The following is a 43255-nucleotide window of genomic DNA, read 5'->3' as shown; positions in this document are numbered from 1 at the left end:
TTGGGCAGGTTGTAATGGATCACCCAGCGCACATTGGATTTATCGATGCCCATCCCAAACGCAACGGTTGCACAAATGACCTGCACGTTGTCGTTGATGAAATTGTCCTGAATTTTGGAACGCTTATCGGGGGATAGTCCCGCGTGGTAAGCTTCGGCTTTCAGTCCTTGTTGCAGCAATTTGGCGGCAACGTCTTCAGCTGTTTTGCGGCTCAGGCAATAAATGATCCCCGCTTGCTTGGGGTGCTTTTTGATAAACTCCTGAATTTGACCCAGGCGTTGTTGCCCCGGACGCACTTCCAGACTCAAATTGGGGCGATCAAAAGATGCGATGAAAATGGCGGGTTCTTTGAGGCGCAATTGATCGACGATGTCCTTGCGGGTGAGTTTATCCGCCGTTGCCGTCAATGCAATAATGGGTATATTAGGAAAATGCTGCTTGAGCATGCCCATTTGGGTGTATTCAGGCCGAAAATCGTGGCCCCAGGCGGAAATGCAATGCGCCTCATCGATGGCAAAAAGGTTGATCTTGCCCCGTTTCAGGATGGAAATGAAATTGCCCGAAACGAGTTTTTCTGGCGAAACGTACAAGAGATTAAGTGCCCCAGAATAAAAAGCTTCTTCCACCTGGAGTTGGGTGCGGGAATCGATCGCGCTGTTGAGGAAGGCTGCCTGAATACCGTTGGCGCGCAAACCTTCCACCTGGTCTTTCATCAACGAAATCAAGGGCGATACAACTATGCAAGTACCGGGTAAGGTTACGGCCGGAATCTGGAAGCAAACTGACTTGCCTCCCCCTGTTGGCATCAATACCAAGGCATCCTGTCCAGCAAAAACAGCCTGGATAATGTCGGACTGCAATGGCCTAAATTGATCATAACCAAAATAACGCTTGAGGGCTTGTTTTGCTTTTTCTAAATTCATGCGACAACGCTTGTAAGAGAATGAACATTCCTCACAAACATATGTACCACAACGGAGGTTTGCAAATTCAATGGGTGTTAATCTACTCAGGGCAGAAGAAAAAAGACTAGAGCCCTCGACGTTTCCGGGCAGGATGTGAGGGCTCTTTGGAGGCTAAAATTCTTTACTAGAGGATATGTCTTACAATAAAATCTGGGGTAAGGTATGCTGTAATTTTCAAATCTGAAACCCCATAAACATGGGGTGTAAGGAGTCATAACCAATTTAGCCCTCATTTCGATTTGATCAGCAGCAGACTAACCAGAATGACCAAAATGATTGTGAAGGTCATAGTTGGAAGATTTTAGTTGTACCATTTTTTACGAAGCTCATAATCCGATAGGTTGAGGTTAATCAATTCAAATTTTTCATTGCGGGATAGTTTAATACGGTATTCATTGGGATTGTTTCCATACGGAATTATCCATCCATCCGGTATTGTCCATCTGCCTTCAGGTAGCCTCAAGTAGATTGTGCCTCGTTTTTTGGTTACCACTTCCACCTTTTTTACTACTCCATGTTTCATCTCCGCTGAAATTAAAAAAGCGCCTTCGGTACGTAGATTTTGAAAGGAAACATCCCTCCAGGTGCTTGGCAGTGAAGGAAAAACCTCTACCATTCCATCATGACTCTGTAACAACAACTCGTGTACCCCTTGAGCGAAAGCAAAATTGCCCTCCAGGGTAAATGGATGATAGGTGAAATTGGAATATTGCCCCCCTTTCTGGTCTCCATTCACGTGAAAACTGTTGATGGAACAAAAATTGCGGGCAAAAATTTGCAGCATCTCCAACGCTTGGTCGGCGCGTTTGGCCTGGGCTTGCAGGCAGGCTGCCCAGGCGAAGGAATAACCACACCACTCGCGGGTTCCGGCTTTTTCGAGCTGATCGAGAGAACTGTTCATCAACACCCGATCGGTTTCTCGGGAAAAGTTGAGCACCTTGAGTGGATAAATCGACATTAAATGGGCGTGGTGGCGATGAGAATGTTCAAAGGAGAAACCTGGCGCAATGCTCAAGCTATTTTGAGTCTGGGCAAAAGCAGGTAAATCTTCCTGGATTTTCTTCCAATACAAAGCCTCGCTGGGTTTGAGCACCTGCGTGGTCATGGCGAGGGCATTTTTGACCAAGGCCAGATCATGGTTGCTGAAATCCAAAAACCAGGCTTTGACGCTGTTGTCAAAAACCTCTGGACTGGAACTCAAGGGAAGTTTGCGCTGGCCATTTTCGGTGTGCGTGATTTGATCCAGGTGATGGGCGACATCCAGGAGGTAAGGCCGAGCTTTTTGTTTCAAAAACACCGAATTCATGCTGTACTTCCATTGCCAGTAAAAGTGCTGTGCCACCCAGGCGCTAGTCGTGGGGCTCATTGAGTATTGAATCCATCCACCCATCGGCTTGCCGCTGATGGTATTTACGCCAGGTACATTGAGTCCGTCGGTGCCAAAGTAAGCCTTTGTCCAGCGTTTGTTTTCTGCCATAGTTTTCCACAGCCAATTGGTATATGAGGCGGTCAAATCCAGGTGGTTTCCGGTATAACCCGGCCAGTAGCTCAGTTGGGTATTGAGGTCGTGGTGGTAATCGCCTTTCCAGGGAGGCAGGTTGCCATTGTCGGCAGTCCAGATGGCTTGCAGAGAAATTGGAGGGGTATTGCTGCGGGCCACACAACCAAACTTGTACATTTCGAGGTAGTACTGTTTTTCAAGCAAAGTGTCGGGCAAATGCACGCTTGACTTGCTCCAATATTGTTTCCACCAGGCCTGATGACTTGGCCAACGGGTTGGTTCAACAGCTTTTTTATTCAATCTGGGCATTTTTGCAACTTGATCTACGCTGATGGTCCACTGACCGATGAGATTGTCTCCAGTTTGTTGCCATTGCACCAGCACTTCATAGAAATGCCCGTTCCAGGTTGGCTGGTGGTAACGGATGGAATTGGGGGTTTTGTCAATCTTACCTTTGGCGTATCCCAGGCGCTCCAGGCTTTGGCCTTCTACACTGTTGCCCGTTTTTCCTGAAGTGCCCGTATTGTAATTGGGAATCAACAGTTCTGGAATAAAACTGGGATCTTTCAGGTTTTCAAAACCAAAAAAACCGATTTGCTCACTGGCGTGTACATAGCTGTTCAGCCGTACCCCATTGCTGAATTCTACTGTAGCGAGGGCCTGGCCAATGTCCAGTCTGGCCGATTTTACGGAACCAAAAGCCTGGCAATCAAATTCCAGCGCTGCCCCCGGAATTTTGGTCGGTGCGGCATATTTTTCATAAGGTTCATCCCCAATGGCTTGTACGGTATCGTATTGGTTTTTGAGGACCTGTTCTTTTACCCAATCAAAACGCAATTTGTCAATTTCGGGCATAGGACGGTCGTCCCAAAGGTCAACCCGATCCATACTCATGCGAATGTGTTTATCTTTTTGCCAAAGCAATACCCCCAGCCAACCGTTGCCTAGGGGAAGACCTTCGTACCATTGGGTAGGCATGGTTTGAAATTGGAGGTGGTGTTCGGGTTGAGGTTGTGCTCCGATACAGGTACAAAATGATGCCAAAAGAACAATTGTAGTTGCAAATTTCAGGGCTAATGTTTTCATAAATAAGGTCTTGCACTTAGGAAACGGATTCTATCAATGACTTGATCAAACCAAGATAGCAATTGGATAGTTTAGTTGTTGTACTTTAATGAACTTTGCACTATGAAATACCGCACTTTAGGCAATACTTCGATCCAACTGTCCGCCATTGGGCTGGGCTGTATGGGAATGAATCACGGTTACGGCGAAGCCAACGATGTGGAATCGATCGCAACCCTCGAAAAAGCCATTGAAATCGGTATCAATTTTTGGGATACTGCCGATATCTATGCCAATGGCCAAAATGAAGCATTGGTTTCCAAAGTGCTGAAACCGAACCGCGACAAAATTTTTATCGCTACTAAGTTTGGGTTCAAACCTTACGAGAACGGCAAGTTTGGTGGTTTCGATGCCTCGCCAGCGCGCATGCGAATTGCCGTTGAAGAAAGCCTGAAACGCCTCCAAACTGAGGTGATTGACTTGTATTATGCCCACCGTATTGACCCCAATGTGCCTGTGGAAGAAATGGTAGGCGCCATGTCGGAATTGGTCAAAGAGGGCAAAGTGCGGTATCTTGGGTTGTCTGAAGCGTCGGCCAACTCCATTGGTCGCGCCCACAAGGTACACCCAATCGCTGCCTTGCAAAGTGAGTATTCCTTGCTAACCAGGGATGTTGAAACAGAGATTTTACCCTTATGTCAAGAACTCAATATTTCACTGGTGCCTTTTAGTCCGCTTGCCCGGGGCTTGATGACGAACACTCTGGATGTAAGTGCTTTAGGTGCGCAAGATTTTCGCAAAAACTTACCCCGCTACCAACAGGAATACGCCGAAAACAACCAAAATCTGGCTGCTGGTTTTGCCCAAATAGCTGCTGAAAAAGGTTGCACTCCTGCACAATTGGCCATAGCTTGGGTGTTGGCACAAGGTGAGAGCATCATTCCGATCCCGGGCACCAAACGCCGAAGCTATTTGTTGGACAATGCAGGTGCGGTGGATGTAGCGCTTTCCGCAGCGGATTTGACTTTGTTGGAAGAATTGCTGAAAAGATACCCGAACGTAGGTCCGCGCTATAATGCGGATAATTTGAAGTATGTGGATAAGAATTAGGGGCTTTGCACACTTGTGAAACCCTTGCAAAATTGTTAACTTTACCCACAAATCATTGTACATGACTGTACCGAGCGTTGAACCCATCACCAGCCTTTCCCAACTCGACCCCAATGGGTTGTATACTTATGCCGATTACCTCAGCTGGCAGTTTCAGGAACGGGTAGAACTGATTCGTGGGCGCTTGTTTCCGATGAGTCCTGCTCCGAATACACTTCATCAGCGCATCTCAGGTGCATTGCATTTTAAACTTTACAGTTTTTTCTTGGATAAAACCTGCCAAGTATTTGACGCTCCATTCGACGTACGCTTGCCGGTCAGTATCAAAAAAGGGCAAACTACCACGGTGGTACAACCTGATCTTTGTGTGGTTTGCGATCCACAAAAAATTGATGAACAAGGTTGCAATGGCGTACCAGATCTAATTCTAGAAATACTTTCTCCAGGCAACAGCAAAAGGGAAATGCGCGAGAAATACCAGGTATACGAAGAAGCGGGCGTGCGAGAATATTGGTTGGTTTACCCACTGGATCAAGAAGTTCGGGTGTATGTTCTCAATGACAATGGCCAATTCATTGGTCTGGCCCCCGTTATCTCTGAAGACATCCTTCGATCTGCTGTTTTTCCAGATTTGGAAATTGATCTAAAATGGGTTTTTGCTCAAAAATAAGTTCTGATAATATTGATAAACAATAGTATACCGTTGTACAAGGCAAGTTCTCAACCCTTCGGGAAACCTGCTTCATCCTTCAATTTCTGAATCTGCTTTTGGTGCCGCTGCATATGCACCTTTAAAAAATCGAACCGCTGCCGGGCGTCCATGGGACCGGAAATAGGGTGCGGATACACCAGAGATTCCAGGTCAAACCCTTCCAGCTCAGTGGCAAAATCTGCCAGCATAAAACCTTGTGCTTTGAGCAGGGCCAACCAGAAATTGAGCGAACCACCCCATTGTGGCGCGGCAATTGGCGGCACAATCTCTTTAGGTTGCCAGGTACGGGCAATTACTTCATCTGCCGACAAACCCTGATGTATGGGGTCTCCTGACCATACTGGATCGTTGCGACGCAGCGCGTCAAATGCTTTCCACAGGCCGCTGATCCCTGATTGTTCCGCGCGAACAATGTGTTCAACGTTTTCTACAACATTCCATGTTTCGACGTCTGGTTTGAAGTTGGCTTGCTCATAAGTTAGGCCGGAAACTTCAGCAATAAAGGCTTGCCTTGCAGTTTGTACTTCAGCCAGGAGTTGGGTTATTTCAGTCATGTGATGCATTTATTGATCCACCCAAAGATAGCTAGAATGCCGCTTTATTGTAAATTTACCAAGCATTTATCATCCACTATAAACGAAATGAAAAACCACCGCATTTTTTCCTGGCTGCTGTGCAGTCTGCTATTGTTGAGTGTGAAGGCCATGTATGGCCAAACTGCTGCTGAATTAACATGGTGGAAGCTCTCTGATGCCACCTTTCCAGTGATTGACGGCCAGGCATGGTCTGGCGAAATGAAAGACTCCCTTCAGCGTTTGCCGCCTCGTGCGCAAAGCCTCGTAAGACCTCCGGTCTGGAACCTTTCCAAACAACCAGCTGGCTTGTTTATTCGCTTTTTCAGCAATGCTCCCCAAATCAAGGTTCGTTATAAAATCGCAGGCAGCCCTTCTATGCCACATATGCCTTCTACAGGGATGAGTGGGGTGGATTTATACGCCATTGACAGCGATGGAAACTGGCACTTTTGTGCAGGCAAATACAGTTTCAAAGATACCGTGGAGTACAATTTTGACAAGCTTAGTCCTTCTGATGGCTACCACAAATTGGGCAGAGAATACCGCTTGTACATGCCGCTTTACAAGGGACTAACTGGACTGGAAATTGGAACAACTACAGGGAGTGCATTTAGGCCACTCCCCAAAATGAACGAAAAACCAATCGTGGTATACGGCACTTCCATCGCTCAGGGCGCTTGTGCATCCCGACCCGGCATGGCTTGGACGAACATTTTGTCCCGCAGGTTGGACCGACCCGTGATCAACCTAGGTTTCTCAGGAAACGGTCGGCTGGAACCCGAACTCATCAGTCTCATCAACGAAATCGAAGCCAAAGTGTACATCCTGGACTGCCTGCCCAACCTTACCACCGAGCGATTCAGCAAAGAGGACAACCAAAAACGGGTTTATGATGCGGTTAAAAGCATTCGTGCAGTGCACCCGATAACCCCTATCTTGCTCTGCGAGCACGCTGGCTATTCGGAAGGTTTTATGGTGCCCGCCCGTCAGACTTATTACCAGGAAGCCAATCAGGCCTTGCAAGCGGCTCTTTCACAACTCAATGCCGAAAAAGTACCCGGACTTTATACCCTTACCTTTGCCGAAATCGGTTTTGATCTGGATGCTACTGTAGATGGTACACACCCCAACGATTATGGGATGATGCGCCAGGCCGAAGCTTATGAAAAGAAACTGCGGGAAATCCTGCAAGAGCCCATCGGAAAAACGACGACCAGAATCCCGGTGCGCCAAAGCCGCGAACCCGGAAGCTACAATTGGGAAGAGCGCCACAATGCCATCAAAGCCCTGAATGTCAGCGAACCTGGCAAAATCCTGTTTATGGGCAATTCCATCACCCACAACTGGGGCGGCAAGCCACTCAACGACCGCATTTGTGGTGCCGATTCCTGGGCGCAATACCTGGAACCCCTGCAAATGCGCAACCTGGGTTTTGGTTGGGATCGGATCGAAAACGTACTTTGGCGCGTGTACCACGATGAACTGGAAGGCTTCAGTCCCGAAAAAATTGTCATCAACATTGGTACCAACAACCTGCACCTCAATACCGATTTGGAAATCATCAGTGGCTTGAAATTCCTGGTAGATGCGATCAAAATCCGACAGCCCCGTGCCAAAATTTATCTACTGGGGCTTTATCCCCGTCGGGATAAGGAAGCGCGCATCGTCCAATTGAACAAAGGCATCCAAATAGTGGCTAAAGCCAATCGCTTAACCTATGCAGACATTGGCACCAAACTCTTGTTGCCCACGGGCAAAATTGACGAAAAGCTTTTTTCTGATGGTTTGCATCCCAATGCCGAAGGCTATCAACTTTTAGGCAAAGCATTGGTGAATACCTTAAACCCTCCCAAAAAATGAAGCACTGCACGATGATGATTCTGGCTTGTTGCTTGGCAAGTTCAATCATACCGACGAATTCATTCGCTCAATTTGTTTCCAATTCGCAGCCAACATCAGAAATCTCCGTATACCAAAATGGCGACGATGGCTACCTCTGCTACCGCATTCCCGCCATTGTCAAGGCACCCGATGGCGACTTGCTCGCTTTTTGCGAAGCCCGTAGGCTCAGTTGCAGCGATCACGGCGATGTTCGCATTGTACTCAAACGCAGCGCCGACAATGGCCAAACCTGGAGCAAACTCGCAATTGTGGCAGAATACGGCAACAACCAGGCCGGCAATCCTGCCCCGGTTTTTGACTTGAGCGACAAACGGTATCCTCAAGGCCGCCTATTTTTGTTTTACAATACCGGAACGGGTTCTGAAGCAGAGGTCAGAAACGGCAAAGCCATGCGGGAAGTGTGGTACAAAACCAGTCTGGATGGAGGCCAAACCTGGTCAACACCTGTCAACATTACCCGCTTCGTATCCAAACCCAATTTCCCCCAAATCAATCCGGCATACAACTTTAAGGATGATTGGCGGCATTACGCCAATACGCCCGGGCATGCACTTCAACTCAGCAAAGGAAACTACCGTGGCCGCATTTTCGTTGCTGCCAACCATTCAGAAGGTGCTGCATTGGCACAGGGGAAGGATTATTTTGCGCATGGGTTCTATTCGGATGACCATGGCAAAACCTGGAAAATCACCCCCAATATTACCTATCCTGGCAGCAACGAAAGCACCGCTGCTGAATCGAGCAATGGAGGCATCCTGCTCAACTGCCGCAACCAATCCGGCGACGCCAAATACCGCATCATGGCCACAAGTACAAGTGCTGGCGCGAAATGGGATTCGATCTACGTGGAACAACAATTGGCAGATCCCGTTTGTGAAGGAAGTATGCTCAATTACACCAGCAAAACGGGACAAAAATGGCTACTGTTTGCAAATTTGGATCATCAAAGCAAACGTGAAAACCTGAGCCTCAAAGTCAGCGCTGATGAAGGCAAAACCTGGCGATTGGGGAACGTGATCTGCCCAACGAGTTCAGCTTACGCGGATTTGGTCATTCAACAAGATCAAAACATTGGCATACTATACGAAAAGGACAATTACAGCAAAATCGTTTATGCGCAGGTCAAACCCGAATCCCTTTTTCAAACCGTCAACAGCACCCATTCCGATCTGTGGAAAGGCTTTGAACGCATCAATTTGCAGGTAGGTCAGCACCGAGCCTACTGTGTCAAACCCAAACAGGCGCTACCCGGAAATCCCTGGATATGGCGGGCTTCTTTCCCTGATTGGCATACTGAAATGGACAGTTTGTTGTTGGTCAAAGGTTTTCATCTCGTCTTTGTGCACGTAGATGACCAATATGGCAGTCCGGCAGCCATGCAAGCCTGGGATCAGGTCTACAATCATTTGGTGGATTCCATGAAGTTTGCACCCAAAGTTGCACTGGAAGGTGTCAGCCGTGGCGGTTTGTATGTGTATGCCTGGGCAAAACGCAATCCAGACAAAGTGAGCTGCATCTACAATGAAGCACCCGTGTGTGACATCAAAAGCTGGCCTGGAGGCAAAGGCAAAGGCCCGGGAGACCCCAAAAGCTGGACGCAGTTTCAGGAAGTATTCAGATTCAATGAAGCAGAAGCACTGGCTTTTAAAGACAATCCGATTGACAACTTGGAAGGGCTGGCCACTTTCAAAGTACCCATTCTGCACGTGATCAGCAACCAGGACAAGATTGTTCCTTCGGATGAAAACACTTATTTGCTGACGCAAAAATACACAGCCTTGGGAGGCCCCGCCACCATTTATCCGGTTACCGATGGGCCGCAAACTTTGGAAGGCCACCATTTTCCGATCAACAAAGCAGCAGAATGGGCGGATTTCATCTATAAACATAGCTTCCCAGTCAAAAAGCCATTGCCCAACCGCGATTTTATACAAATTCACAATGGTTTACAAAACATCCACCGGGTCATTTTGACACAAAGGAAGGCTACGGTAGCTTTTCTGGGGGGATCCATCACCTACAACAAAGGTTGGAGGGACAAAACTTGTGCTTACCTCAAAGAACGCTTCCCGCACACGGAATTTACCTTTATTGCTGCGGGCATTCCTTCTTTGGGCAGCTTGCCGCATTCCTTCCGCTTGCAAAGGGATGTTTTGGACAAAGGGAAAGTTGACCTTTTGTTTGTTGAAGCGGCAGTGAATGACCGTGCCAACGGTACCGACAGCCTCACTCAGGTGCGCGCACTGGAAGGCATTGTTCGGCATGCCCGCTTGAGCAACCCTCTGATGGACATCGTGCTGATGGCCTTTGCCGATCCAGACAAAACGCAAGATTATTCCTTTGAACGAACGCCTGTTGAAGTACACAACCATGAATTGATCGCCAGCCATTATCAATTGCCCTTCATCAATTTGGCAAGAGCAGTGGCGGATAAAATGTGGAACCAAGAGTTCAGTTGGGCCTACGATTTTAAAGATTTACACCCTTCTCCTTTTGGGCAGGAGCTGTATTTTTCGGCCATCAAAACCTTGCTAACGGATTGCTTCAACGATCCAGGCGTTTGGACGGAAACCACCTTTTACCCCAATCCATTGAACCGCGCCAGTTTTGACAAAGGCAAATATCACCCCATCGAAAATGCCAAACGGGATAAGCATTGGACCATTGACCCAGATTGGACTCCAAGTGACGGACTCCCTACCCGCGAGGGTTTTGTGCATGTGCCCATATTGATGGCCAACACCCCGGGGGGTGCTTTTTCGCTGAGTTTTAAAGGGACGGCAGTGGGCATTTCCCTGGTTTCCGGCGCCGATGCTGGCATGGTCACGTATTCAATCGATGGTGGCCTTTCCAAAACGCTGGACTTGTACACCCAATGGAGCGGGCAATTGCATTTGCCCTGGTATTTGTTGTTGGGAACGGATTTGAAACCGGGGGCGCATACTTTAAGCCTGAAAATCAGTGCTGAAAAGAACCCGAAGAGTAGTGGAAATGCCTGTCGGATAGTGCATTTTTTGTTGAACGAATAATTGTCAAGTATGAAAATCCAAATTTCGCTTTGTCTCTGCCTATTTTTATCGGTGCTTGGTTTGGGTCAGAATAGTCCGCAGCAGCCCAATATCATTGTCTTTCTCATCGACGATATGGGCTGGCAAGACTGTTCTCTTCCTTTTCATACTGAAAGAACCAAATGGAATGACCTTTACCATACGCCCAACCTCGAAAAATTGGCAGCCCAAGGTGTGAAATTCACCCATGCGTATGCTGCACCAGTTTGTTCCCCTTCTCGGGTAAGTTTGATGACGGGTATGAATGCCATCAAGCACAAAGTGACCAATTGGACCTTGTGGAAAAACCAAAGTACCGATGGGAAATCAGCAACATTGACGCCACCAAAATGGAATATGAATGGTTTAAGTCCAGTACCTGGGGTAGAAAATGCGGTTTATGCCACTTCTCTCGCCACGGTTTTGAAGCAACACAATTATTATACCATCCATGTCGGCAAGGCCCATTTGGGTGCTGCAGGTACACCTGGCAGTAATCCGTTGAATCTGGGGTTTGATGTGAACGTTGCCGGACATGCCGCAGGAGCTCCACAGAGCTATTATGGCCTCGCCAATTTTGGCAACAAGCGGGGGCGTGACTCGATTTGGGGTGTTCCCGGGTTGGAAAAATATTGGGGTCAGGACGTTTTTTTAAGTGATGTTTTGACGAAAGAAGCCATTGCCGCCATGGACAAAGCCAAAGAAGCAAGACAGCCTTTCTTTTTGCATTTTGCGCATTATGCCGTTCATGCCCCGATCATGGCTGATCCGCGGTTTGTACAAAAATATTACGCAAGGGGGATGGATTCAACCGAAGCCAAATATGCTTCCCTCGTGGAAGGGATGGACAAAAGTCTCGGCGATGTGATGACTTACTTGGAACAAACCCAATTGGCCAAAAACAGCATCATCATCTTTTTATCTGACAATGGAGGCTTGAGTGCAAGTGTGCGTGGTGGAATCCGGCACGAACACAACACCCCGCTACGCAGTGGAAAGGGTTCAGCCTATGAAGGTGGGGTACGCATCCCCTTTGTTCTGAAATGGCCGGGAATGGTGCAACCAGGTTCCACCAATGCTCAGAACATCATCATTGAAGACATCTTTCCAACCGTATTGACAATGGCGGGCATCCAAAAGCCCAAGCTTGTGCAAAAAATAGATGGCCAAGACATTTTTCCCTTGATCCAACAAAAAAGCAACACGAACAAGCGTTTTTTATATTGGCATTATCCACACATTTGGGGCCCAAAAGGACCCGCGCTGGAATTGTACAGTGTCATTCGGCAAGGACATTGGAAGTTGATTTATTTTCACACAGACCAACGTTTTGAATTGTACAATACGGAGGCCGACTTGGGTGAAACGCAAAATCTGTTTAGCGCGCAGCATCCCGTTGCTTTAAAACTGGTTAAGGAACTGGGGCGCGCTTTGAAAAAAGGCCGGGCCGAAATGCCCAAAGAGATCGCAACACAACGCAATGTCCCTTATCCTGATGATTTAATAAAAATGCGCGCCCGATGATCCAAATGGAGCATTGTGTTTTTTGATGAGTGAACCGAACCACTAATAGGTAAACATGCGGTCACTTTCTGTTGCCAAACGAATCAGCACATTTGGCATAGCAAATTCGGCGGATTTCTTGACCAAGTCTGCTTCAGTGACTCCTCTGGCTTTGCTAGACATGCCTGAAAGGTAAAATTTACCTCCACCCTTCACAATGGCATCAAAATGTTCGCGTAAGCTACCCGTTCCGAGCCCAGTTACCTTATTTAAGTTTTCATCGCGGATAAGTTTCACAGCATCACCTGCTAAAAATAGGCACACGGAATGGCCTTCGGCTAAAGCGGTTCTTGCCACTAGAAAACCCAAAGCTACGCGGGTAGAGTCTTCTGGGCCATGGGTAATGTGTACCAAAAACTTCAATTTCGGAGTAATGCCTGTAGATGACTGGGCAACTGCACTGAACAAACTTAAAATAGACATTAAGGTTAATAGGATTTTCATTTTAATAGAATTTAGTCAATGGTTAAAAAATAAAGTAAAATAAGCTAATAGTTTGTGAAACCTGTAGTGTAGATTTTTTATTTGATTTCAATGGCCTCAATAGGACTCCAATTTTCTGGAACCCCATTTAGGAGAAGCGTGTTTAGTTTGCTTTTGTAATAAAGTAAAACGGAATCGGTTGGGTTTTCTTCAATCAATTGTGCAAAATTTAACGACGCTTCTGAAAACTGTTGATTAAAATATAGATCTAAAGCTTGATGATAAGCTTGGAGGCTTGCCTTTTTTTGGGCTTGCAATTCTGGCAGATCACCATCGAAGCATTCGTATAGACCAATGTGTTGTTTTTTTCCCTTCACCTGTACACGGCCAATAAATCTGAATTGCTCAGCGGGTTTGCAATCCAACTGCTCGATTAAAGTTTCGCTTAGCAATACATTGACTCCAAAATGTTTGGTGAGTCCTTCAATGCGTGAAGCAGCATTGACTGTATCCGATACGATACCCGTATCCATTCTTTTTGCGTTGCCCATTATACCAATAATTACTTCCCCTGAATGCATGCCGATTCCTGCTTTAATTTTTATTGGTGCACCATGTAAGTTTTCAACTTGATAATTCTGCAAGAAAATTTGCATTTCTATAGAGGCCTCCAAGGCGTCTTTGGTTACATCAAAGAAGGCCAGGATGCCATCTCCAAGTAGTTGATTTACCATTCCATTGTGGCTGGTGATGATCTCAGTCATCTTTTCCAGGTACGCACTTAAAAATTTGAAATTCTCTTCAGCCGTAAACTGTTCTGCAATGCTGGTATAGGCGCGGATATCACAGAACAAAACCGTCATTTTCTCGCTTCGGTAATCTCCTAATTTTACATCTAAAATCGAAGTATGACCTAAAAACCGCAGATACTCATTTGGGGTAAACCTACTGTAAGCTTCGGTAAGTGTAACTTGATTATTGAGGGATTCTTCCAGGTTTCGATAAAGTAGGGCATTGTCGAGTGCCACCGCGATTTGTGCACTTAGAATGTTCATTACACTTACTCTTTCTGCTGAAAAGGCATAAGTGATTAGATTGTTTTCAAGGTAGATTGCCCCGCGAAAATTGCCTTGATGCAAAATCGGGATACACAAAATGGACTTTAGTTTATTGGCACTGATGTGAGCGTCATTTTTAAATCGTTCATCATGGTAAGCGTGGTCTAAAAGTAAAGTATCGTGGCTCCGGTGAGCATATTGAACAACGGATTGAGCTACTTCATTGCATTCATTCAGTGGCAAATTGTGCATGAATTCTGCTTCAGCGCTAAGCACACTGCGCTTTACCGCAAGCACTAGATCATTTTCGTTTTTTAGGATCAAATAACCTACTTCAGCTCCAGCATTTTCAACAACGATAGAGATCATTGAGGGGAGCAATTTGTTTAATAGAATTTCGCCAGAGATTGCAGCTGCGGATTTCATCAAACTAGTAAGGTCTAGGCCATATTTGCTATCGAAAAAATGAGAAGTTTCACTGTTGTTTTGGCTCATTAAGAAGTTTAATTCGTTGCCCCTGCGCAAAATCAATGAAGGATACTCGTCGATCATCAGTTTTACTTTTGCAGAAGCTCCCCATTGTAGATAATCATACGCACTTTCTTCTAAATAAGCCAAAGCAATTTTGTCTTGCTTTCGTTCCAAATAAATCTTTCCAATCAATTCTTTCGCAATGGCTGAAAGATGTTGCACATTTCGTTTTTCAAGATCAGAAACAATTGATTCTAACAGCTGCGCCGCCCGATGTGGACGACCGTTAATGAGGTAATGAACAGCTTGTACCAAATGACAATAACCTAAATAGTTTACAATACCTTGAAGTGACCTATTCTTTAAGGTTTTCAGGTGATTCAGCACAATTTTCCGGAATTTTTGCTGAATTGCTTTTGACTGTGAAGGGAATGTTTTTAGGATAGCCAAAGCATGGAAAAGTGCCAGGTCTACATAGGAATAACTACCATCCAGATAGCTCAAATATTCATTGCTGGCTAAAAGGTGACTGGTTAAATTTAGTTCATTCAGATTGATTAAATAATTGGTTTGATAAATGTAAATGTACAATTCAGTGAGATTGGTAAATGCCAATTCCTTTTTAAATCGATTCAATTTTGAATCAATGGATGCATCTGGCACCCCGGCCTCCCACGGAAGAATGGGTTTACCAGATAAGGCCAACAAGGATTGATACCGGCACAGTAAAAGGTCATAACCATTTTGATTGTTGAGTTTCTCTAAATGTTTGAGGTGGCTACCAGACTCCTGTAGAATTTCTTCAATCGGGTGACCCAATGCAGACCGATAACAAATAATGTCATAATAATTTAACCCTAAATACAAATAATCGCCATCGGCCAAGGCCATTTTTCCGAGCTTGTAAAAATCTTCCAGATAGGTGTTTGCATCATACCGGTAGTGGTTAATAAAGTTGAGCTGTACAAATTTTAATTTGTGATAAGGGAATACACTGCCTAATGATTCGTTCAGTCGTTCACCCATTGCTGCCATTTCAAAGGCGATCTCAATGTTGCCAAAAGCGCGGTTCATGATCATGCCATAACCAGTGAAACCTAATGGAGATGAGGGCGTATGGCCAAGTCTAAGGGCAAATCGTACTTCAAAAAGCACCAACCAGGCAAATAAGTCTTGATTCGACAAGAAAACAGAAGGCCCTGCTTCGAGCAGTAATTCAGCTAGTTTGATATGATCTAAATCTGTGCATCTGGGGCCATGAATTAAATCATCCATGCTCTTGTTGCGAAGCCTCCATTTGATTTCAGCGATACTTGACATGATCCGCAACTTTGATTCAAAGGGACGGGTTGGAATATTAATATTGAATAGTTGTAGTGCGGCGGCTACAGTTTCCGTTACCTCTTTGTGCATGCCCCTGGAGGAATACATGTCAACTAAAGATCTATAAACAACCAGTTTGTCTAATTTGCTTTGACTATGTAAAAGCAACTGTTCATATTCTGCTTTCGCATTTTGTATGTCGCCAGTTAAATAAAAACACTGTGCTACTTCATGGTGCAATCCCTTCCATAAAGTATAGTTGGTTTCAATTGCTGAGGAATCAAGCAATTCAATGCCAGTAGAGATGTATTCTAATGCTTGAACAAAAGCTGTGGCTTCTCGGGCTTTATTCCCAGCTTGCAGATTAAACGCCGCCAATTCAAGTCTTTCTGTTGAAGTGGTAATGTATTCCTTGCCTTTATTTAAGTGGTTACAAATGGTGAAAATTTGCTCATTAATGCCTTCTGCATCTGAATTTCGACTTAGGTTCTGACCAAGTTTTAGATGTATTTCCTTGCGCTCTTCTTCCGTCATCAAGGAATAGGCTGCTTGCTGTACCCGATCATGCAAGAATCTAAATTTTGCATCATTCAGCGTCTCATGGTGGGAGAAATATTGGTTTAATAAATTATCTTGAAATTGTTGAGCATCGGAAAGCAAGACATAATTTTCGTCCAAAGCAGAAATCAGTCCCATTTCTAAAGGCTGTTTCAACGCGATTAATTCATCGTTGTTGGCAATACAAGAAAGTAGGTGAAGAGAGAAATCATTTCCAATACAAGCGGCAAGCTTCAGACTTTGTTGTCCCTGTGAAGATAATTTTTGAATTTTTGAAACCATGAGTTCCACTACGTTGTCCGTAATGTTCATTTTGTCCAATTCTTCCTGTTTCCATTCCCAATGTCCTTTTGCAGTATCGAATTTAATTTGGCCTTCCACTTTTAGATTAAGCAGAGACTGGGTAAGGAAGAAAGGATTTCCTTGGGTTTTGGTGTACAACAACTTAGCCATCCCAATCGTGTCTTTCACAGGCCTTTTGAAAGCATCTAAAAGCAGCTCAAGAATGTCACTTTCTTCCAAATTGGCCAAGTGAATTTCGTGAATAGGCATGACTGCTTTCACTTTGTTTAGGGTCTGTTTCAGCGGATGAGCATCATTTACTTCATTGCTGCGGTAAGACCCAATTACCCCAAGGCTTTGTAACTCAGTATCCGCAGCCAGCAACTCAATTAATGTAAGAGAAGCTACGTCAGCCCATTGTAAATCATCGATAAAAATGATGAGTGGCCGATTTGGAGTAGCCAATGTTTTTACAAAAGTTTTAAGTGTTTGTAAAAATCGGTTAGAAGCTTCTTCTGGTAGCAACTGAGGAGGAGTTGCATGTGTACCAATGATTAGCTCAAAGGCTGGTATGAGTTGGTTGATGATCTGTATATTCGCACCTAAAGCAGTTATCAATTGTGATTTCAGTACTTGTAAATCTTCTTCTTTTTCTGCCAATAATTGTTTGGCCAGATCGGTAAATGCAATCGTAAATCCAAAGTAAGGAATATTCCGATTCAATTGGTCGAATTTGCCTTTGGTAAAGTTGCCTTTAGCGATAGTAATCTGTTTGCGTGCTTCCTGAATCAGTACTGTTTTCCCGATTCCAGAATAACCAGAAACCAGAATCAACTGTGGTTTTTGGGCTTCAATCACCCGATTCATAATTTGAGACAATTGTTCCAGTTGTTCTTCTCGTCCGTAGAGTTTTGAAGGCAGAATGAATAATCCAAATGAGTCAGCTATGTTCGGTTCAAACGGTACAATATGCTTGTTTTGGTGCCATTGTGCTACACAATTTTTCAAGTCTTTTTGCAGGTTGTAGGCACTCTGGTATCGATCGTCAGCCGACTTAGACAGTAGTTTTAGGATAATTCTGGCAATGGCTTCTGGTAATTCAGGTCGAATTGTACGGGGGTCTGGAGCCGCTTGCGCCAAATGTGCGTGTATCCATTCAAGCGGATGATTGGCAGTGAAAGGCAATTGACCCGTTATCAATTCAAAAAGGGTTACCCCCAAGGAGTAAAGATCTGAACGATAATCGACTGGGCGATTCATGCGGCCAGTTTGTTCTGGTGAGATATACGGCAATGAGCCTTCTAAAACCCCGGTTGCCTCTTGTATTCCGGGCATTAAGCGAGTAGCCAATTCAAAATCAATGATTTGCACTTCTCCGTTCGAAGGAGAAACAATGATGTTTTGTGGCTTTATATCTCGATGTATAATTTGTTGTGAATGAATAAAGGCAAGAATCTGGCAGAGCTGTTCCGCAATGCTTAGCATACCAGCAACGCCATGTAGCTCATTGTCGACATAAGATTTGACGGGTATCCCTTGGTGATCGATTAGAACAATACTGTAGTTATTGTCATTTTTTTCAAAGCCAAATACTTTGGGCACGCCTTGGAATTCTAATCCTTGCAATTGTTGAAATTCATGACGCAATCGGGCAATCTCTAAAGGCGTTGGGTACGGATTAGCCAAAGACTTGATGACAACAGGCAGATTCCCATCACTAAAGGTGGCCCTGTATACATTAGATTTGATTCCTTGGTGAAGGATTTCAGAAATTTCGTACCCTTTAAACATGATTCAAATCGCTGATGAAAATGGATAAATTAAACCGGATCTTTTTCGCCCATTATTTCGTGTTCCTGTTTCAGGATTTCACGAGCTGTCTGTTTCCCTGCGATAACCGCAGCTTCTACACAACCAGCATTGAAACCATTGTCAATCCAATCACCAGTAATGTAGAGATTGTCAAAACCGCAGGGATGCGTTTTCATTCGGTGAATGCTACTGTTGGTTTCAGAAAGAACATAAAGCTCAGAAGGGTCAATGTTTGCCTTAAACCATTGACTATTGAAGCGATCTACTCCGATGCGATTGTTTAAGTCAATCAGTAAGTCCCAATTGAAGTTACCATTTCCATCAGAAGCATTTGGCCATAAGTGAGGACTCAGCTTTTCAAGGTAATCCTTGGTCTTGTTCTTGACTTCCTCGTAGGCTTTCATGGGTACCGTATGGTCGTTAAAATCCCATTTGGAATAGTCAACCTTGGTTTCAATAGGGCCGCATACGTAAGCTATATTGTTTGGAAAGGCATGGTCTGGCCATGATTCACGAATGATCAGGTCACTCATGTCAGCCCAGGTATCAAAAGGTTCTTTGTAACTGCCAGACAATGGGACTTCGTCCATCCAGTAAGGCCAACCCAATCCGGCAACATCTGGATAAAACCAGAGTTGAAAGGCGTTCGTTTCGCAGGCGGTTACGGATTCAACCATTTTTTTCCAATCTTCATTTTCGGCTATCAATTCCTTGGCGATGACCGGCAATGCTCCGATGGCTATTCCTTGAACTACGATGTCAAAATCAACACCAGCTTGCAACGTTTTTGTACCTACGTCTTGCCAAGGCGTCCAGTAAGATTCTAGGTTGAAGTCTTTTAATTGTTCGCCTTGATCCAGTTGGTCATACAATGGATTGGATGGCCAACAAGGCAATCCTTTTACATCGAAGAGAGGGTTGTACTCCTGATTGTTTTTGACTGTTGCCTGAATCCCAATTTCAATGGATTCGATGTTCTTTTTATCTGAACTGAGTTTCAAGTTCTTAACTTTGTTAAAAAACTCAAACTTCACTCCTCTGGCTTTCAATACTTCGTACATCGGAGCAAAAATCGTATCGCCCATACCGGCTTGCATTCGATAGTATACAGATCCACGGTAGGTAAAAGCCATCCGCATTGCGCCACGCAATGCCGTCCCGGCCTCGAACGTGAAATATTTATAGCCACCAAATACCAGACCATAAACGGCTTGTACCAATCCTGAATCGATTGTAATGGCAGAGGCTCCGTGTTTCTTAATCCAATCGCGGAAATCAATATTGTTGATGACATCAAACCCCTCGGTGATTACCCCATCAACAATCATTCCTCGAATCGTGCTCAGCGCAAAATCAGTAGTGACCCAAAGGTGTCTGGTTTCAGGGTCTTCGTCGATCTCGTGTTCAATTTTCAGCCATAACCAGCGCAAAATTCGATCAATGATGTCCAAAAGTATGCTGTGATGAGTCGGGTTTTTACTGATCAGACTTTCAACGATGCGTAAAGCGGTCAGAATGAGTCTAGCACTGATCTCTAAACCAACAGCTTCAATGCTGTGTTCTATTTTTTCCCACCATTGCTCAATTCCTTTAAAAAAAGTATCGTGTTCATTTTCTAATTCAGGATTTTTCTGTCCACTAAATAAATTAGAAATTCTTTTCCATAAGCTTAATTTTTTTGGGGTTGGTGCAGCAGCGCTTGAAGTTTTTTTGTTTTTACCTTGGGATTTGAAGTAGTTTACATGTTGGACATGAAGTGCAGCCAGAATGTGTCTGATGTATTCCCAAACGGTGGGAGGAGGCCCATTTAGACCTGGCATTTCATCATTTCTAGGCAAGAGCATAGGCCAGTGTTCCCATTTGCCCCAAACGTATTCTTCCAGCACTACAATATCAAAAGGTTTGAAAGCTTCTTGCCAGGTAGCCAGGGGCTTAGTTAAAGGCCTGTTGTTGGCAGCATAACAGCGTTGAATCAGGTCAAACGCATTGTCATAAAAACCAAACCAAAGGTGCAGCCCATGCTCCTCAATGCGGTTGGCTATATCAGTGTTGCGGCCGCTTGCGCCTTTGCCACCAAGGCGCCAACCCATTTGATAAAGGGTGATCTCATATTTTTCTTGCCAATTGGGTTCTTCGGTGAGCTGCATTGCAGTAGTCATTGCGGAAACGCCTCCGCCTAGAATGACTATTTTTTGCTTTTTGGGTTTTAACGTGTCAGTAGTTTCCATGATTCATATTTAGCTTAGTCCTAGCAAATGTTTAATTTGCTTAAAAATACTTGGTTTTTGCTCGGCATTCCAAATTTCCTTTCCAACGTCAAAAAGAAAATCCCAATCTAGCCAGAACGCTGATTCAGCCAACTGGCCATCGGTTAATCCAAGGTCTGAGGCGATGGGAAATAAGGCATTGTCAGGTAGTTTGAGTTGAAAAGAACCATTGATCAATCCACCACCATTTACATTGAGCGAATTGGCAGTGAATTCAACTATTGCTTGATAAATGGCTTCATCTGGGTTAGAAATAGATCGAACTTGCCGCAGAGAAGTAAACGGAAGTTCTTTTGTTAAAAATAATTTGGCGACTTCGATGAAGAGGCTGATTCCAGGAATTTCTAGATGTCCTTCTCCAAACATTTGCCTTTTTAAAGCTTCGATGGCCACTGAAATGTCTTTCCATTCTTCCGTAAATGGAACATCAGCTTCGCTGGTTTGAACGATAGAAAGCAGTGGTAATTTTGAAAAAGGGGCGCCTCTTTTGAAATCAACAGTACTTACAGCATGCAGATTAAATATTTTTCCTGGATCTTTTAGACTAATTGGTAGTTCTACCCAACCTAAAGCTTTGGGCATGCCGTATACTTCACGACCGTTCGCCATCACAATTGCATCGGTTACAAAAATATAGGGAACCAAAGCACTAATGTGCTCCTCAACCCAAATTCCACCCAGTTTTTTTATTCGCACTACAAAGAGAGTGACAATGACTTCTTGGTAAGGAATCACACCCCATTGGCTATAGGGTTCACTGGATGGCCTGCTCTCTTTTGTGTTGGCAAAAGTGATCTGCACTATTGGGGCAAGCGGTTGATAGAACAATTCATTGTTGCTGGGTACATTCAACCATTTGTCACATACCTTTTGTAGACTTTGCAGATCTGCTTTGAAGATAAAGCTCATCATCGTTGAACCTTTTTCTTCAAAGGGCTGAGGAAAAGTCATGGATCCATTCAGGTAATGAAATTTAGAAGTAGAGCCTGACATGATCGGTGGTTTTTAGCTGAAATGAAGTGAAATACTCTTTTGAGAACAATTCAGAAGTATCAATGCTAGGTTGCATGGGAAGAAAGCCAAAATTTAGATGTAAAATAACAAAAGAAATTATTGAAGGTTGAATTTTTTATTACAAATATTCGAGGTGAATTAGCTTCAAAGTGCTTTATCGGAATATTTTTACCCCATCAAACATCAGATCTATGAGCAATACCTCCATCAAAGTCCTTGTAGTCGGTTGCGGCAATATGGGTGCTTCCCATGCCCAGGCTTATCAGTCAATAGACGGCTTTTCCATCTGTGGCATCGTTTCTACCGGAAAAAGCAAAGAAGTACTGAATGAAAAACTAGGCGGCGGATTCCCGCTGTATTCGGATTTCACCCAGGCCTTGGTAGAAACCAAACCCGATGCAGTGTGCATCTCTACTTATCCGGATACCCACGAACAATTCTGTGTGCAAGCACTGGAAGCAGGTTGCCATGTCTTTATCGAAAAGCCCATTGCAGACTCAGTTGCTGGTGCAGAGAGGGTAGTGGCTGCTGCTCAAAAAGCCAATAAAAAAGTAGTAGTAGGGTACATCCTGCGGCACCATCCCTCCTGGGCAAAATTTGTAGAAATTGCCCAACAACTGGGCAAGCCCTTGGTGATGCGTATGAACCTCAACCAGCAAAGCCACGGTTACATGTGGGATGTACACCGCAATTTGATGAAAAGCCTCAGTCCGATTGTAGACTGTGGCGTGCATTACATCGATGTGATGTGCCAAATGACCCGTAGTAAGCCAATCAGGGTAAGTGCAATCGGTGCGCGGATGAGCAACGACATTCCAGACTGGAATTACAACTACGGCCAATTGCAAATCCACTTTGAAGATGGTTCGGTGGGCTGGTACGAAGCAGGTTGGGGGCCCATGATGAGCGAAACTGCTTTTTTTGTCAAAGATGTGATTGGCCCCGCAGGTTGTGTATCCATCGTAGCCAAGGATGCTGGTGGCGCAGGCAAATCCGACAGCGTGGATGCGCATACCAAAACGGAGTCACTGCGTTGGCACCATGCCGACATTGATGCCCAAAATGAATTCACGAATCCTGATGAATGGATAGATCTCACGGATGAACCGGATCACCAGGAATTGTGCAACCGAGAGCAACGGTACTTTCTCAACGCAATATTGGAAGACATCGACCTGACCGATCACCTGGCGGATGCGGTGAACAGCCTCAAAGTAGCGTTCGCCTGTGATGAATCGGTGCGAACTGGGGAAATGGTGCGACTAGCATGATTTTTGATTGGCTCAATTTGCTTTTTTTAGACGCAAATTCAGGCACGAACTTCGTTCGTTAAGGAGTTTTTTTGCCACAAATTCCACAAATTTTCACAAATTCAAGCACGAACTTCGTTCGTAAAGGGAACACAAACGAAGTTTGCGTTCCAATTTGTGAAAATTTGTGAAATTTGTGGCAGAAAAAACCCGCCGAAGGCGGAATACGCATTCTCAAAATCAAAACACCTAAAATCATGCCCAAGCTAATTAAAAGAAGCCTACTGCTCGCCCTTGTTTTTTGCACTGTTTTCTCTGCATTAAGCGCGCAAATCACTCCTGAAAAATATACCTCAGATTACCTCAATTCCATTCGCGACAACCGCGCCTTGTTGACCGCTTTTTTCCAGCAAATGCCTAAAGGAGGTGATTTGCACCACCATTTCAGCGGCTCGGTATACGCCGAAACTTACTTTGATTTTGTGGTCAATTCCGACTATTGCATCAATGTCAAAACCCTGGCGATATTTGACAAAATGCCTTCCGCGAATGCCGATATCCGAAAATTCAGCGAAATCAAGGCTGCGGGTGGCTTGAATGAAATTCGCTACCAATTGCTGCGCTACTGGTCGGTTAAAGACTATTTCGCAGGTGATGAAGCCAGCGACAAGCATTTTTTTGATGCTTTTGACAAATTCGACCTGGCCAGCAAAGGGGTACCTAAAGAGGGTTTGCTGGAAATCAAACAACGCGCCAAAGCGGAAAATGTACAATACATCGAATGCATGTACCGCTCTGCCAAACACGGGTTGGATTTATCTGATCTAAAACCTTATGCTGCGATTCTGGATTCCTTGCTAGGCCAAAAAAACAGCAACAGCCTTCCAATCGTTCTGGATAGCTTGTACGCTCAATTCATGCGAAGAGGCATTGAAGGGAAAGTGGCCAAATACACCAAAGACATTGAAGACATCCACAGTGAACTCATGCTGGATGACAATGCTTTTACCCTGCGCTTTCAGGGCTACGTGACCCGGGTACTCGAAGATCAGGTGACCTTGTTTGGCAACCTGGTTGCGTCTTTCCTTTCGGCAGAGCGCAGCAAATTGATCGTAGGAGTCAACATCGTAGCGCCCGAAGACAATCCCAGCTCCATGCGGAACTACTGGTTGCATATGCAGATGTTTAAGTGGTGCAAACAGCATTTCCCCAAAGTCAAATGCTCTATGCATGCTGGCGAATTAACCCTTGGCCTGGTCAAACCGGAAGACCTAAACTGGCACATCAACGCTGCCGTTCGTGAGGCAGGCACCAACCGCATTGGGCATGGCGTAGATCTGGCACACGAAGCTCAGGTCTATGACCTTCTGAAAGTGATGCAAACCCAGCAAATTGCGGTGGAAATCAACCTGGTCAGCAATGAATTCATCCTGAATGTCAAGGATGATCGCCACCCCATCACGCTGTACCGCAATGCCAAAGTGCCGATGGTCATCTCCACAGATGATGCAGGCATCCTGCGTACCAATTTGACCGAACAATTTGTACTCTTGGCCAATCGGTACAAGAATATCACCTATACGGAGATCAAGCAATACATCTACAACAGCATCAAATTCAGTTTCATCGAAGAGGAACAGTTGAAGTTGAAGTTGTTGAACGGATTGCAGCAGCAAATTGCGGCGTTTGAGCAGAAGTTGCAGGTGATGCAATTGAGAAGATGATGGACTGAATCCGGTTGGAAATAATTACCATAGCAGGGCGTTTAGCAATTGAAGATTTTGTTCAACCGAATTCGAATGAGAAAACCCGTATTCGTCCTGCTTTGCTTTTTGATTTTACAAAATTTAAACGCCCAGGAAATAAGAACATTTATGGACTTACAGACCCATACGGCCATCCACATTCCGTATGGGTTATTTAGTGATGGATTGACCTATTTTCCAAAAAATGCCCCTCCGAGACTCAGGTTCAAACACATGTTTACCAATGTGAATTATGCCAATTTTTTTGAAAACAATCCCGGTGCACGGATCATCATCAACGGTGCAATCAACAAGGAATGGGTGCAATCCAGGGAAAAAGCGCGCAGAGTGATTTTGGAACAAATTGAATATGTCAATGCCTTTATTCAACAACATGCCGACAAATTTGCCCTTGCCACCACACCCCAAGAGGCACGAGACCTGGTACTCAATACCAACAAAACTGTGTTTATCCATTCGATTGAAGGTGGAAGGAGAATAATCGACAGTCAGGAGGACGCCAATTTTTGGGCGAGCAAAGGAGTGGCGTTTGTTACCCTGGTGCATTTGCTGGATGACGAGAATGGAGCTTCCGCTATTACTCCAGGTTTTTTCACGCGGATAATGAATTTGAAAGGGGTGTTTCGCAAAGAAAAAAACCGTAGGCTGACAGAACACGGCAAAAATGCCATCCGCTATTTGGCCAATGCGGGCATCATGACCGACCTTACCCACATGTCGGCCCAAACCCGGAGGGATGCACTCGATTTTATGTATGAACAGCAGATTCCTCCGATTTCAACCCACGACGGGTTTCAACCGGTACACAACAGTCCCCGTGGAATTTCCGAAGCCGACATCATTGGCATTTACCATCACAATGGATTTGTCTCTTTGCCTTTGAGTGGCGCGCCGTTGAAACCCCGCAAATCTTCTCCCGCATACCAACAGTTGCTCGATAGTTTGAATCGTGCCAAATGCTATTGTGCGGGTTCAGTTGACAACTACAAATTTAGTTATTTGGCACTGAAGCAGTTTGTTGAAGGCAATGCTGCATTGATTTCCAATGATTCTCTTATGGTATTCAGCAAATTGACCGACTCCCAAAAAGTAAAATACGCCATTGGCTTTGAATCTGATTTCAATGGTTGGCTGAGCCATGAACGGCCCAGGTACGGCAAGAAAGGTTGCTATCCAATGTTAAAAATCAGGGCTTACGAGGAGTTTGAGCAAAAAGGACTGGCTCACCCTGGTTTGATCAAAGGGCATTGGGATGCTTTGTCCGGTGATGGAGTCGATCTGGAACCCATCAAAAGGGCATCAGAAAAGTTTTTGCAATTGTGGCAATACTTCTTAAGGGCGAAAAAAAAATAAGTGTTTCATTTTGCCAAAGGATTAGATGAGTAAACGGTTCATTTTGAGTTTCTTATCTAATACTTTGGCTCCGAGAAAATGAAACACTTATTTTTGCCCCACTACTAAGTTCATCGGGATGAAACAAGAAGAAGGAACTAATTCCTCGTACTTTTGTGTGCACCAAACGCGCACTCCTAATGAACTTTGACCACATCTTCACCGTCACTTTTACCCTCTTTGCCATCATCGACATGTTGGGAAACATTCCGATCCTGATCTCCATCAGCGAGCGCATCGGGCAGATCCAGGCCTGGAAAGCCACCGGTTTTGCCGGGATATTGATGCTGGTATTCTTGTTTATTGGCGAGTCCTTCCTGCACGTATTGGGGGTTGATCTAAAATCCTTTGCCGTAGCGGGTTCGATTTTGATTTTCATCATGGGGCTGGAGATGACCCTGGGCATTGATATTTTCAAAACAGAAGACGGAAGTCAGACGGGGAGCCTCGTGCCAGTCGCTTTTCCCCTGATTGCTGGTTCGGGTACGCTAACGACCATCATTTCCTTAAAAACCAACTTCGCTGTGCTTGAAATTGTAGTTGGTATCTTGCTCAATTTGCTGATCATTTTCCTGGTTTTGCGCTCCTTGCGCTTGCTGGAAAGACTGCTTGGTCGCGGGGGCTTGTTGGTCATCCGCAAATTTATGGGGGTTATTTTGCTGGCTGTTGCGGTAAAAATTTTCAAAACGAACTTGGGGATTGGGTAGTTAAAAAAAAATCCTAAGCTTGCTTTGGAAAGGACAAAAAAATTAGTAAATCTATTTGCTCGATGGCAACTGGCTTATTCTAAATTATATTAGTTTTCCAAGTGATGCTCCGGTAGCTACGCAGAAAATATTTTTCCGGAAAATTTAGTAACGAGAATTCGGGAATTATTAATTGGATAGCAGTTAATATTGAATCCAATTTTTAATCCCCGAATTCAGGTTCATTACTTCTGCGAGAACCAAACCGGTTTGGTATGGTAATCGGGATCATTGCCACCAATGGTGGTCAACGATTCTCGGTTCCACACATATTCCGAGTTGAAGCGTGGGCGGAAGCGCTGCGCCAATTTACCACTGTTGTCGATGAACAAAGTAGCTGGCGGAGTGAATCCGGTGTAAACCGTATTGCTGTAATTGTACCGGCGCATGTCTGCCCAGGTTTCCAAAGCACCAATTACCCAGCAGGCGATGTATTTTTGCAACATGATGTCGCTCAGTTTCAAGGCATCGGCAGTTTGGGGTACAGCGGCACTGGTCATGTAGGCATCGCGGGCAGCAGCAGCTACCTTGGCCAGATCCATGTGCGCAATGATGCCTTTTTTGTAGGCATCGTACGCCAAAGCCTTGTCGCCCTTGATGAAGGCCGCTTCCGCTTTGATGAACTGAATCTCTGAATAAGTCACCAATGGATGATCGGACTTATCCGTAAAGAAATACTTGCCCGTAATGGTGGTCACTGCCGCCGATGGATTGGCGCCCCACATGTTGGGAATCCGCTTGGTATCGGTGTTGCTGGTAGTTGGGTCACCTTTGGTCGGTACAACGCCGCGGAAAACACCGTCAGCAGAAGCCGTGATCATCAAAGGCATCCGAGGATCTTTGACACCGCCAAAAACAGTACCGTCCAGCAAACTCAAAATATAAGCAGATGGGCGGAAATTGCCCAGGTTGTTGCGGGTAGGCCCGAAGAAATTCCCGTCCAGAGAGTTGGTTCCGGCGTGTGGTACGTTAAAATTGTCGGCATTGCTGGCTAGTGATTTGTCGCAATATTCGATCACCTTGGCTGGGTCGTAGCCCGCTTTGTTGGTCAAACGGTGGGCGTTGTGCGCCAAAACAGAATACACAAATTTGATCCACTTGCTGCGGTCACCTTTGTAGGTCAGGTCACCTCTGCCCAGGTTGGCTACGCTTATGTTGCCATCAGTGCGCGCAAGGTCGGTCAGCGCCTCGTTGGCCAAACGAACCACTTCTGTATACACATCTTGTTGACTGTCAAAATCAAATACGTAGCGGTTGGGTTCCCAAGCTTGCTTCAGAATGACTTCCCCGTGTACATCAGTTGTTGTTTGCCAGCTCCAGGCACGGATGGCTTTTGCTACTCCGACGTAATCCCACTGCTGCTTGGCGGTAGCTTGTTCGATGATGATGTCTACGTTTTTGCCAATTGACCAATAGTGGCTGCGCCATTTTTCGCCACCTGCATCGCTGGCTGGTACATACCCATGCAAATCCCAGGCATTGTTGGTAGAAACCAGTGCCCAGTTTTGGGTGTATTGCCCGGCAAAACGGATGTCAAAAGCCTCTCCCCGCGCCATTTGGGCCAACATTGGAGGCAAAATTGCAAACCCTTCGGCAACCTGAGGGTTGCTGGGGTCAAAGTTGATGTCCAGGTAATCGTTGCAACCATTGAAGACGAATAGACTCATCAACCCAATAAATGCAACTATGATTTTATTTTTCATGATTGAATTCGCTTTTGAGTTAAACTTTAAAATGTAATGCTGATGCCAGCTGATACCTGACGGGGCAAGGATGTTTTACCAAAATCCAGGCCATAGCCTCCTGCACCACCAGTGGCTGGGTTGGTCACACTGACGTATGGATCCGCACCAGTATAATTGGTGATCAACAACAAATCAGTACCGTTCACAAAGATGCTAAAATCTCTGATTGCTTTGGTTTTGCTCAGAATCTTGCTGGGGAAGGAATACCGCAAGGTTACATCCCGCAAGCGCAACCAGTTGATGTCTTTTTCCACAAAATCTTCGGGAGACAAAACCGTAGTGTAATAGGTTTCGTTGGCACTTGGCGTGATTTGCCTAGTGTTGACAGTAGGCGTTTCACTTTCTTCTTTGCCATCTCTCAATACACCTGGAATAACCCTTGCTACATCGCGGTCAAGCGTTTTTTTACTCAAACCGTTGCGCACCATATAGAGTTCGTTGCCATTGAAAATGTCCCCACCTTTGCGGATGTCAAGCAAGAAGGACAAGGTCAAACCTTTGTACCGGAAACTGTTGACCAAACCCACGGTGAAATCTGGGTTGCGGTCGCCAATGGGCAAGAAGTTGTTGTTGCGCAGCGGGAAGCCAGTAGTTGGGTCAATCAAGACCTGGCCTTTGCTGTTGCGCAAGTAGCTGAATCCGCCAATGGCTGTAGCCGAACCTGCACCACGACCATTCACTGGCTCGTAAAAACGGTTGGCTGGCTGATTGAAACGAGCAGCCAATAGCTCAACGTTGGTGAATGCACTGGCGCGTACGTTGTCGTAAGCCCAGGTATCTGAGTTGTAGTATTCCGACTGGTTGGCAGGCAGGTATATTACTTTGGTTTCATACTTGGTGAAGTTGATGTTCAGGTTCCACTCAAAGCCTTTGCCGCGAATCGGAGTCAGACCCAATTGCAATTCCGTACCTTTGGTACTCAGCTCGCCACCATTCAATAAACCAAAAATAAATCCGGTACCATAACTCAAACGTTGAGAGATGATCTGATCGATCAAGGTTTTGGAAAAGAAACTCGCCTCTATGGTAACTCTTCCCTTGAAGAAGCTCATTTCAGTTCCAAATTCATAACTTCTTACCGTTTCAGGCTTCAGGTTGGGGTTGTCACCAAAGAAGTCATACAAGAAACCGCCCCCTGTGGAGGTCTGTGGTACCAAACGTGCCCGGATTTTGAAAGGCGGTGCAGGGTTGCCCACTTCCGCAAAAGTTGCACGCAGTTTGAAATTGTCCAGTGCTTTGATCTTCCCTTTCATGAAGGGCATGTCCATGATGTTCCAGGCCAAACCAGCAGATGGATAAAAATAAGAACGGTTTTCAACGGGTAGGGTAGAAGACCAGTCGTTCCGTCCAGTTACGTTCAGCGTCAACCATCCTTCGTAGGTAAATCGAGCTTGTGCAAATGCACCGAGCAGGCGACTACGGGTCAGGATGGATCTGTTGCGCATGGTAATCGGATCAACGTTGTTGATGCTGTTGAAGTCTGGCAAAAACAATTTTTCGCCATACAATGAAGTCGTTTCGAAACGGCGGTCATCGATCGATCCACCCACCTGGATGCTGGTAGTTAGTTTGCCGAAAGATTTATTCACATTGGCAAAAAAGTTACTGTTGAGCAAACGGCCCAAGTCGGTGTAGTTTTCAATCCATCCACCCCGGCTGAAACCAATATTGGAGTAAGGATGGAAAAAGCGGTTGGCATTGGTGGTGTAAATATCGGCACCAAAACGGCCCACAAGACTCAACCAGGGGGTAACATCTGCGGTCAAACTAACATTCGCATTGGTGCGGTCGGTTTGATCTTGACGTGCGCTATTGTTCACGTTGAAGAACGGGTTGTCATTGTCTGTTCCGTTGGTAGCAGCAGGCAAAGTCAGAATTCTGGTTCCGTCAGCATTCTCATATTTACTCGCATCCTTGTCACTTGGGTAACGCACCAGGGCAGTCAGGTAACCTTCCGCGCCTCCAGGAGGCAGGATGTTGCGGTTGCGGGCATAGCTGAAACGACTGGTTGCTTTGAGCCATTTCAAAACTTGTGCTTCAGTATTCAAGGCAACGTTGACCTGCTGAAAACGGTTGGTTTGAATGATCCCCTTGCTGTCCAGGTAAGAAGAAGAGAGGCGGTAAGTCATGCGCTCGGTACCCCCTTCAAAGGCCAGGTCATGGCGCATGTTGCTGCCTCTTTGGTAAAAATTACCTACGTTGTCATAAAACTGCGTTCCATCCGCATATTTTGGGCCAAAATAGTCTGGGTCATTGACTTCAATTCCGCCGTTGCGGCCACGTCCGAATACTTTTTGAGTTTCAGGAAACAAATACAACTCAGAAGCTGCAAAGCGGTTGTTGTAAGTGATTTTTCCTGTTCCAGCTTTTCCTTTGCGGGTGGTGATGAGAAATACCCCGTTGGCGCCTTCGTTGCCATAAAGTGCAGCTGCTTCAGGGCCTTTCAGTACGGTAATATTTTCGATGTCATTGGCGTTCAATTCCGCTAAACGGCTGCCTACATCGTCTCGGTTGTTGTTTACGTTGCCGTTTACAGCGGTTGCATCCGAATGCAGGTTGTGCTGATCCAGGGTTCCGCTGTTAATGGGCAAACCGTCAACTACGAACAATGGTTGGTTGCTGCTGCCCAAAGAGTTTACGCCCCGCAGGTTGATGATCGATGAACCACCAGCTGCAGCCGAAACCGGAGTAAGGCTAAGCCCAGCTACCCGACCTTGCAAACTCAGGAATGGGTTGTCGCGTTGGGTGTTTAGCAAATCAGCTCCATCTACCCCCTGTGAAGAGTACGTCAAGGTCTTTTTGTTGGCCGTAATTCCCAAAGCAGTAATGGTTACGCCTTCCAGCAGATTAACTTCATCCTCCAACGCAACATTAATCACGGTTTGGTTGGTGATGGTAACCGTTTGGGCTTTAAAGCCAGTATAGCTGAATGCCAATACTGCACCAGTAGGAACGTCCAGATCAAATGCACCATCAATGTTTGTAACGGTTCCTTTGGTAGTGCCTTGCAAGAGGATACTTACCCCGGGCAATGCTTCGCCCTTGGTGTCGGTTACGGTTCCACTCACCTTTACTTGTGCGGTAGCGGATACCAGTACCCCGGTAATTAGAATTAGAACAGCCATCAACCTGCGAAGCAGGAAAGGTGTACTAGTGAGGTAATACTTAAGCATACTACTTCTGTTTTAATGAAAAGTTAGGTATTAGAATGTGCTGGCGAGCAGGCTTTTCTGCTCACGCTGCGGCTAAGTTTGCAGGTGAATACAAAGAGATTGAATGCAGCAATGGTTACTTTTTTTTAGATCTATTTGCCAGCACAAGAAGGAGGTGTAGATACTGCACGGGGATAAAGATATACGATTTTGGTATATTATTGTGTGAATTGAAATTTTTATTTGGGAATTTGGGGTTTGGGGTTTTGCGTAGCCGAAGGCGACTGATAAATAGTTACTATATTTTTTTAATAAATGCTCAAATATTTAGTGAACAACTTTCTACAATGGGCGTTTTTTACTTTTATAAGTATTACTATCTTTTTTTATTGTTGTTAAAATGATTTTGATGCATTTGTCACAATTTTCAGATTGAGCCATTTTAAGAGCACGCTACCTACCATTTTATCTGTCATTTCCTTATTTATTAAAATATTTACTCCAATGAAGCAACTATTACGCATGGGTATGGCGCTGTTGATGATCGGTTTAATCACTGCCTGCGATCCCGATGGTAAAGAAATTAATTTTCTACCTACTGCTGATGAGTACGATTCAGCAATGGTGCAAGACTGGATGGAACTTACGCTCAAGCTCACCAAAGAATCGGCAGGCTACACCCCTCCAGTAGCCGCCAGGATGTTTGGGTACGTTGGGTTGGCACTATTTGAGTCGGTTCGCCCCGGAATTCCTAAGGGGCTGAGTATGGCCGGACAGGTTTCGGGCTTGGAAGCTTCCAATTTGCCTAAAATTGATCCCAACCTGGAGTACCACTGGCCTTTGGTGGGCAATGCGGCTTTGGGCCAAATTGTAAATGCTTGTTATGCGCCCGCTACGGAACAGAATAAGTTCTTAATTGCCAGTTTGCAACAAAAACACAATGAATATTACCGGAATAAAATCCAAGATGACATTATCAAACGCTCTACTGAATACGGCATAGCGGTAGCCAATGCGATTGCCAATTATGCCAATAGTGATGGCCAACAATTTTGTTATCAGTCCAACTTTCCAGCTAGTTACACAGTACCTACGGGGGAAAGTTTTTGGGTCCCTACCGCGCCAGCTTTCCAAAAAATACCGCTCCAGCCTTTTTGGGGTAAAGTGCGGACTTTTTACCCCAATAATGCCGATGTATCACTGGTGCCTGCACCACCTACTTATTCTACCGACAAAACCTCTCCTTTTTATCAGCAAGCGTTGGAAGTGTACACGACCGTTAAAAACCTGACAGTAGAACAAAAAACCATCGCTGAATATTGGAGTGATGACCCAGGAAAAACCTTTACCCCACCTGGGCATTCTATTGCCATTACCCGGCAGGTTTTGGCCAAAGAAGAAGCCAACCTGGCAGTTGCCGCCGAGGCATTTGCCCGCGTTGGTATGGGCTTACACGATGCCTTTGTGTCGTGCTGGAATGCTAAGTACACCTATAATTTGATGCGGCCAATCACTTACGTCAAAGCTCAAATTGATGCCTCCTGGAATGCGCATCTGACCACGCCTCCTTTCCCTGAGTACACCTCGGGGCATTCCACCCAGTCGGGGGCAACGGCGCAAATTTTATCAGATTTATTCGGTTACAATTATGTCTTTACCGATCGTGCACACAAGGATCGGACCGACATCAACGGTAGCCCACGCAGCTTCAATACTTTTTTCGAATTTGCCAACGAGGCCGCCTTAAGCCGTTTGTACGGAGGGATTCACTACCGCGTAGGCAATGAACAAGGGCTTTTGCAAGGTATCCGGGTAGGAAAAAACATTAGCAAATTGAAATTCAGAGACCGCTAAATAAAGAGTAAAAAAGGCTGGCGCAGATTGATTCGCCAGCTATACACCCTGCTGGCACAAGTCTTTTGCAAGCAAAGAAAAACATTGGGCTACCGCTGGAGCGGCGTCTCCCGCTTGCATGAGTGTTTTATGGTCCTATTAATTCAAGTCTTGACTATTAATTAGCATTTAAGGTGCAAGTGCATAAAACGGCGCAAAGTGAACAGTAAAACCTTGCACACCAGACGTTTTGGTGGCGCAGCCGCTGGTCTCAGGACACTTGCACTAATTTATAGCCAAACAAGTCGGTGTACAAGATGAGGATAAGCTTTGTTTGGAAAGTTAACAATTGATTTGTTTACAGTTTTACAATTTTCGATTGAAACAGCCCCCCTGTAGTGTGTACTTCAAGCCAATAAATCTGAGCAGTTGGTAGGGTTTGTAGGTCAATAAGTATTGATCTTTCATTCAAACCAACTTTTGTCCATATTTTTCGCCCCAATCCATCGCTTAAGTGGATACTTTTGATGCGATCTTCTGCTTGAATACATTCCACCCAAGCCCAATCTTGTGCCGGGTTTGGATAGACCCGAATGCCTTCCTGGTACTGAATTTGTCTGCTGCTATAGGCAACTAACGGGATGACTGACAAAGGTATCCGAGGTTTCACTACATTGCCACAATCATCATCCATCGGTAATTTGAAGGTTTTGAGCACCGAGGAAGTGTCTTTTACCATATGGTCAAAACTGGAACCAAGCGTGGTACTTACCCATAATTGATCGCCATAACCTTTGGCCATGGTCATCGTAGCATCCATTTTTTTAGTTCCTATTGCGACTAAATCAATTAAAGCTCCGTCATTTAAGGCCAGAGTGCCTACTACCGCATCAATGGAGCCTTTACCCAGGCGGGCCTTTCCCCAATACACCGCAGTATCACTCACAAAAGTCAGTTTTTTAGTAGCAGCATCCAGGGGGCTATGATTAGGGAACCTAGTGTATGACACTCCATTTTGGACAAAATAATTCAAGCCCCCCATTTTGAGTTGATCTTTGCCAGCAACCAAATGGCTCAGGTGCAATCCTTCAATTTTTTTCACCCATTTAATGTTCCCATTGGCAGCAAATGCACTTAGATAGGTTTTGGGTTTAAGGGTGTCTAAAGACAGGCGGGGGGACAAGTGGTGAAAATAATCCAAGTGGGTATAACTCACGTAGTAGTTGCCGTTTTGGTCCAAAGTATATGCATCGGGTTTAAGGCCGATGTTCTCATTTTCCAAAGGCCTATAGATGGGCTTGATGGCCTTGAATTGCAGGTTGACGGTATCCAGTATCAAAAGAGCACTGCCAATTTTTTGGGTATTGAATGAAATGGGGATGTTGTCAAAATCAGCACTTTCCAAGCTGGTATTCACTACATTGAACAAAACCAGATTCCCTACGGGGGGCCAATTCATGGGAAGATTAAATTGATAATCTGGTTCTTGAGCATTGTAAGCTGCATACTGCTCAAAGCTTTGATAATGGCTTGGAAATGATTTATGACGCAACAATTGTCCTGAACTATTCAGTTGGATGACGAGTCCCTCATCCCGATCCCCAGCTTCAACTATCTGCGTTTCATCCATGTAAAAATTACCAGATTGGCGTGGACGGCGGGTAACAAAATACACAGCATTGCTCTTCCCCAATAAAATACTACCTCGGCTAAAATTGGGATAAGCTGCACCACTGTTAAATCCCCGATAAAAATAACGGACCCACAATACTTTGCCCTCCGGAGAAACTTTGACTATAAAAGCCCCTGGGCCAGGCGTGAGTGTACCAAAACCAGGTGCATAAGGTGCAGCCAAAGTTGCTGAACAGTACCCCAATAAATAGGTATTCTGCTCTGCATCTCCGATGGCTTGTTCAATAGCATAACTGGAAGGGAAGATTTCATATGAGGGTGTTTCTAATTGCCACAGTAACTTTCCGTTGCGGTCGTATTTTAGGGCATACCAACCTTGATCTCGTATCAGGTAGCGCCAGGGTTGATCAACACTTCGGAAAGTTCCGCCCAAAATTCGGCTACCGTACTGATCTTCATAAATCGTCCGATTATCCCGGTATTTGCGACTGTAGAGGCTATCGACATGCTGGTCGGGTTCATCGGCACAAGTTGTACCCAACGGTGTTTCTACCAATTTGCCCAAAACTTCCAGCGTATGGGCAATACTGTCCACACATCCCTCCTTGCTGTACGTGTAAAGTTTGACTTGCCGATAACCCGGGCGATTGAAACTGAGTTGGATCGGCACCCGCGTATCATTGTGCTCATAGTGTGCACCCCGGCTGAATTCCCAATAGTACTTGAAGCCAAAGATGCTTTGATTGTCCAGCGTGAGGGTATCGCCTACTAAGGTTTCAGCGCCAAGGAGTTTAAACTGAGCATCGGGGCGGCGTTGGTAAACATACAACGAGACACCGCTTGGATCTGCACATAAAAGATTGGCATGGCGTACAAAAACGCGGATTTCCAGCAACTTGAGGAGCGGAGGAGTGAACACTACTGGAATTTTTAATACATTTTCAGCGATGCAGGGCAATTCAATGATCCCGCCATTGCCCTTGACTTTGGGCAGGGAGGCGTCTGCCCAATATTCATATCCAACACGGCTGTTGCTTACCCGAATGTAGAATAATTTATCGATACAAACGGTATCATTGTTGATGACTTCGATACCAGGAATGCTGCTTATCAAGACAACTTCATAGGTTTGTTGAATCCGTTGATTGCCACAGCCATTGTTTACTATCGCCGTGACCCAATAAGTTTTGGGTCCTTCCAATTGGAGCCGCGCAGAAGCAGAAACGGTTAGATCGGTGCCATTACCAAAAAATGTACCACCACCACAACAGTCACTGTCCACAAAATAGCTCACCCCCACTTGGCTATTCAAGACCTTGAACAAAGGTTGGTCGACGCTGCACACACTGTCTTGGAGGGACTCACTTTCCAATTTGATGGAAAAGTAGTTGCTGACGTCAATGATTTGAATGGAGGAATCCCTTTGTAATCCATCCTTGACGACCAATTTGAGTTCATCCATTCGATTGGCTCCAGGTTGGTATTGTGGTGATGGCGCAGAGGAAAAAAAGACATTGTTTTTGTACCAAAGATATTGTCGATCTGGCTGGCTTTGATTGCTTAGTCGTACGGTGTCTTTGGTGCAAACGTCGCTTAAGTCAAAGTCAAAAAATGCTTTGGCAATAGATTTCCCCCCGGCGTTGGTCGTGAGGTACAATTGTTCTTGTCCTCCGCAAGCCCAGAGTTGGTTTTGATCATAAGGAATAATTTTTCCCATCCCACTTGGGTCAATCAGCGGCATCAACTCCCAACTTGTTCCTCGATTGCGGGTTTGGTACATGAATCCACTAGCATTCAGGTAGCCCATGTTGTCATTGACAAAATAGATATCGTTTGAAAGCTCTAAACGGGTTGAATTGCGGTTGCTTTTGACCCAGGTAGCGCCACTGTTCTGAGAGTAAAAAATGTCATTGTCGGGGGTTAATACAAACACACTAGTGGCGCTGATAGCAGAAATGTCCTTGATTTTAAAGGGAAGATTGTTAAGATTTGTCCAATTAACGCCGCCGTTGGAAGTGCGTTGTAAGCTGTTTTCTTCAGCCAGGTAAGCGTTTAGATTGTCCACAAAGTCCAGCGCGATGAAATTGCGTTCTTCTCTGTCTAGAAGCACATTCCAGGATGCCCCGCCATTGTTGGTTGCAATCACGCCGCTACTTAGCAAGGCATAACCCCGAGTAGGACTTACCGGGAACTCAAAATCCAGGGTTGCGATAAAAGTTTCGCCACCCAAAACCAAGTTGCGATGGTACACCACTTTCCAGTTTGCACCATTATCCGTGCTTGATAAAACGGCTGGTTCGCCATAAAAACCACCCAAAACCAGCAATTTATTTTTTTCAATTCCATGAACTGCCTGAGGGGTGAATCCCGCAGTGATGCTAACACGGTACCCGTTGTAATCAATGTTTTTTAAAACGTCGATAAAGCTTTTTTGAAATGTATAACCACTATCCAGCGTGGCACCCACCCATTTTTCACTCAATACATACCCTTCGGCAGCCGTGTAGAAGGAGGCGTCGATTAAGTCATTGAACTCGTCATTGCCCCTGTAAATATTTCGCCATTGGGCGACAGCGACTAGGGGCAGAAATAAAATAATGCTTAGCAGCAATGTTTTCATTTTGGGATTAATTGTGGGTGATGAGGCATTTTTTGAGCGCAATTCCTTGGCTGCAAATCATTCGCAGGAGGTACATGCCAGCAGGCAAATGAGACAGTTCAACTGGCGCTTGCAAGCTTAATCCAGTTTTTACCACTTGCCCGTTGAGCGTCAACAATTGCCAATGCAGCAAATCCAAGCCTCCCATGTCTACCCATAAATGCTGGCTGGCAGGTTGGGGATAAAGTTTGATGTGCTGTTGAAGATCAGCAGAAAGACTGCTAGTGTTGACCAATCGGCTAATGGGCAAACTTGTCTTTGAAGGCAAAACGGCCAGGGTTTGTCCACTGCGGTCGATTAATCGGATATTGCTGATGGACAAATTGACACCTTGCAGCGTAGGACGGATTTCGTTGCGATCCAACGCAAGATGCAGTTGACCAATTTGCCCAAATCCATTGCGATTTTGTTGGTCAGTTCGCACCAGCGCTACTTCAAGCTGATGTTTGGATAGATCATTACGTTGAATGGTCAAAAGGTCATCCCCCAATTTACCCAGCCAGGAAGAAGAAGCGCTGAAGCGCAAGCTTTGTTCATTTACTTCAGCAGGATTGTAGCCAATGCTAAAGGCGAGTCCATATACATTCGATGCTACTGTGGAAGTTGAGCCTAAATCAATGGACAGGGTTTGTGCAGCTAAACCGCGTAAAGTATCTTGACGAATGTTGAGCGGAGTGGCACCGGCTTTAAGCACTGGGGAGACTGCGGGAATTAATGCCTTGGTGTAACTGCGTTGCCAGTTTACAAAGATGGCAGAGGTGTCTTTATTTTCGATTCGACCAGTCCCATCGGTATCTATAAAAGCAAGGTCGAATCCTGTAATTATTTTGCCCCACAACTGGGTGGCTTGCGCCCGCCAATCGAGGCTGGAATTTGGCCGTGCGGCTCCTCTGTTCCCATGTGCTAAGCCAATGGGCAAAAGATCGAAATGATTCACCATTCCGTTGCGGTCGGTATCTCCGGGCCAAATGGCGGCTCGGATCTCAATCGAAGCAGCATAAGTTCGAATGGGCAGGGACTGGTTGTTTGCATCAAGAACTTCAAGAGCCAAGCTTTGCTCGTCAAAACTGATGTAGCCCGTATCAACTATATTTTGCGCTTGAAAACAAAGCTCAAAAAGGCTTTGGCGGGGAGTGGAAAATTTGGTCTCATTTTTTTTCGAAAAGTACAAAACACCCCTGTTGACATCATCAATGCCAAAATTTGAACTAAGCAGTTGAGGATCGATGATTTTGAAATGTTGGAAAGCGATTTTATCACTATTCCAACGTAAGGCAAATTGGATGCTGCTCAAATCCTGCAAATTGGCTAGTTCTACTTTGCTGCAAAATAACTCGCCATTCAATCGGCTACTGCTTTCCAAACTAAGCTGAGGAATCGAGTCGTTAGCCACGAGGCAGGTTCTTGCGTTGAGATTTTCCAGTACAGCTTCACAACCTCGGGTATCCGTAACGGTCACACTGTACAACTGATTATTGGCAATTTTAATCCGACTTTTTCCAGTACTTATTGCGTAAGTTCCTTCGCTCCAGTCAAAGGCATAACGCCCTCTACCACCGCTGACATTGACCAGAATGGTCGCAGAATCTGCCTGTTGAGGATCACAGGTCACGATGGCTTGCAAATTGACTCCAGAACCAGTTGGAGAGGGATTCAAGTTGATCAAGGCTTCAATGCTATCTTTTTGCCCATCAACCGCTATCAGGTGGTAAAACCCTGGCGTCAGATTGTTCAATTGGCTGGGTTTGAGCTTGCCATCGTTCCCCTTGATAAAAAAAGAATAAGGAGGAATGCCTCCTTTTACCGGCGCATTGATTTGGCCTATTCCACATTTTTGTACTGTGGTGCAAATTTGGTTAAACTGTAAGGCGTTCTTAGGCAAATCTTCTTTTAAAACCGCATTGACAGCGACGGTAGCTGGGAGATATTCCGCGTAGAATTCCGATGAAAAACTATAGGCTATTTCTGAAATGGATGGCCCGCCAATAGCGATTTTAGTACGTCTCGCCGAAGGGTCTATGACCAAAAAGTTAAGGGTGTATATCCGGGTGTCATCGGGAAGATTTTGCCCGACATAAAATGGATCTTGCCAGGAAAACCTGGACATTCCATTGACTGAGAAAAAAGGCGGTGCTTCGAAGCTGGTCTGAGGGAATATCGGGTTTCTGTTACTGATTTCAACGAGTTGCAACACCCGATTGTCCCAAACCGTTTGATAACCCAGTAACAAAACCTGCTTAAACCCTTTTACCCTGACATCAATGGCTAATGTATCACCGCTTACCGCTTGAGCTTGAGTAAGCATGAGATTGAAACAACCGGTGCTTTGGGCAGTTAAGGCAAATTGAATACAAAGCAGGATGGGAATAAGAAAGCGCAGTAACATGGGTCAGCGTTTAGCCAAGTGTAAAAACTAAGTTTAGACCCTGTAAAGATAATTGTTATATAATTCGATCAGCACTAAATGTAAAAATTTAACATTTTACCTGCGAAAATGTGTGAATAATGTAATTTTTCAAAAAAATCCTGTAACACTTACCTACTTAATACTTTTCATCTTTGTACTTAGGAATGGAAACGAAATAAAGTTACATTCTGACTGGGCTCTTTTTTGATTTGCTGCAAATCAGTCGCATTTTCGCTTTAAACAAAAATATTTACACATGCTGTAAGAAAAGGTATCGCATGCTGACGCACGTAGGCCTGGTGAATACCCAAATTACTCACGAAAATCAATAAGTTTGAAAACGTCCCATTTCACTTTAGAGTCCTTATACAAAACCTATGGCGCCAGGCTTTATGGTGTCGCAATGGAAATTGCGCCAAATAAAACCGCCGCAGAAAAAATGCTAATCGGTACATTTCAAAAAATACATCAACAAAAATTAGACCAGCAAAACGTCCTGCCACTTTACGTGGCTCTTGTTAAATTACTCATCCAGACAGCGCATGAACAACTTTATACTGGGCAATTAAAATACAATTTCCAGCTAAAGCAATTTGAAAATACCCCTTTGTTGCACAAACTAATTTGTGAGCAGATCAACTTGGAAAATTATTGTATCCAAAATAAACTCACACGTAGTGAAATGGCAAAAAAAATTCGCGAAGAGATCATGTCGTTGCGCGATTTAAAAAAAACAGACAATCAGATCAATCAAAAAAAGCATAATGTATGAATGATGCAACTCTATGCCAGAATTCTATAACGTATTTTAATTGTAAACCAATCATTTTTGCATTTTCAACAATCAATTGACGCGGGTTATGAAGCGGTCATTTCCTGTAAAACCAACCACAAAAAATGAAGACTATGAGTGATGTACAAAACTTGGCGAACGAAGACGCCATTGAAAAACTAAGGGATTTGATTGAACATACTCGGATAGCAATCCTTTGTTCAAACTTAACGAATATTCCTTTTTCTTCCTGCCCAATGGCGACCCAAAATGTAGATGAAGATACGGGGGTAATTTGGTTTTTTACCACCGTTACAAACAAACACGTCCATGAAATAAGTGTGGATAACCGGGTGCAACTCATTTATGCAGACAACAGCAATTCGTCTTACTTGACCCTATTTGGAGCAGCTGAAATTTCCGATGATCGCCAAAAGTTAGCAGAATTATGGAATCCGAATGCCAAAGTATGGTTTCAAGATGGTATAGACGATCCTAAACTTAGGTTGCTAAAAGTAACACCATCGGATGGCTTTTACTGGGATACTAAAAATGGCAAAATGGTTTCGTTCCTCAAGCGGATGACATCGTTGGCCACTGGTCAAACAATGGACGACAGTATAGAAGGAAGCTTAACCGTAAAAAATAATTTTTAATAAACCACCGTAAATTTAAACACATGCAAAACAACGAAAAATTGATTGATGCCCTTAATGAACTGGTACACATCAATTACGACCGCACTTTTGGTTACGAAAGGGCTTCTGAAGACGTAGAAGATGTTGACGTAGACTTGAAAACCCTTTTCAATAAAAATGCTGACCAAAGCCGTCATTACGCAAGCGAATTGCAACAAATTATCCGCAATTTGGGTGGCGAACCCGTTACAGACTCTACTACGCGTGGTAAACTGCACCGCGTTTGGATGGATTTCAAGGCTACCTTGACGGGGAAGGATCGCAAATCGGTATTGGATTCATGTGCGTTTGGAGATGAAGCGGCCATAAAGGCTTATGATGACGCATTGGAAACCGCTGCCCATTTACCTGACCACATTCGCCTGGAAATTGTAAAGCAGCAACAAGTGCTAAGAGCAGCGCACGACGTCATTCAGAATACCGCTGAATTGCAAAAGACCATGAGTTAAACTATTCCTCATATTCACTTCTACATCAATGCAGGGGCGAGCTCATCGTCCCTGCATTCTTTCTATTCATCAAGATCTACAGTGGCCAATATATCCGCCTGGCTGTTAGTGCACCACCACAGCACGCCAAGTACACCCACTTTTTTCTAAATTTATCATGAACGATACCTTTCGATTTTTAGGCAATTTCTTGTACAACAGGTGGCGGAATGTCATTGACTTTTTTCACTTGTTATACCAAGCAGCTATTGAGTTTAGCAATGACAATGCCTTGAAATTCAGTGCTTCGCTGTCTTATTATACGTTATTTTCCCTGGCGCCCATGCTCATCATCGTCATTGCGGTCAGCAGCATCTGGTTTGGCAAAGAAGCCGCCGAAGGATACTTATACCAGCAATTTGAAGGTTTATTGGGCACCACTGGCGCCTTGCAACTTCAAGAAATGATCAGCAATGCACATGTGTCCGGCAATACTCCCCTGGCCACCATCATCGGAATCCTCACCTTGGTTTTTGGAGCCACTGGAGTTTTTTTGGAAATACAAGACTCTATAAATGCCATTTGGAGCCTGAGAGCAAAGCCCAAACGCGGTTGGCTCAAATTCATTCAAAACCGCTTGCTTTCTTTTTCACTGATTGTTGGCATTGGTTTTTTGTTGTTGGTGTCGCTGGTCATCAGCGCCATGCTATCGGTCGTTTACGAATTTGTCAACCAACGTTTCGGTGACGTCGCCTGGCTGAGTTGGCTCATTTCCAACCTGATCAATGTGGGGGTAGTTGTGCTGCTTTTTGCCGTAATTTTTAAGGTACTGCCGGATGCTATCCTTAAATGGAGCGATGTAGGGGTTGGGGCATTGTTTACCACACTCTTGTTTTTATTGGGCAAATGGCTGATCAATTATTACCTCAGCCGCTCCAGCACCTTGTCTGTATATGGCGCAGCCGGGGCCGTCGTGCTGATTGTTTTGTGGGTCTATTATTCATCGGCCATCCTCTATTTCGGGGCTGAATTTACCAAAGTATATGCCAACAAATACGGTAGCAAAATCAGGCCTAACCGTTATTCCGTGTTTGTGGAAAAAAAAGAAATCCCGACCCAGGATCCTA

25 protein-coding genes are annotated in these 43255 nt (G+C 45.0%); 14 read left to right on the top strand and 11 right to left on the bottom strand.

The features are described 5' to 3' along the window. Both ABW391_RS16140 and ABW391_RS16135 read right to left on the bottom strand, forming a co-directional pair. Window positions 1–923: RecQ family ATP-dependent DNA helicase (locus ABW391_RS16140; protein WP_353482926.1), on the bottom strand; the 923-nt coding region annotated here is incomplete at its 3' end. Between the two features lie 343 nt (window positions 924–1266). Then, window positions 1267–3552 carry a glycosyl hydrolase family 95 catalytic domain-containing protein gene (locus ABW391_RS16135; RefSeq protein WP_353482925.1) on the bottom strand — a complete coding sequence of 762 codons (2286 nt, stop codon included), beginning with the start codon at window positions 3550–3552 and terminating at the stop codon, window positions 1267–1269. A 102-nt stretch (window positions 3553–3654) separates the two neighbouring features. Here ABW391_RS16135 and ABW391_RS16130 point away from each other — a divergent pair, with 102 nt between their 5' ends. Together ABW391_RS16130 and ABW391_RS16125 are read left to right on the top strand one after the other, a co-directional pair. Further along, window positions 3655–4641, top strand: a complete 987-nt coding sequence (locus ABW391_RS16130) for an aldo/keto reductase (RefSeq protein ID WP_353482924.1) — start codon at window positions 3655–3657, stop codon at window positions 4639–4641. A 61-nt stretch (window positions 4642–4702) separates the two neighbouring features. Further along, a complete protein-coding gene (locus tag ABW391_RS16125; RefSeq protein ID WP_353482923.1) occupies window positions 4703–5311 on the top strand; it encodes a Uma2 family endonuclease in 609 nt (202 codons plus the stop codon). A 50-nt stretch (window positions 5312–5361) separates the two neighbouring features. Here the strand turns inward: ABW391_RS16125 and ABW391_RS16120 are convergent, their stop codons facing one another. Further along, window positions 5362–5907: a DinB family protein gene (locus tag ABW391_RS16120; protein WP_353482922.1), complete on the bottom strand. Its 546-nt coding sequence runs from the start codon at window positions 5905–5907 to the stop codon at window positions 5362–5364. Between the two features lie 87 nt (window positions 5908–5994). Here ABW391_RS16120 and ABW391_RS16115 point away from each other — a divergent pair, with 87 nt between their 5' ends. Genes ABW391_RS16115 through ABW391_RS16105 form a run of 3 tightly spaced genes read left to right on the top strand, consistent with a single transcriptional unit; the run spans window position 5995 to window position 12401 of the window. Then, on the top strand, window positions 5995–7788 hold the full coding sequence (locus tag ABW391_RS16115; protein ID WP_353482921.1) for an SGNH/GDSL hydrolase family protein: 1794 nt from the start codon (window positions 5995–5997) through the stop codon (window positions 7786–7788). Next, window positions 7785–10859, top strand: a complete 3075-nt coding sequence (locus tag ABW391_RS16110) for an exo-alpha-sialidase (protein WP_353482920.1) — start codon at window positions 7785–7787, stop codon at window positions 10857–10859. The genes ABW391_RS16115 and ABW391_RS16110 overlap by 4 nt, the downstream gene beginning before the upstream one ends. 9 nt (window positions 10860–10868) lie before the next feature. Beyond that, on the top strand, window positions 10869–12401 hold the full coding sequence (locus ABW391_RS16105) for a sulfatase (protein ID WP_353482919.1): 1533 nt from the start codon (window positions 10869–10871) through the stop codon (window positions 12399–12401). A 42-nt stretch (window positions 12402–12443) separates the two neighbouring features. On the opposite strand, the gene ABW391_RS16100 is transcribed toward ABW391_RS16105, so the two are convergent. The 4 genes from ABW391_RS16100 to ABW391_RS16085 all read right to left on the bottom strand — a co-directional run bounded on the left by ABW391_RS16100 (window position 12444) and on the right by ABW391_RS16085 (window position 21486). Beyond that, window positions 12444–12884, bottom strand: a complete 441-nt coding sequence (locus ABW391_RS16100; RefSeq protein ID WP_353482918.1) for a DsrE family protein — start codon at window positions 12882–12884, stop codon at window positions 12444–12446. Window positions 12885–12961: 77 nt separating this feature from the next. After that, a complete protein-coding gene (locus ABW391_RS16095; protein WP_353482917.1) occupies window positions 12962–18346 on the bottom strand; it encodes an AAA family ATPase in 5385 nt (1794 codons plus the stop codon). Between the two features lie 29 nt (window positions 18347–18375). Further along, on the bottom strand, window positions 18376–20595 hold the full coding sequence (locus ABW391_RS16090; RefSeq protein WP_353482916.1) for an NAD(P)-binding protein: 2220 nt from the start codon (window positions 20593–20595) through the stop codon (window positions 18376–18378). A gap of 9 nt (window positions 20596–20604) precedes the next feature. After that, on the bottom strand, window positions 20605–21486 hold the full coding sequence (locus tag ABW391_RS16085) for an acetoacetate decarboxylase family protein (RefSeq protein WP_353482915.1): 882 nt from the start codon (window positions 21484–21486) through the stop codon (window positions 20605–20607). 353 nt (window positions 21487–21839) lie between these two features. On the opposite strand from ABW391_RS16085, the gene ABW391_RS16080 reads away from it, so the two are divergent. The 4 genes from ABW391_RS16080 to ABW391_RS16065 all read left to right on the top strand — a co-directional run bounded on the left by ABW391_RS16080 (window position 21840) and on the right by ABW391_RS16065 (window position 26763). Beyond that, on the top strand, window positions 21840–22919 hold the full coding sequence (locus ABW391_RS16080) for a Gfo/Idh/MocA family protein (RefSeq protein WP_353482914.1): 1080 nt from the start codon (window positions 21840–21842) through the stop codon (window positions 22917–22919). A 236-nt stretch (window positions 22920–23155) separates the two neighbouring features. Next, on the top strand, window positions 23156–24622 hold the full coding sequence (locus tag ABW391_RS16075; RefSeq protein WP_353482913.1) for an adenosine deaminase: 1467 nt from the start codon (window positions 23156–23158) through the stop codon (window positions 24620–24622). A gap of 75 nt (window positions 24623–24697) precedes the next feature. Continuing rightward, window positions 24698–26017 (top strand): membrane dipeptidase, encoded by a 1320-nt coding sequence (locus ABW391_RS16070; protein ID WP_353482912.1) that lies wholly within the window; start codon window positions 24698–24700, stop codon window positions 26015–26017. A gap of 179 nt (window positions 26018–26196) precedes the next feature. Continuing rightward, a complete protein-coding gene (locus ABW391_RS16065) occupies window positions 26197–26763 on the top strand; it encodes a MarC family protein (RefSeq protein WP_353482911.1) in 567 nt (188 codons plus the stop codon). Window positions 26764–26987: 224 nt separating this feature from the next. Here ABW391_RS16065 and ABW391_RS16060 read toward each other — a convergent pair whose 3' ends face one another. Next, window positions 26988–28505 (bottom strand): SusD/RagB family nutrient-binding outer membrane lipoprotein, encoded by a 1518-nt coding sequence (locus tag ABW391_RS16060; RefSeq protein WP_353482910.1) that lies wholly within the window; start codon window positions 28503–28505, stop codon window positions 26988–26990. 26 nt (window positions 28506–28531) lie between these two features. Beyond that, entirely contained in the window at window positions 28532–31720 is a 3189-nt protein-coding gene (locus tag ABW391_RS16055; RefSeq protein WP_353482909.1) for a SusC/RagA family TonB-linked outer membrane protein, read from the bottom strand. 483 nt (window positions 31721–32203) lie between these two features. Between ABW391_RS16055 and ABW391_RS16050 the strand changes: the two genes are divergently transcribed. After that, on the top strand, window positions 32204–33553 hold the full coding sequence (locus ABW391_RS16050) for a vanadium-dependent haloperoxidase (RefSeq protein ID WP_353482908.1): 1350 nt from the start codon (window positions 32204–32206) through the stop codon (window positions 33551–33553). Between the two features lie 337 nt (window positions 33554–33890). Here ABW391_RS16050 and ABW391_RS16045 read toward each other — a convergent pair whose 3' ends face one another. Continuing rightward, complete coding sequence (locus ABW391_RS16045) at window positions 33891–37784, bottom strand: hypothetical protein (RefSeq protein ID WP_353482907.1); 3894 nt, start codon at window positions 37782–37784, stop codon at window positions 33891–33893. 7 nt (window positions 37785–37791) lie between these two features. Next, window positions 37792–40209 (bottom strand): T9SS type A sorting domain-containing protein, encoded by a 2418-nt coding sequence (locus ABW391_RS16040; protein WP_353482906.1) that lies wholly within the window; start codon window positions 40207–40209, stop codon window positions 37792–37794. A gap of 355 nt (window positions 40210–40564) precedes the next feature. Between ABW391_RS16040 and ABW391_RS16035 the strand changes: the two genes are divergently transcribed. The 4 genes from ABW391_RS16035 to ABW391_RS16020 form a co-directional block, all read left to right on the top strand. Continuing rightward, entirely contained in the window at window positions 40565–41002 is a 438-nt protein-coding gene (locus tag ABW391_RS16035) for a hypothetical protein (RefSeq protein ID WP_353482905.1), read from the top strand. 134 nt (window positions 41003–41136) lie between these two features. Beyond that, on the top strand, window positions 41137–41658 hold the full coding sequence (locus ABW391_RS16030) for a pyridoxamine 5'-phosphate oxidase family protein (protein ID WP_353482904.1): 522 nt from the start codon (window positions 41137–41139) through the stop codon (window positions 41656–41658). A gap of 23 nt (window positions 41659–41681) precedes the next feature. Further along, a complete protein-coding gene (locus ABW391_RS16025; protein ID WP_353482903.1) occupies window positions 41682–42149 on the top strand; it encodes a ferritin-like domain-containing protein in 468 nt (155 codons plus the stop codon). A 157-nt stretch (window positions 42150–42306) separates the two neighbouring features. Continuing rightward, window positions 42307–43255 (top strand): YihY/virulence factor BrkB family protein (locus ABW391_RS16020; protein ID WP_353482902.1); only part of this gene is annotated, 949 nt, incomplete at its 3' end.

Source organism: Haliscomenobacter sp. (assembly GCF_040403615.1).
Classification (GTDB): Bacteria; Bacteroidota; Bacteroidia; order Chitinophagales; family Saprospiraceae; genus Haliscomenobacter.
Note: the sequence above shows the minus strand (reverse complement) of the source record. Positions and strands in the feature narration are given on the sequence as shown.

What these genes read in the sequence shown, in the direction of transcription:
- ABW391_RS16135 (WP_353482925.1), bottom strand. Translation starts at nt 3,552, where the DNA reads ATGAAAACATTAGCCCTGAAATTTGCAACTACAATTGTTCTTTTGGCA.
- ABW391_RS16130 (WP_353482924.1), top strand. Translation starts at nt 3,655, where the DNA reads ATGAAATACCGCACTTTAGGCAATACTTCGATCCAACTGTCCGCCATT.
- ABW391_RS16125 (WP_353482923.1), top strand. Translation starts at nt 4,703, where the DNA reads ATGACTGTACCGAGCGTTGAACCCATCACCAGCCTTTCCCAACTCGAC.
- ABW391_RS16120 (WP_353482922.1), bottom strand. Translation starts at nt 5,907, where the DNA reads ATGACTGAAATAACCCAACTCCTGGCTGAAGTACAAACTGCAAGGCAA.
- ABW391_RS16115 (WP_353482921.1), top strand. Translation starts at nt 5,995, where the DNA reads ATGAAAAACCACCGCATTTTTTCCTGGCTGCTGTGCAGTCTGCTATTG.
- ABW391_RS16110 (WP_353482920.1), top strand. Translation starts at nt 7,785, where the DNA reads ATGAAGCACTGCACGATGATGATTCTGGCTTGTTGCTTGGCAAGTTCA.
- ABW391_RS16105 (WP_353482919.1), top strand. Translation starts at nt 10,869, where the DNA reads ATGAAAATCCAAATTTCGCTTTGTCTCTGCCTATTTTTATCGGTGCTT.
- ABW391_RS16100 (WP_353482918.1), bottom strand. Translation starts at nt 12,884, where the DNA reads ATGAAAATCCTATTAACCTTAATGTCTATTTTAAGTTTGTTCAGTGCA.
- ABW391_RS16095 (WP_353482917.1), bottom strand. Translation starts at nt 18,346, where the DNA reads ATGTTTAAAGGGTACGAAATTTCTGAAATCCTTCACCAAGGAATCAAA.
- ABW391_RS16090 (WP_353482916.1), bottom strand. Translation starts at nt 20,595, where the DNA reads ATGGAAACTACTGACACGTTAAAACCCAAAAAGCAAAAAATAGTCATT.
- ABW391_RS16080 (WP_353482914.1), top strand. Translation starts at nt 21,840, where the DNA reads ATGAGCAATACCTCCATCAAAGTCCTTGTAGTCGGTTGCGGCAATATG.
- ABW391_RS16075 (WP_353482913.1), top strand. Translation starts at nt 23,156, where the DNA reads ATGCCCAAGCTAATTAAAAGAAGCCTACTGCTCGCCCTTGTTTTTTGC.
- ABW391_RS16070 (WP_353482912.1), top strand. Translation starts at nt 24,698, where the DNA reads ATGAGAAAACCCGTATTCGTCCTGCTTTGCTTTTTGATTTTACAAAAT.
- ABW391_RS16065 (WP_353482911.1), top strand. Translation starts at nt 26,197, where the DNA reads ATGAACTTTGACCACATCTTCACCGTCACTTTTACCCTCTTTGCCATC.
- ABW391_RS16060 (WP_353482910.1), bottom strand. Translation starts at nt 28,505, where the DNA reads ATGAAAAATAAAATCATAGTTGCATTTATTGGGTTGATGAGTCTATTC.
- ABW391_RS16055 (WP_353482909.1), bottom strand. Translation starts at nt 31,720, where the DNA reads ATGCTTAAGTATTACCTCACTAGTACACCTTTCCTGCTTCGCAGGTTG.
- ABW391_RS16050 (WP_353482908.1), top strand. Translation starts at nt 32,204, where the DNA reads ATGAAGCAACTATTACGCATGGGTATGGCGCTGTTGATGATCGGTTTA.
- ABW391_RS16045 (WP_353482907.1), bottom strand. Translation starts at nt 37,784, where the DNA reads ATGAAAACATTGCTGCTAAGCATTATTTTATTTCTGCCCCTAGTCGCT.
- ABW391_RS16040 (WP_353482906.1), bottom strand. Translation starts at nt 40,209, where the DNA reads ATGTTACTGCGCTTTCTTATTCCCATCCTGCTTTGTATTCAATTTGCC.
- ABW391_RS16030 (WP_353482904.1), top strand. Translation starts at nt 41,137, where the DNA reads ATGAGTGATGTACAAAACTTGGCGAACGAAGACGCCATTGAAAAACTA.
- ABW391_RS16025 (WP_353482903.1), top strand. Translation starts at nt 41,682, where the DNA reads ATGCAAAACAACGAAAAATTGATTGATGCCCTTAATGAACTGGTACAC.